The sequence below is a fragment of the Frankia sp. R82 genome, from assembly GCF_023716925.1.
Lineage (GTDB): Bacteria > Actinomycetota > Actinomycetes > Frankiales > Frankiaceae > Frankia.
The window spans coordinates 1-54,003 of record NZ_JAMQQG010000210.1; the positions used below are offsets into that span (position 1 = coordinate 1).

The following is a 54,003-nucleotide window of genomic DNA, read 5'->3' on the forward strand; positions in this document are numbered from 1 at the left end:
CCCCGCCGCGCACCGCGGCCGACCCGGGCGCGGGCGCGGAGGCCGGACCGGCGACCGTCCGGCCCGGCGAGCGGGACCCGGTCGGTTGACCGCCAGCCGACCCGACCTCGCAGCCGGGTTCGGGCCCGTACCCGGGCCAGCCGCCGAGGTGGTGACGCTGGCCAGCGAACTGATCGCCATCGACACCACCAACCTCGGCGATCCCGACACCCCGGGGACCGAACAGGCCGCGGCGGAGTACGTCGCCGCGAAGCTGACCGACGTCGGTTACGAACCGACCTACGTGGAGTCCGGTGCCCGCGGCCGGGGCAACGTCGTCGTCCGGCTGCCCGGCGCCGACCCGACCCGTGGTGCGCTGCTCGTGCACGGCCATCTGGACGTCGTCCCGGCGGATGCGAGTGAGTGGACGGTCCATCCCTTCTCCGGGGAGGTCTCCGGCGGCTACCTGTGGGGGCGCGGTGCCGTCGATATGAAGGGCATGGTCGCGATGACGCTGGCGGTCGCCCGCGGGCTGCGTCGCGAGGGCGTCGTCCCGCCACGGGACCTGGTCTTCGCGTTTCTCGCCGACGAGGAGGCCGGCGGTCTGCTCGGGGCGCGGTGGCTGGTGGAGCATCGCCCGGAGCTGTTCGAGGGGGTGACCGAGGCGATCGGCGAGGTCGGCGGCTTCTCCGTCACCCTTGCGGGTCGGGGCGACAGCGGTCCGGTCCGTGCCTACCTGGTGGAGGTCGCGGAGAAGGGTTCGATGTGGCTGCGGCTGACCGCCCGTGGCACCGCCGGGCACGGCGCGATGGTGCACGACGACAACCCGATCGTCACTCTCGCGGCGGCCCTGGCCCGACTGGCCGAGCACCGCTTCCCCCTGGTTCTCACCGATCCCGTCCGCGGGTTCCTCGAGGGTGTGGCCGAGCTGACCGGGGTGCCGTTCGACCCGGACGATCCGCAGGCCGCCGTCGACCGGTTGGGGAACCTGTCCCGGTTGATCGGAGCATCGCTGCGGGACACCGCCAACGTGACCCTGTTCGATGCCGGCTACCGGTCGAACGTGGTGCCGTCGGTGGCGCGGGCGACCGTCGACGGCCGGTTCCTGCCTGGCCGTGAGCAGGCGTTCGTCCGCGAGCTGGTCGAGGTGCTCGGTCCCCGGGTCGAGACGGTGGTGCGTTCGCTGCCCGCCGTGTCGACCGGCTTCGACGGTGCTCTGATCGACGCGATCGCCCGGGCGGTCGACGCCGAGGACCCGGGTGCCCGGCTGTTGCCGTATCTGCTGCCGGCCGGCACCGACGCGAAGTCGTTCGCCCGCCTCGGCATCCGCCATGTCGGTTTCGCCCCGCTGCGCCTGCCCCCGGAGCTCGACTTCACCACGCTGTTCCACGGCGTCGACGAGCGGGTTCCCGTCGACGCCCTCGAGTTCGGCACCCGCGTTCTCGACCGCCTGCTACGCGACTGCTGACCACCCACACGCACCGTGTCTCCCGGGCACCGCCCCGTGACCGCTTCCCGTCGCGGCAGCCCGTGACCGCGTTACCCCGGCGCGGAACGGGTGCGGTGGACGTCCTGCTCGCCGGCCCGGACCTGCGCGGGGACCGGCTCGGTGGGTCGGATGCCGAGCTCGTCAAGGGTTTCCCACAACGAGGCGAGCGCGGCCTGCGGCTGTCGGTAGAAGGCGGAGCCGCGGACCCGCCAGAACCGCCAGCCCTGACGTTCCAGGACCCGCTGGCGGCGCAGGTCGGCGTCCCACTGGTCGGGGCCGTGGAACCGGTCTCCGTCACATTCGACGGCAAGCCGGTCCGCCGCGCCCTCGACGACGAGGTCGATGCGGAAATGGCCGACCTGGTGCTGCGGCCGCACCCGGTAGCCCCGGATCAGCAGCTCCCGCAGAACCCGTCGTTCGAAGTCGCTGTCGCACTGCGCCGCCAGCGATCCGGCGCGGACCTGCGGACTGTTGACACCGTAGGCATAGGACAGCAGCTGCCCACGGACGTCGTCGGGATGCAGTGTGCCGGGGTCCACCGTGTGATAGATCCACAGCTGGTCGCGGGCCCGGCTGGCGGCGACGTTGACTCGCTGCTGGTCAGGCTTGCGGGTGGCCGCGTACGTCGCGCTGTCGGCGACGACCGACAGGAAGATGACGTCCCGCTCGTCACCCTGGAAGTTGTAGGCATCGCCGACCCGAAGCCGGCGGCGTTCGAACTCCTCGCTGCCCAGCTTCTCGAGCAGCTTCTGTTCGATCAGCCGGCCCTGGCCGCCGCCGAGCAGGGTCACCACCCCGAAGGTCAGCTCGTCGTAGGCGGGGTCCTGGCAGCAGGCGACGAGCTGGTCGACGAGCGCCACCGCCTCGGGTTCGTTGACGTTGCCGTACTGCCCGTCCGCGCGTGCGCCGCCGGGCACCCGCACCGGCCGCACGGGCGCACCGATACCAAGGTCGCGCTGCTCGCGCAGCGGCAGGATCCGGCCGTCGTAGAACCGGTTCGAGAACTCGATGATGTCCGGCACACAGCGAAAGTGCTCGCGTAGCAGGACAACGTCGGGGAACACCCGGGTCGCGGTGTCGTAGAGGCTCGCTTCCAGGTCGAGTAGCGACCGTTGCCCGAAGCCCGGCAGGTAGGCGTCGATCAGCCGGAAGATCTGTTCCCGGTTCGCGCCGACGGCGGCCGGGCTGATCTGGCGGTCGTCGCCGACGACCACGATCTTGCGGCCAAGCGCCAGCACCCCTAGCGACAGCACGTCGCACTGGCTGGACTCGTCGACGATGACGACATCGAACAGGTCCGTGCGGCGCGGGTCGAAGCTCTGCAGCACCCGGTGGATCGGCATGATCCAGACCGGCACGGCACCCATAGCCGTGGGCATGTCGCGACGGGCCTCGGCCTCCCACCGGGCGGCGTACTTACCGGTGCCCTTGCCGATCCGCTGCAGGGACTGCAGCCAGCCCATCAGCGCCCGGCGCTGCTCCTCGGCCAGGTTGAGCTTCATCCCGAGCCGGGCCGAGCGGGCGGCGATCTCGAGCACCAGGGCGTGCACCTGCTCGCCGGTCTCGCCGAGGCGGCTCTGCAGAGGCGCCACGTCGCCGCGGGCGTGCAGCGCGGACAGCCAGGTCTGGGCCTGCGCCCACGACCACAGCCAGGCCAGGTCGACGGCCTCGCCACACACCGCCGGGTCCGCCTCGGAGGCGATGATCCGGGCCGCCCACAGCGGTGCCTGGGTGGCGAGCCGGCCGGCCAGGGCGTCGCGACGGTCCAACCCAGGGCGCAACGCCGTGAGGCGAACGACCTCGTCGCGGGCAGCCGCCCAGGCCGCGAGATCGCGACGTTCGCACGCCTCGGCAAGGGTCTCCCACAGCGGGCTGGCCGCCGTCTGGTGCCGCCCGGCCCGCAGGTGGGCGTCTAGCTGCGCGAGCCACGCGGTGAGCTGACGTTCGCTCTCGCGGCGGGCAGCGGCGGACACGACGCCCGCGACCTCGGTCAGCTGCGCGCCGCTCGGCCGCGAGGGGAACCGCGCGACCAGCCGGTGCAGCCGAGCGAGCAGCGCCGGGCCGTCCACCAGTTCCCAGCGCAGTGCGTCGTGCAACTGGGAGAGCCGTTCCGCCAGCAGCGGGACGAACACCGACGCCTCACCCGGTAGCGCCGGTGCGCCCACCTGGTCGACGAGGGTCTGGTACTGCCGGCTGGCGGCGGCGGTCCGGACCCGTTCCGCCAGTTTCGCCCGCACCACCTCGACGTCGTCGACACAGCGCAGCTCAAGTCCGTCCACCCGGACGGCCCCGTGGAAGGCGCGCAGGTCACGGGCCCCGAGGCGGGGCAGCCCCCGGCCGGCGGCGAAGCGGGTGGCAAGCTCAGTGAGCAGCTCGTTCTGTATCCGGTGGTCCCCGTCAGGAACGATCACGTCGCGACCGAGGGTCACCCGGCGCAGGTCGAGGATCTCGGCCTGGGTACCGGCGAGCGTCCGGACCAGCTCGTCCCACCAGGTGGCGAAGGCCTGCGACTGCGCCACCTGGTCCCGTATCCGGCCGAGCCAGGGCTCTTCCAGGGCGCCGACGCGCTGCGCCGCGGCCCGCACGTCGGCGCCCAGCGCGACCAGCGCGGCCGGGCCCGCCTCGTCCACACCAGCGAGATCAAGGCCACGAGTGCCCAGATCGGCCAGGTCGTCGCGCAGCTCGTCGAGCTGGCGTAGCTGGGCGCCGAGCTCGGCCGTGGTGGGCAGACTCGCGGGTGCTGGCAGGGTGTGCCGCAGTGCCGCGGCGTCGACGGCCAGATCCGCGGCGAGGCGCATCAGCTCGTCCAGGTCGGCGACGGACAACGGTGGCGTCTGCTGGGCCGCGAGCTGGTCCGGGATCCGGGCCCATCGCGGCTCGTGATGGGCCAGCCATTCGGCGACCTGCGCGGCCTTCGCCGGTCCGTCCGGGAGGGTGAACTCGGCGGCCTCGTCCGCGAGCAGCTGCCGCAGCGCCAGTTCCAGCCGCCGCTGGCGCAGGCGGGCGTCGTCGAGCTGACGTACCAGCCCCACCAGCGCGGCCCGTTCCGCGGTCACATCGATACCGGCCACCGACTCCAAGATCATTTGAATGGAGGCGTGCAGCTGGGTCAACGCGGTGGAGCTGGCTCCGAGGACGGCGATCGACAGATCCCGCAGCTCGGCGGGCACCTTCTCCCGCAGCACCGCCAGGGCCTGCTCGTTGTGGGCGGTGACCAGCACCCGCTGGCCGTGCGCGACGAGGTGGCTGACCAGGTTCGCGATGGTGTGGCTCTTGCCGGTGCCCGGCGGGCCCTGGACGGTGACGCCGCTGGCCTGGTTCAGCTGGACCGCGATGCGTTCCTGCTCGTCGTTACTGGCGAGCGGGAACAGGAGGCGCTCCCCGAGCAGCTCCCCCACCACCCGGCCGCCCAGTCCCACGCGACCACCGAGAGGTGACGCGCTGCCGGCGCCGCCACTGGCAGCGGCATACGCGCGGGAGCCGTCCTCGTCGACGAGCGTCGCGAACGCGTCGGGCATGATGCCGCGTTCAGCCAGTACGTCCCGTAGCTCCGCGTAGAACCGCGGGTACAGGGTGGGCCGCGGGCGTACGAACAGCACCCAGGTGTCGACGAGCACCGGCCGGGCTGTCGGGGCGGGCACCTCATCGCCCGGCAGCACCGTGGCGTCGAGCCCGAACGGTGCCACAAGCTGGGCATACACCTGCGCCAGGCTGCCATCGGCCCATGGGTCCGGGGGGTCGGCGCGCAGCTCGTTGCGCAGCCGGGTGAGTTCCGCACGGGCAGCCGCCCCGAGAGCATCGAGCGGTTCGGTCTCCAGCGCCGGAAAACCATCCGCGACGACGGTCAGCTCACCATCGTCGGAATCCATCTCGATTGTCATCCGAGTCATGAGCAGGGGATGTTCCACCAGCTGGCCGCCGACCCGCCAGGACAGAACTCCGTGTCCCCAGACCAGCTCATGAGTCGCGCCGTCCCGGGCCAGACGCAGGCGCAGGTCATAAAGCTGCTGGTAAAGGGCCCGCGCGGCCATGATGACCCGAGCGGACTCGGCCCACGGTCGCCAACCGCGCGCCGCCCATTCGGCGTGGGCCGCGCGCACGGTGGCCGGGTCGTCGCCGGTGCGCTCGCACCGCTCGTCGAGGTCCACCGGCAGCGGCGGCGGCAGCGTGGTGCCGATCGCCACCCCGGACAGCCAGCCCGCAAGGGCCGCGGGTGGCACCAGCGGCGCCGGATCGGCGACCTTGCGTACCCGCAGCCAGGACAACCGCGCCGTGGTGAGGCCCAGGGCCACCGCCGGACTCACCGGCACGTCGGCCGGGAGGATCAACGGCGGCTCGTAGTCCGACAAACGCCGACGCGGTTTCGCGGAGATATGGCGCGCCAGCGCAGCCAGATAGTCAAGGAGAAGAAGCGAACGCTCCTTGGCCGAAACGCCATCGCCCGGCACAGCAAGCCCCCCGATATTCGCCCACCCGATATTCACTCACCCGGTATCCACCGACCCAGCCCACCATGAATACCACCCCGATCCTACCGAAGCCCGTTCCGCGGTCGTTCGTCATCCCGCAAACGGCGGCCGGGCGACCCCCGCGGTCCGTTGGCCCGCCCGCAGCGGCCCACCCGGCGATAGGCCAGCGGGGCGCGTCCGACGAATCCTCCACGATCCTGACGGCGGATCCGCCATACGATCAGAGAGGTCCACCGGGGCTGGCGGACACCCGGGGCGTCGTACCCAACAGCGCCCGACAGGTCGGCCAGGGCACCCTCGCGCAGCTCGCGGTACGGCGGCAGCCCGGCGCGCCTTCGTACCACCTCGACGAGGAGCCGATCAGCACACCCCGGAGAACCGTGCCCCCGCCATGATCCGCGACCTCGGGTTGGCGGCGCGACGGGCCTCCACGCCCGGCGGACAGTGATCGCGCGGCCGGCCGGACCGATAGGGGAACAGCCCGGCCCGGCGACTACACTGCCCAGCGGACCGGACACGGACGATTTTTACCCAGGCGACGAGATATTTTTCGGCGAAGAATTGACTTCTCGATCAAACCAGCCATTCCGGTCCGTCCTGGTGTGAATGTCGTCGAGAGGAAACGACGTGACCCATGCGTCCACCAACATCGCCGCACGCGGACCGCGGACCAGGCCGCTGACCACCGGCGACCACGCGTTCCTGCATTTCACTCGGCAGAATCCAGGGGAGTTCCTGGACGGGGTGCGGTGCTCTGCGTCGGGGACCCGGCACTGACCCTCACCGAGCTACGCGCACACGTCGCGGCACGGCTCCCCGAAGCGCCGGCGCTCACCGAGCATCTTTTCTGGCCAGACACGGTCGCCGGCTCCCCCACCACCGTCGTCTGGCAGCACGACGACTCCCCCGACCTCTGTTATCACGTGAATGTCGAGAACCTGCACGCCGGCAGCGGGGAAAGCGGCCTGCGGGCCGCGATGGACCGGATCGCCACCCGGTCGCTCGACCTGGAACGACCGCTGTGGCGGCTCTGGCTGCTGCGCGGCCACAGCCCCACCAAGGTCGCGATCGTCTACCGGTTCAGTCACATCCATCAGGACGGCAGCGCCGTGCACCGGGCACTGCACCTGCTGTTCGGAGCCGGTCGTGCACCATCGCCGCGCGCCCTGCGAACGTTCGGAACGCCGCACGCCCGCGACTACACCAGGACGGCCGCCGGAATGCTCCGTGGTATCCCCCGGACCCGGCAGCTCGCGTCCTGGGGTGGGCCACCGCAGGGCGCCGCACGGCACACCTGGGCAGTGACCGAACTGGAGCGGCTGCGTCGGATCGCCCGACGCGAACGCGTCACGGTCACGATGTCTTTCTCGCGGCGGTCGCCGGCGCCCTGCGCGCCTGGTCCCTACCGGAATGGACGCGCACCGCGGCCGACGGGTCCGGCCACGGGCGCCACTGCCTTGCCCGTATCCCCCGCCAACGGGCCATCCACACGGCCATGGCGGTCAACGTGCGCACCCCGGACGAGCAGGAGGTTCTTTCCCACTTCACCCTGGCCATGCGAGTCCCGCTGCCCTGCACGGAGGCCGATCCGCGGCGCCGGCTCGCCCAGATCGCCCAGCAGACCCGACGGATCAAGGCGGACGGCCGGTTCGGCGTGGTCGAACGAAGACTGCTGGACCGTGTGCCGCGCAACACCTCACCCCGCGTGTTCGCCCAGCTCGTCGCCGCCGGCGCCCGCCCGGCGGACAACGCCCTGGTCACGAGCAACATGGGGACGGTTGTGGGCCCGTACACGGTGGCCGGCCGTCAGGTCACGAGCCTGATCGGCATGTCACCGCTGCTGGTGGGTCGCCAGCACCTGGCGATCACCCTGTTCGGCCTGGACGAGCAGGTCTGCGCGGCGTTCACGGCCAGCGCGAGCGTCCCCGGCCACACCGAGCTGGCCGGCCACTGGCTCACCGCCCTCGACGAACTCGACGCCGTCGACGGCCGCACCCCCCACCGTCCCATGACCTCTCCCGCGACCGCCGCGACCACCCCGGTGCTGCCCGTTCCCCGCGCCCCGACTTCGACGTGGACTGCGGCGGCGGGCGCCGCAGTCCACGTCGGTGAGTAGCCGAGGATCCCCCCTGATCCACCAGACGGCCCATGGTCCCCTCGCCCTTGTGCCCTGGCCAGGCCAGGCGGATGCCAGGCGCTGGCGGACGGCCGTAGGCTGGCGGCAACGCTGTGGCATGGCCGGCCAGCGGATTCGCCATCCCCACGGAGGTGTTGAGCAGATGAGCGCGACCTGCACCCACCTGGACACTGTCACGGTGACCGAGCTGCCCCCCGCCATCCGCGGCTGCGAGGAGTGCCTGGCCACCGGCGGCGTCTGGGTCCACCTGCGCATGTGCGAAAGCTGCGGGCGGATCGGCTGCTGCGACAGCTCGCCCAACCGGCACGCCTCCCGGCACGCCGCGAGCGCGCGCCATCCGATCGCCCGCTCCGCCGAGCCCGGCGAGAGCTGGAGCTGGTGCTACGTGGACAACACCGCTGTCACCCCCGACCCGAGACCCAGGACGTAAGCCGGGCACAGCGCGCGGCCACACAACAGGGTCCGCCGTGGTGACCGGCAGGTGGCCGAGCTCAGCGTGGCAGCGGCCCGGTGTAGGCCGCACGTGCCTCGTGCACGGCGCAAAGATGCTGCTCGGACCACTGGGTGAGGGCCGCGAAAACCGGGGCGAGGCTCTCGCCGAGTGCGCTGATCTCGTACTCCACCCGGGGCGGGATTTCCGGGTGGTAGGTGCGGGCCACGAGACCGTCACGTTCCAGCTGACGTAGCCGCTGGGTCAGCACCTTGGGCGTGATGCCCAGCGCGCGCTCGAGTTCGACGAAACGCTGGGTGCCGCGTTCGTGCAGCATCCAGAGAATCGGGGTGGTCCAGCGGCTGAACACCAGATCGACGACCGGCCCGATCGGACAGGGGCGCACGTCGATCGCCGTCCCGGCAGGCGTTCTCCCAGCAGAAGCCATCCCGGCGGCTGTCCTCTCGGTGGTGGCTGTCATCCGGACTCCGATGCTAGTCACTTTCCATGGGAAACCTACTATCTGCAGGACCGTAGCGTGTCCCGGTTCAGCTCGAAGCCCAGACCCGAAGGTAACCCCCCGTGATCGTCGTGACCGGCGCGACCGGCACCATCGGCCGCTCCCTCGTAAAGGTCCTGACTGCCGCCGGCCAGCCGGTGACCGCTGTCTCCGAGGCGCTTCGGCGCCGCCAGGGCGCCGTCCATGAACGTTTCCGGTTGTGGCCGGGGTGCCGGGACGACCGGGGTGCCGGGACGACCGGGGTGACTGCGGGCGCGTCCTCCGGGGCCGGAGGCAGCCACCCGGCACCGGCGACCCGCACCTGGCGACCGGTGTGACGCACCGTGACCAGGTTGGCTCGGCAGGTCGAGACAATCCCGGGCGTGTCGATCAACGAGGTCCTTCTATAGGGGTCAACCCGAAATTTTGTCCGTTTCATCCCTACAGAAGGACCCATCCGCCCCGCCAGGCCCGCCGACGCCGTCAACAGCCCGTGACGGCGGCGAGATCGGCCGTCGAAACCAACCCCGCGGAGCCGCGCGACCTCGGATGGTGCCCAGACAACACCGGAGAGTGCCGACGGACGGCAGCGGACGCCAGCCAGCGACGGCCCGGCCAGCCAGCCAGCCACAGCCCAGCCCCAGCCCCAGCCCCAGCGCAGACAGCTACCAGCGCGCTGCCCGTGAACATTCGCGGACAGCGCACTAGCCACGGGGGCCGGGCTCACCGCCGTCCGCGCCGATCTTGCCGACCCCGACAGCCTGGCCCCCGCGTTCGCAGGAGCCGATGCGCTGTTCCTGCTCGTCCGCAGCCCTCGCCGCGGCGGTGGGCTAGCCGATCACCTTCGCCGAGATCTCCCGCGCCCAGGCCCGCGAGCAGATGGTCGGATGGATGCCGGCCGCCATCGCCGACGACACCCTGACCGTCCGCGGAAGTCCGACGGCCGAGCAGACCACCGTCGGCCCCGACCTCACCACCGTGCTCGGCTGCCCCGGCCGCACGTTCGCGGCTTGGGCGAAGGACAACCTCGACACCTTCCGCTGATCCCGCTGCCATCAGTGCGCCGATGCCCCGCGCCGACCGGGACACCCGCGCCGCGCACGCGGCTATGCGGTGAACGCCCGCGGATCGACGTGGCGTAGCCGGTCCGGACGGGCGAAGACGTCGATTCTCGCGATCCGTCCGGCGTGGACCGTGAACCCCAGGACCGCGAAGACCGTGCGGTCGGGCGAGACGACGACGATGCCGGGCCGGCCGTTGACCAGCGCCGCGCGCCCATAGGGGGCCATCGGCGCGAAGGCCGACACCTGGTTGACCACCGCCCGGGCTCCGCGGATCTCGCGGGGCGCCGCGCCCTCGGCGTCGGCCCGCAGTACGACGTCAGGATCGAGCACCTCGAGCAGCCGAGGCAGGTCGCCGTCGCGGGCAGCGGCCTGGAACGCCTCGACGAGGCGCCGCTGCCGGGCCGGGTCGGCCTCCCCACCCGGCGCCAGGTCGACCTCGGTGTCGCGCAGCCGGCGGCGGGCCCGGCTGGCGAGCTGGGTCGCGGTGGCGGCCGAACGCCCGACGATCGGGGCGATCTCGTCGAACGGCACGCCGAACAGGTCGTGCAGGACGAAGGCGAGCCGCTCGGCCGGGCGCAGGGTGTCGAGGACGACCAGCATCGCCAGGCCGATCGCGTCGGCCAGCAGGGCCTCCTGCTCCGGATCGCCGCTGTCGGCCGGCGTGACCAGCGGCTCAGGCAGGTGCATGCCGGCCGGTTCCTCCGGCCGGGAGCGGCGCGCACGCAGCTGGTCGAGGCAGAGGCGGGCGGTGACTGTCGTCAGCCATCCGGGCAGGTTGACGACATCGCCGCGGTCGGTTCGGGTCAGGCGCAGCCAGGTGTCCTGGACGACGTCCTCGGCCTCGCTGAACGAGCCGAGCATGCGATAGGCGATCGCCCGCAGCCGCGGTCGCTCCGCTTCGAACATCTCGGTCAGCGCATCGGTCATGTTCGTCCTCCCAGGTCCGTCATACCGAGTGACGAACGGCGAGCGGCCGACCTGACACGGTCCGGCCGATCTGGCGAAGGGAGCATCCCCATGAAACTCACGATCTTCGCGGCAACCGGCGGCATCGGCCGTCTCCTGCTCGCGCAGGCCCTGGCCGAGGGGCACGAGGTGACCGCCGTGGCCCGCCGGCCGCAGGCCGTGTCGCCGTCCCCCGGACGCATCCTGGCAGCCGATCTCGCGACCGCCGACGCGCAGGACCTCGTGCCGGCGGTGGCCGGCGCGGACGCCGTCCTGTCCGCCCTCGGTGGACACAGCCGGAAGGACACCGGAGTAGCCACCCACGGCACCGAGGCGATGATCGCCGCGATGCGCGCGACCGGCACAACCCGGATCATCATCGTCAGCGCGGCACCGATCGGCACGGTCTCCTCACCCGCGCGACCGCACCCGCCGCGACACGACCCCGGCGACAACCTCCTCGTGCGTCACGTCCTGGGCCCGGCGATCACCAGGGTGCTCCGGGGCCACTACGCGGACCTGGCCCGGATGGAGGACGCGCTGCGCGCGAGCACCCTCGACTGGACGATCGTGCGCCCACCCCGGCTCACCAACGGCCCGCGGACCACGAGCTACCGGACCGCCCACGGCCAGAACCTGCGCGGCGGTACCTCGGTCTCCCGCGCGGACGTCGCCGACTACATGCTGCGCGCCGCCGGCGACCACGCGGACGTGCGGCAGATCGTCGGGATCGCACGGTAACGCGAAGGTACGGTAACGCGGAGGCATCGGGACATCGGTCGAGTCCGCCCGCTACCCGCCGGTGGCGCTTCTTCCGTACAGCGTGGTGGTCCAGGCGTTGAGCAACGTGTCGATCAGGACGTCCGGATCGTCGAACGGGGGGATGTCGGCGGCGGCGAGGTAGTACAGCCGTTCGCCGAGCCAGGTGAGGCCCGCGGCGGTGGCGCGCAGGTCCGCGCCGTCGAGGTGCCGCAGCGCTGCGGGGTCGGCCTCGATCCGGGTGACGGCGGCCTCGGTGAAGGTGTTCATCTGGTCCAGCCACAGGGCGCGCAACTCCTGGTCGGAGCCCCAGCTCTCGACGATGGCCCGGAGCACACCGGCGTTCTCCCGCCACAGCCGCGCACCGTCGGTGACGCCCCGGCGCAGCCCCTCCACCGGGTGCGGCGATCCGGCCGCGGGGTCCACCCATGGCTGGGCGGCCTCGTGCCCCTGCCGCACCGCCTGGCGGACGAGTTCGGCGAGCACGGCCTGCTTACCGGTGAAATAGAAGTAGAAGCTGGCCTTCGACACGCCTGCGGCGCGGGCGATGTCGACGACGCTCACCCCGTCGAACCTGCGGTGCGCGAGCAGCCCCTCCAGCGCGGCGAGCAGCCGGGACCTCAGCTCCGCCGACCGGGAACGGCGTGGACCAGGCGAACGACGCTGCCCCGACCAGGTTGAGCGCCGAGTCGCTGAGCGAGAAGGACCGCGCAGTCGCCAAGGCGGTGCACGAGGTTGCGGGCGAACTCGGCGTCACCTCGTCGCAGGTCGCGATCGCCTGGACGACGCACCGCTCGGCGACGATCCGACCCATTCTGGGCGTCCGCCGGGTCGATCAGCTCCGGGACAACCTCGGCGCGCTCGACGTCACGCTGCCGCCCGAGCTCGTCTCTCGGCTCGACGATGCCACGGGCTTCTCACCCGGTTTCCCGACCGAGTTCATCGACCAGACCTCCCCCTGGGTCTTCGGCGCCGCCCTCGTGGAACCGAGCGCCTCCGGCCAGCGATAGAAATCCGCATTCGTCGAATCGACGTGGCCGAACGACCGGTAGCGATTGCGCCATGCCGCGTTCTACGAATGGACATTTCTGCTGAACACAGGCCGGCCCGGTTCTCGGGCCGGCTCCGAGTCGAGGGGCAGCGGACATGATGCAGACCGCCTCGGTCAGTGCCTGCATCCGGGAATGGCCAGCCGGGCCCCACGCTCAGTTCGCGTTGCCCGGCTGCACCAAGCCCGATTCGTAGGCCACAATCGTCAGCTGCACGCGGTCGCGGACGTCGAGTTTCGTCAGCAGATGGCTGACGTGGGTCCTGGTGGTGGCCAGGCTGATGTGCAGGTTCTGGGCGATCTCCGCGTTCGAGCGGCCCTGCTCGACCGCGACCAGCAGTTCGCGCTCCCGGGCGGTGAGGCGGGCGACCGGTTCCCGGTACCGGTGCCCGTCGTCGGTCACCGTCAACTCGACGGCGTCGGGTCGGTAGACGATGACGATGTCGGCGGTGGCGTCCGGAGCATGCTTGAGCACGTTGGTCAGCGCCTCCTGGACGATGCGGAAACTGCAGGCCTCGGCCGGCGGCGGGCGAGCTGGGCCGGCGTCGGCCTGCGACGGGCGGGACTGCGCTGGTGGCCGGTAGCGATCCTCCTCCCGGCACTGATCATCGCGGCCCCGTATGCGGTCGCCTGGCTGCGGGAGCGCAGCGCGAGCATCTGGCCGGTCGCGATCGCGCACAACGCCCTCAACACGGTCATCGACGCGGCCACCACGACCACGGTGACGACGTCACCCGTGGCGCTGAGCTACGTGGCCGGCGAGTCCGGTCTGGTCACCATGGCCGCGGTCCTGCTGGTGGCAGCGGTCCTGCTGAGGCGGTCGACAGTCGCCAGGATGTCTCGGCGGACCAGGCCACTGCCCGCGCGGATGGCCGCCCAGTAGAAGGCGAACCTGATACGGGTGGCCCGGTCCGTCGAATATCCCCGGGTCTCCGTGCTCAGGATGGTGCCCGCCGGGCCGGAGTGAACGTGGAAGTCGGTGAGGTACTTGACCCAGCCAGCATCGTCGAAGGCGGTGAAGTCCTCGATCGAGGAGACCTCGACGCGGCTCGAAGTACGCTGCCACGGACGTGCGATGGACGCACCGAGAGCGTAGTGCGGCGCCTGGACGGCGACCATGGTGAGAGGCCCCTCCGTCAGCAGGGGCCGGGCTGTGGGCATCTCTCGTGAGCCGAGGTGCCGCAGGATGACCAGGGGCCTTGCGACCGCAAGCTGATCCAGCGTCAGCCCGGTGAGGGCGTCCCAGACATGGCGAGGATCGGCGGGAAGTACCCGCGAATGCCGTTCGCGGAAGTGGTACACCGGCATCGTCGTCTCAAGAAGCGTGGGCACTCGCGGCTCCGTGACCATCAGTAGGAATCCTCTGTTCGCTGGCCTGGTTGTGGGCCCTGCGGCGCAGGCCCGCGGTGGTCGGGAAGGCTCAGCGTGGAAAGGACCGACCGGAAGACCCGGTCAACGACATCGCCTGCCACCGGGCTGTCGGTGACGAGGAACAGCTCGGCCCAGACCATTCCAAGCAGGTGCGCGTGGACCTCAGACGCCCCGATCGGCTGACCGGTCTGGAGCTCGCCGCGAGACCGGGCCCGGGAGAGAATGCTGGCGATCAGGTCGCGCTCGGCTCTGATGAACCGGGCCTGGAACCGGCGGCGGACCTCCGGGGTGGTCCGCAGGTCCGCGACGAGACCGGGCAGGGCGTTACGCGCGACCGGCGTGTTCAGCAGGGCCACGACGTGCTCGACGAGGGCGTGCAGATCGGCGGCGAGGCCACCCTGGTCAAAACGCCGGGCGTCCAGCTCCGTCCCATGCACGACGGCGGCGAACACCAGCTCTGGCCTGGAGGACCAGCGCCGGTAGATCGCAGCGCGGCCGGCACCCGCCAGGCCACTGATCCGCGCGATCGAGACGTCGGCGTAGTCGGTGTCAGCCAGCAGCGTGCGCACCGCCTCGAGCAGCCGCACATCGACCACGGCCTCCCGCGGTCGACCCCGTGGCATCGCCATGCCTCCTTATATACGGAACTGATGTTTCCGTAAACAACAAGGTGCGGGCCGGGCCGGGCAGACCGTTGTCCACCACCGACTGGCCTGGAACGGCGACAAGGGAACATCCCTGGTCAGGCCTCAGAGAAGCCGGCCGTGGAAGTGACCCGCTTCCTGATCTCGACCTGGGCCGGGCCGACGAGTGGGAGTTCGCGGTGTTGACGGCGGAAGTCGTTGACCGCCACCGGTCGGGGGCTGGGGACTGACCGCCAGCGCTGCGACCGCGACGGCGACGAGGAGACGACGCCGATCGACGGAGTCCACGATCGTCCCGCCGATGAGCGCCCCGGCGAGAAGTGGTCCGAGGCCGGCCAGCGAGACTAGGCCGACTTCGGGCGACGATCCGGTCAGCGTGTAGACCTGGTACGAGACAGCCACCGTGGCCATCTGGGTACCGAGCGCCGAGACCGCCTGGCCGGCGACCAGCACCCGAAGACCCCTGCATCGGCGTAGCGGTCCGACGTCGATCAACAGGCCCCGACACAGTCCGCTCAGCCGGCTCGGGGAGCGGCGCCGAATCATGACGGACACCGGCCCGCTACCTGTAGCCGACCGGGATGACGCCACGCGGGACCAACGGTGTCCTCCGCTTCCTCGACGCTGCCAGCGGCTGCCACCGGAGCAGTGCCGGCACACGGATCGGGCACGGCTTTCGGACTGTCGACTGGACGCTGACCATGGTGCGATCGTGCATGTTCAAGCCAGCTTGAAGACAAGTGGTTCGGATGCAAGACTTGACGCCTCGGCAATCCGCTACTGCGAGGAGCGATGCCTGGTGCAGCCCGTCTCCCGGCGGTCCGGGCGATGCTGGTATGGGCCGGCCGAGATCCGCCGGCTGGCCATCATCCAGTACTGGCAGCGCACCGGGCTGATGAGCCTCGAAGAGATCGGTGACATTCTCGCCGGCCCCGCCGCCACCCGAGACTGGACTCATACAGTCCAGGAACACATCGATACCCTACGCCTCCAGGCTGAACGCATGAGCGCCGCCGTCGATTATCTCGAGCACATGCTCTCCCACCACCACGACTCCCCAGCCGACGGCTGCCATCACCATGAATCCCGCATCCTTCACATGCCTCTGACCACAGCAGAGAAATACCTACCCGGCGAACCGCTGCGTCCTACACGGAGCGGTTCCACAGACCGGTAACCCACCCTCGGCAAAGCACCTCCTGAGTCGATACCCCGCTGGCGCCAAGGTCGGGTTCGGCCTGTTCCCCGAAAACCTCTTCCACACCACCGGAATCGGCCCGATCCGACGGACCACCCCAACCACGGATATCCCCAACCTGATCTACCACAATGCGATCGCAGAAGTTATCGCCGATGGTCCGTTCGACCGCCCGACCAGCGCATCGCAGCGGCATTCTTTCGGCGCGTCCGGACGGCCGATACGGTTCTGGGGATCTCCCCTGTATGACACCGTTCACGACCAGGAGGTGACCATCGCTTCCATTCGACACGAAGTCGTTGTCGTTCTGCCACCGGAGCAGGTGTGGGACGCCCTGCACGACGTGGGAGCGGTGCACCGGCGACTGCTACCGGGACGAGTGCTCGACGTCAGCCTCGACGGTGACGTCAGAACACTGACCATGCCGGACGGACACCTGGTGCGAGAACTCATCGTCACCGTCGACGACGAGGAACGCCGGCTCGTCTACGCGGCCATCGAGGGAGCCCGACCGCCCCTGCGCCACCACCAGGCGTCCTTCCAGGCCCTGCCCGGCGAGGACGGGCACAGCCGACTCCGCTGGATCACCGATGTCCTGCCGGCCAGCCTGGCAGGCCTGATCGAAGCCCGCACCGCACACGGCGTCAAGGAGATGAAAGAAGTCCTCGAACTACCGGCCACCGCCCTGGGCCGCTGATCGCCCCGTCCGACGCACGCCGATCAGCCGTCGCCGTCGACCGCTCATTTCGCGCAGACCGCCACCGGGCCGGGATAGTGTCGAATACACACCGTCGCGTCGACGGCCCTGGCGGCCAGGGCGGTGCCGGTAATCCAGTCGAGGTGAGGAGCACAGATGCTACGTGTTGGCGACATCGCACCGGAATTCGAACTCCCGGACGAGACCAACACCCCTCGCCGACTTTCCACCCTCCTGGCGGCGGGTCCGGTCGTTCTGTTCTTCTACCCGGCGGCGATGACCAAGGGCTGCACCGCGGAGAGCTGTCACTTCCGGGATCTCGCGGCCGAGTTCGCCAAGGTCGGTGCGCAGCGGATCGGGATCAGCACCGACACCGTGGCCAAGCAGAAGGAGTTCTCCGACAAGCACTCCTTCGACTACCCGCTGCTGTCGGACGCCGACGGCACCGTGTCGCGGGCGTTCGGCGTGAAGCGGCCGATCGATCTTCTGCGAGTCAAGCGCGCCACCTTCGTGATCGGTACGGACCAGGTCATCATCGAGGCCATCGCCAGCGAACTGAACATGAACACGCACGCCGACAAGGCGCTGGCCGCCCTCGCCTGAGGCCAACCAGGAGCCGAGGGGCGCCGACGTGTCACGCGGGGCACGACGTGCTGCCTACGGCTCCGTCCCAGCGTCGTTGTCCCTGCGCGGTGACCGCGCGCCGAGCGAACCGGTGGCGGGAGTGGCATCGCACGCAACCGGCTGGAGCTCTCGGCCGATCAGCCCCTCAAGGTCGAGCTCGCCGTCATGGGTCTGGGCGCCTGCGGCAAGAGCATCGGTGAACCGTCCAACCGCCACCGGGCTGGTGAACAGCGGCCAGAGCAGTTCGCCTTCGGCCGTGAGTCCGTCCGCGAAAGGCAGGGCCGCGGCTTCCACCGCCTTCTTGGCCGCGGCGACGGCCGACCAGGGGTACGACGCGATCCGCAGCGCCAGCCGATCGACGAAACCGTCGAGCTCGTCCGCCGGTATGGACCGGTTGACCAGCCCATACCGCTGGGCGGTCTCGGCGTCGACGAGATCCGAACCCAGGATGATCTCCAGGGCGCGGGAACGGCCGACCAGGCGCGGCAGGTGCTGCGTGCCGCCACCACCGGGAAGAATCCCGAGACTCACCTCGGGCTGCCCGAACCACGCCTGCCCGCTGGCGGCGAACCGCATGTCCAGAGTCAGCAGGAACTCGTTGCCGCTGCCGCGGGCGCGTCCGGTCACCTTGGCGATGGTGACCTGCGCCAGGCTCCGGTACCGCTGGAACAGGGCCGGCCCCGGGCCGGCGATGAACTCCCGCATCGCGGCCGGGTCACTGACCAGCCGCATGTCGCCGTGCCCCAGGAAGAACTCCGGGTCGGCGCTTTCGAAGACGACGACTCGCACCGCGTCATCGGCCCGCACCGCGGTGTTGAAACGGTCGAGGTCAGCGATCAGCGGCCCGTCGAACAGGTTGAGCGGCGGATGGTCGATCGCAACGAACGCGACACCCTCCTGCACCCTGACCGTGAGCGTCTCGTACTCCTCGCGCCCCATTCACATCTCTCCTGACTTCGATTTTCGTATCCAGGATCCCTGGCCGGTATCGTAGCTGACTTTTTCATCAGAAGTCAGGAGGTAGTATGGACAACGTGGAATGGACAGATATCGATCTTGACAACTGCTCCATCGCGAGAGCACTCGAGGTCGTGGGCTCGCGGTGGACCATCGTCGTCCTGCGCGAGGCGTTCAACGGCGTGCGCCGCTTCGAGGACTTCCACCAGCATCTGGGCATCTCACCGTCGGTCCTCAGCCAGCGCCTGCGGAGCATGACCAGCGACGGGCTACTCGATCGCGTGCCGTACCGCGAGGAGGGCGACCGCGAACGCCACGAATACCACCCCTCCGCCAAGGCGTGGGACCTGTATCCCGTCGTTGTTGGGCTCATGCAGTGGGGCGACCGCTACCTCGGCGACGGCGACGGCACCCCCGTCCAACTGATCGACACCAACTCCGGCAAACCGGTGATCGCCGCAGTCGTCCCGCACGACACCCCGACCTGCGCACCGTCGGACATCACCGTGCAGCCCGGAGATGCCCTAAGGACCCTGCCAATCCGGTAGACCCGGCCCGAGCAGATGGCAGCCAGGCTCGGGTCACCCCGAACGACTGCAGGCCCAGGCGACAGCGAGCCGCCCTTCACAGTGGGGTCCATAGAGCTGCGACCAGGGCGATCCTCAACCCTGCCAGGGCAGCGGCGCAGCGCTGCCCACCCCTGACCCGAGACCGCTGGCCTGGCCGGACGCCCGGGACGAGCGCTGTTCGCGACCGCTCAGCATCCGCCCGCACACCTGAAGTGTCCGAATGGTGGCTATATTGTAGCTGCTTATATTCCTACCGTAGCTAGACGTATCACTGGAGCGCTGTCTTGTCGTACCAGGATCCGAGCTACTACTGGGGGTCCTCCCAGGGGGGCGTGCCGCCCACGCCCCCGGGCCAGCCACGTCGACGCCGCTGGCTCCGACCGTTGCCGCTTTCCCTCGCGGCACTCGGGGTTGTCGCGGTCGCCGTGTTGGCGACCATCCCGCTTTGGCCGCACCGTGGCGGCTCTGACCGGGTGCTGCCGACGTGGAGCAGCACGCTGCGCGCCATCGGCACGCCTCAGGCCGCCGGCCGGTCCGCCGTCTTCGATGTGCTCACCGACCAGGGAACGTTCGAACTGGTCAGCCTCGATCCGAAGAACGGCCGAGTGCGTTGGTCCGCACCGGCGAGCCCGTCCGATATCGCACCGGGGGTGGTCATCAATCCGCTGGTGATCGATGGCGGCCGGACCGTTGTCTGGTTGGAACCGTCCGGCGACCTGTCATCTGGCCACGTGTCGGTTGTCGCCGCTGACACGACGACCGGACAACGGCGCTGGCAGCTCGGGCCGAGCTGGACGGTGACCATGTATCCGAGAGCATGCGGGAACGACGTGGTCTGCGTGTCAGCGGTGATTGCAGGCAATGCCTACCGGGTGGCTGTGGACACCAGGACCGGAAACATCCGGAGCCAGACTCCGTTCGACACCGATGCGCGGGAGATCGGCGAGGACCTGCTGCAGGTGGGAAATCAACTGACCGCCATCACACGCGACGGAAGGCAGGCATGGTCGAGAACCAGCTCCTCCGTCTTCGGCGGTCTTGACGTCGCCCCAGACTACGGCTGGGCTGTCTACCTTGACGATGATCGATATGTGGCGTCCCTGGGCTACACTCCGAGTCCGGAGACGCTTCAGGCCGCGCGCCAGGCAATGCCCTACGACGTCGATCTGTCAAAGAGCGGTGCCACCGCAGCCTTCAGCGCCGCGACCGGGAGAACTCTGTGGGTGCGGTCGGATGCCACCGTCTTCTGTGGTTCGCTGCAGTTCGATCCGGAGCATCCGGTGCGTTGCGTTCTCAAAGGAACCGCACATTCCGACGGCGATCATCTGACCGCTTCCGATGCCGACGTGACATTGGAGGGCTTCGACCCGGCGAGCGGCACCACGACCTGGTCGTGGCATGCCGGCAACCTTCCCGGCCTGGTGACGGGTTCACCGTCCGGTGCACCCAGCAGCGACGTGCTGCGGGCTGACGACACCACCTACCTCGTGCGTTCGGGTGGCATCACAACGGTGCTCGATCTGGACCACGGCCCCGCCGATCGTTCGCCACCGGACGTCAACTGGTGCAGTTCCGACAACAGCGTGACGGTGAGTTTCACCATCGACACCCGCGACGATCTGCACACGTACGCCGCCTCGACCTGGTATCCCTGCACGGTCGCGGGAGCCGCCGGCGCACCGGTCAACACGCCGAGCTTCGCCGGCGCCCGGATCGGTGGGGACTACGTGTGGCAAGACCGAGACGGCCAGGTGCGAGGGGCCACGGTGTCCTGACTCCCGTTGTCATCCGGCGGCCCGTCAGCCCACGGAGAAGCTCACCGCGCGGTACGACGCGGTGAGCTTCGACCGTGTCCCTGCCCTCATCGACTGGGGTGGCCTGCCCGAGGACCGGGTCCGCGAGTCGCTGCGGCGCCTCGGTACGGAGATCGCCCCCGCCCTGCGCAGTCACGTCGCGCACCGAAGCACCGCTGCCGCCCGATGACTCGCAGGCGGTCGTCCGCTATCAGCCCACTACCAGGCGAAGTGTTCGGGGGCCGTCCGGTAGCCCGGGAAGATCTCGTCGAGGCGGGCGAGCGCCTTGTCGTCCAGCTGGACGTCGAGCGCCCGGACGGCGTCGTCGAGGTGCTGTTGGACGCGCGGGCCGACGATCGGCGCGGTGACCGCCGGCTGGTGCAGCAGCCAGGCGAGCGCCACGTCGCCAGGCTCGTGGCCGAGCTCGGCGGCGAAGTCCTCGTACGCCTCGAGCTGGGGGCGCTTGGCAGCCAGGGTCTGCGCCGCCCGGCCCTCGAGGCGCCGCTTGCCGTCGCGCTCCTTGCGCAGCACACCGCCGAGCAGCCCGCCCTGCAGCGGCGACCACGGGAGCAGGCCCACGCCGTAGTGCGCGGCGGCGGGCAGCACCTCCAGCTCAATCTCCCGGGTGAGCAGGTTGTAGATCGGCTGCTCGCTGACCAGGCCGAACGTGCTGCGCTTCGCCGCGGCGGCCTGCGCCTGGGCGATGTGCCAGCCCGCGAAGTTGCTGCTTCCGACGTAGAGGATCTTGCCGGCCGTGACGGCGACGTCGATGGCCTGCCAGATCTCGTCCCACGGGGTTGCGCGGTCGACGTGGTGGAACTGGTAGAGGTCGATGTACTCGGTCTGCAGCCGGGCCAGGCTCGCGTCCAGGGCGCGGCGGATGTTGAGTGCCGACAGCCTGCCCTCGTTGGGCCACTCCCCCATGGCACCGAAGACCTTGGTGGCGAGCACCGTGCGCTCCCGGCGCCCGCCGCCCTGCGCGAACCAGCGACCGATGATCGACTCGGTGTAGCCCCGGCCCTCACCCTGGCCCGAGGTGCCGGCCGAGCGCAGACCGTAGGCGTTGGCCGTGTCGAAGAAGTTGATGCCGTACCCGTGCGCCGAATCCATGATCTTGTGGGCATCGGCCTCGCTGGTCAGCGGGCCGAAGTTCATCGTGCCCAGACACAGACGCGAGACGGACAGACCGGAACGGCCGAGTTGGGTGAACTGCATCCTGGACGACGTCCTCTCCGATGAGGGATCAGTCGGCGCCAGGGTTGGACCGGCGCCACACCGTCCCAGTCTTCACCTTCGAGCGCACTCCAGGTCAAGCCCGCGCGGAACGCGCGAGGCGGAAGCCCACATCGTCGACCTGGAAGTCCGGATGGGCCCGACGACGCACGGATGCCCGGCAGCTCCAGTGCTCGTCGAACCAGCCGCCGCCCCGCAGCACCTTGTACTCGCCGTAGACCTCGGTGTCATAGGTGTCCCAGCACCAGTCCCAGACGTTGCCGAGCATGTCGTACAGGCCCCACGGGTTCGGCGCCCGGCCGCCCACCTCGTGCGGGTGCTCCCCCGAGTTGCCGCGATACCAGGCGATCTCCTCGAGCGGCCCGTATCTCGGGCCGGCTGTACCGGCGCGGCAGGCCCGTTCCCACTCGGCCTCGGTGGGCAGCCGGTATCCCTCGGCGGCAGCGTCCCACTCGACCTGGCCCTCGCCCGCGCCGGCCCGGTAGGCGGGAGTCAGCCCTTCCTGGCGCGACAGCGCGTTGCAGAACCGGACCGCGTCCCGCCAGGAGACGCTTTCCACCGGCAGCCGACCGCCCCGGACCGCGCTCGGCCAGCCACCGGTGACCTGTGCATACAGCTCCTGCGTCACCGGAAACGCGCCAAGGCGAAACGCCGCGACCTCGACCGGCCACGTTCGCCGCGTCCGCCGATCCGACAGCGTCACCCGCCCGCTCGGAATCGCCACCAGGAGGCTTTCCGCATCCGCACTCACAACGAGTCGATTTCACCTGCAGTCAACAGCGCTTCCCGGCACACCAGCTCCGCGCACCGGCGATGGTCTGCTCAGATTATCTTGCCTGTTCTGGTTTCCCCAGCACGGCACCATCCCGGCGTGCCCGTCACCATGCGCCCGATCACCGGCCCCGGGCGTGCCCGGACCGGTGATCGGGCGGCGTCACCATCCCCCTGGCTGTCCACCGGACCGACGCCGGGCGGCACCTCGGTTGGATCGAGCGTGAAGGCCTCGTCCTCACCGTGAACGGCGGTACCCCGATCACGGTGAGGACCGCCGGGTTGTCGATGCCCTGGTCGTCACGATGACCTGTACGCCCTGACCGAGGACCGGTCCGGCGACCGAACACGCCGTCCACCTTCATGGCACGCGCCCCGGCAGGGTAGCCGGCTGGCGCATGGCCTGCGGGCGACAGCACTCCCGCCGGCGCCCGCATCGCGGGACCAGTCGCGATCGAGCGGCTCCGTACTACCCGCCGGAGCCGGTGCCGGCCGGCTGGGGTGCGTTCTGGGAGTCGAGGACGCGGAGCAGGTCGAGCGCCGCCGCGGCCGGGCTCCCCGGCTCGGCCGTGTAGACGACGAGCCGCTGGTCGGCCTCGGGCAGATGCAGCACGTCGCAGTCGACCTCCACCAGCCCGACAGTGGGATGGGCGATCCGCTTACGCGCGCTGCGGCGCTGGCCGGCGCCTCGCTGCTGCCAGCGCCGCTCGAAGTCCGGGCTGATCCGGCGCAGGTCGGCGATCAGGGTGCGGACACCCATGTCCTCGGGGTAACGGGCCGCAGCGACGCGCAGGTCAGCCACGATCTGGTCGGCCCACGCGTCCTCTTCCTCCGGTGCGCGGACCAACCGGCCGGGCGGACCGGTGAACCGCCACCAGGCCACGTTACGGTGCCCGGGTGGCCAGGCCGTGAAGTCGCCGAGCAGGGCCGCCGCGAGCGGATTCCACGCGATGGTCTCGCCCTTCGCGTCGCACAGGATCGCCGGATCGGACAGTCGGCCGATCAGTCGCAGAACACTGGGTCGAACGGTGCCGTCTATGCGGCCGGCACGCGGCGGATGGGTGCCCGCCAGGTCGAACAGATGGTCGCGTTCGTCCCCGTCGAGGCGCAGCGCCCGGCCGAGCGCGGTCAGCACCGACCCGGACGGACGCGGGCCGCGGCCCTGTTCGAGCCGGACCAGGTAGTCGGGCGAGATGCCGGCAAGCAGCGCCACCTCCTCCCGCCGCAGCCCAGGGGTGCGTCGGCGTGGTCCCTGGGGCAGCCCGACCTCGTCCGGGGTGAGCCGGGCGCGCCACGTCCTGAGCATGGCTGCGAGTTCGGCGCGGTCCATGGTTTCCAGAATGCACCCCACCCTCAGGTCTTCCCGCAACCCGGCTGCCTGGGATCGTCCGTCCCAGGTTGAACGGTCCCTGGCCGGGTTCCGCTCCCTGCCACACAGTGAACCCATGACCGACATCGTTCTGATCACCGGGGCCAACAAGGGACTGGGCTATGAGACGGCGCGCCGGCTCGGTGAGGCGGGGGCCACGGTCCTGCTCGGCGCGCGTGACCCCGAGCGCGGCCGGGCGGCTGTGGCCACGCTCGCCGCGGCCGGCATCGACGTTCGCCTCGTCGCCGTCGACGTAGGCTCCGACGAGGCTGTCGAAAAGGCTGCAGCCGAGATCGATGCCGAATTCGGCCGTCTCGACGTACTCGTGAACAACGCCGGGATCATCGGGGCGCGGGTCCCGGTTCCCGAGGTTCGGCCGGAGGACTTCCGGTCCTGCTACGAGACGAACGTGTTCGGCCCGGTGCGGGTGACGCAGGCCTTCCTTCCGCTGCTCGCACGATCGGAACTCCCCCGGATCGTGATGGTGTCCAGCGGAATGGGCTCCCTGACCGTTACCACCGACCCGCAGCGGTTGGAGTCGAGCATCCACAGTCTGGTCTATCCGTCCTCGAAGTCCGCACTGAACATGATCACCACCCAGTACGCGAAGGTCCTTCCCGCGATGAAGGTGAATGCGGCCGACCCTGGTTACACGGCGACCGATCTCAACGGCCGTTCGGGACACCAGACCGTCGAGGAGGGCGCGGAGATCATTGTGCGGCTCGCGACGCTGGGGGCGGACGGGCCGACCGGCGGCTTCTTCGACCGCCACGGGCGCGTCCCCTGGTAGACCAGCTGACGCAGCCGCGCCCAGGACGGCTCGCCGATGTCGAGTTCCCTGAGGCCGGCCAGAAACTGGTCGCTGGCACAGGTGAAGGCCACCTCGACCAGCTCGGTTCTGGTGCGGAAGCAGTACTGCACCTGGGCCGACGACGCTCCTGCCGCGGCAGCCACCGGTGGCCGGCGATGCGGCCGATCGACCACCTGGGTGGCACCCGCCCGCCCACGCCGCACGTACCGCGGCGGCCGATGGCCGCCGATGGCCGACGGCCGGCGCGAGTACTGGTCCCGGCGGCCATGCCGAGTTCCGCCCGACATGGCCGCGCGGGCCGCACGGCGGCTAGGGCGTGACCGTCAGCTGAGTGCTGACGCTGGTGCCGTTGGCCGTCGCGGTGAAGGTGACGGTCTTCGTGGTGCTGACCCGCCTCGCGGTTGTGACGTTGACCGTGAGGTTGGCGGCCCCGGCCGGAATGACGATCTGCGACGGAACTCTGGCGACCTGCGGGTTGTTGGAGCTGAGAGTGACCGTCGTCCCGCCCGCCAGCGCGCCGCTACTCAGGACCGGGAGCAGCTTGGCCGTGTTGCCGAGGCTGTTACCGGCCTTGACCGTCGTCGGCAAGGCAGTCAGACCGATCAATGTCGGCTGCACCTCGCCGCTGCTCCCGACGTCGCGCACCTGCAGATACATGGATGTCGGCGTGGAGCCGTTCGTGTCAACGGGGGCGGTGAGGGCACCCGTCTCGACATTCAGCATTTTCGGGCTACTGGTGCCCGTGGCGAGACGGAAACGTGCGTCCGGATACCCACCGTCGGCGGTGGAGAACTGGATGCTGTACCAGCCTCCGGTGGGAACGCTGCCGTTGAACTCGCCCGGATACAGGTTGGCTCCGGCAGTCCACCAGAACTGCTCCGCCTCGCTCAGCGTGACGGTCGGGGTGGCGTCACTCACCGCGGGGAAGTCGCGTTCGATCTGGGCCACCCGTTCACCCGGCAGCCCGGTGGCCGAATTCACCCCGTAGAAGCGGAAGGTGGCATGCACCGGCTCCGGTGACTGGTAGCCGAAGGCGAAGGAGCTGATCAGATGGCTGCCACTGAACGGAACGTCATCGGCGAGCTCGGTGTCGCCTTCGGCGTAGTAGGTCGGGTAGGTGGGCGTACCAAGACTGATATTGCTGTAGAACTGGGTCTCCTCGGCGGCCTGGCCGACACCTGCGGACATCGCCAGTACCAGCGCCGCGGAGCTGCCGACGACCAGCTTGCGCAGCCCGTTGCGCCTGGCGTGGGTGCGCCGTTTCGTGGTGGTGGCTCCCTCGGCCGAGCCTAGCGGCGCGACGGCCGAAGTCGGCAGTGCCCGGGAGGTGCGGCGGTGTTTTCTCATGCCCTCCGATACGACCCCGGTCTCGATCCGGTTCAACGTCCGACTGTCTGAAACGGCGCTACCTGGGCTGCCAGGGACAACTACCAGCGTCGCAATTCGTTGATGCGCCGGCAGTATGCCGTGGAGCCCCGGACGGTGCCCGGGGCCCTCGACCTGCCAAGAACTACTCGGCATCGTGGGAATACTTGGAACCTTCGTCGGAAGGTACTGGGTCAGCCGCCTTCGATTGAATTGCCGTCGGGTCCGACGACGAACCATTTGCCACCGAACTTGTCGATTCCCTGCCCCATGACGGCCCCGGCCGTGGTGTCCTTGGCGAAGCGGTACAACGGATGGCCGTGGTAGGTCGCCTGAAGCGTGCCGTCCGCTCGGGTGGTCGTGCCGATCTCGCTCGACGTGACCCCGGTACCGGCTTCCGGCGCCTGGGACACGACGTAGGGCGGCCATGCCTTCGCGCAGTTCTCCGAACACATGGAGGTGGCGCCCTGGTCGGCTCCGAACAGGTAGAGCGTCCGACCACCGCCGTCGACCAGGATCGGGCCGAACCGGCTGGTGCTGACGTCCAGCGTGGCGACCGGTCCGGAGGTGGTCGCGCCGCCGCTGGTCGGGGTGCTGGTCGGCGACGTTGCCGGAGCCGATGAGGTCGTCGCGGCCGTCGTGCCGCCCGCGGCGGTGGCCGACTCCCCGTCGCTGCCGCAGGCCACCAGGACGAGGCCTGTCGCGCCAAGGGACAGAACCATCGCGGCGATCTTCTTCATGCGGTCTCCCGATTCGGCCGCCGGCACCGCGGACAGGGCGTCCGCTGCCAGGCGGCATTCGCGTGCCGATTCGTCCCGTAGCTCTACGAGCCCGCGCCCCGAATCGGTTCAACGGCGCCAACAGTGACGAGCATCACTCGAAATCGCCGGCGACCGCGCCAGGGCCACTCCTCGAGCCGTTGAACCGAACCGAGCCGGCCGTCGTACACCAGGGGCGGGCGGCGACCGTCGTTCTCCGTCAGGGTCGTCCTCTGTCAGGGGTGTCATGCGAAGAAGGGTTTCCCGCGAAGCATCGGACGCGGAGGAGGAAGCGATGGCCCGGTTGTACCGGGACCATCACCGGGTGCTGTTGTCATTCATCGGCAAGAACGTCGACGACCGTCACCGCGCCGAGGACATCGCGCAGGAGACGCTGTTGCGAGTCTGGCGCAATCTCGACTCGCTCCGGCCCGACGGAGTTCGTTCGTACCTGTTCACGATCGCCAGAAACATCATCACGGACGCCTGGCGGGCCGAGCAGCGACGGCCGTCGCTCGTCGACGACGGCGGCGAGGTCGTGGTGACCGTTCCCGTCGTCGACGACGTGAGCCAGGCCATCGAGACGTGGGTGGTCGCGGAAGCGCTGGATCGTATTTCGCCCGCGCACCGGGCCGTCGTCCAGGAGCTGTACTACGAGGGAAGGACGGTACGCGAGGCGGCAGCCCGCCTTTCGCTGCCAGAAGGCACCGTCAAGTCTCGTGCCTACTACGCGATCCGCGCGCTGCGGGACGCGTTCGAGGAGATGGGGGTCGGTCGATGACACCCGAACACGACGAGGTTAGGTTCCTGCTCGGAGCCTTCGTCCTGGGCGGTCTGGATGCCGGCGACCGGAACGTCGTCGACGCCCATCTCGCCGGCTGCGCCGGTTGCCGTGCGGAACTCGAGGAGACCGCGTCGGTTCCCGCGCTGCTGCGACGTCTGCCGGGCGCTGCGGGGGACGGTGGGCCCGCCCTGGGCGACCTGCTCCAGCGGGTGCGCGCCGAACGACGGTCGGTTCGCCGAACCCGCGCCTGGCGCCTCGCGGCGGTTGCTGCCGTGCTCGTCGTGTGCGCTGGAATCGGTCTCGTCGTGGACAGTCCCGCGGCCAACCCGCCGGCGGGGCAGTCAATCCCCTTCGTCGCCGCGGCGGGCATAACGATCACCGGTCGTGCCACGCTCACCTCGAAACCATGGGGAACGTCGCTGGCAGTCGCCTTCGCCAGCCTTCCTGGCAACGGCCCCTTCGCACTGGAGGTCGCCAGCGTCGACGGCAGGACGGAAAGAGCAGCCAGCTGGTCGTCGACGCCGACGACGAAGGCCGCGGTCGTCGGGGCGAGCTCGATCCGAGCGGACGCCATCGACGTGGTTCGAGCCGTCGGCCGGGACGGCTCGGTGCTCGCCGTCGCACACCCGCGGCGCGGCGCGTAGACCATCGTCGGGTCTGGTCGGCGAAGTGCCGTCATCGTCCACGCCGGGTCCGACAGTCCCCGATCGTGACCATCTGATCTGGGCCGGCCAGGTTCCAGCGGGCGGGCTGGCAGGCACGGTGTCAGTATTCGGCCGGGGGACGTCGGCACCGCTCCCGGCGGCGTGGCGGGCAGCGGCCAGCCCACGGATCAGGGGCAGCCACACGAGCAACGGGCAGCCGACGGCCGACGGCCGGCCAGACTCGCGGGGACAGGACAACCGATGACGAGACGGCGGTGACCGGGCGAACGGCGCACGCCGCACAGCCCGCCCTGGCGCGCGTCCTGAGTGGGCGGATGCTGTTGTTCCTCGTGCTCGGTGATGTCCTCGGATCGGGAATCTACGCGCTCATCGGGCAGATCGCCGCCGACGTCGGCGGGATGATCTGGGTACCGTTTCTGATCGCCTTCGCGCTGGCCTTCCTCACCGGGACGGCCTATGCCGAGCTCGTCGGCAAGTATCCCCGGGCGGCCGGAGCAGCGCTTTATGCCAACGAGGCGTTCCGCCGGCCGTTTCTCACCTTCATGGTCGGCTTCACCGTGCTGTCCGCCGGGATCACCTCCACCGCCACGGCCGCGCGGGCCATCGGGGGCAAGTACCTCGCGGAGTTCATGGCGGCCCCGCCGGTCCTCGTCGCGGTCGTGTTCATCCTGCTGACCGCGGTCCTCAACGCCCGCGGGATCGAGGAGTCGGCCCGGGTGAACCTCGTGCTCACCGTGATCGAGCTGGCCGGCCTGTTGCTGATCGTCGGGATCGGCGTGCACGCGTTGGCCACCGGAGCGGGCAAACCGGAACGGGCCTTCGAACTGCGCACCGAGGGGCCTGCGCCGCTCGCCCTGCTCGCCGGCACGACGCTCGCGTTGTACGCGATGCTCGGCTTCGAGAACTCGGTGAACCTCGTCGAGGAGGCCCGCCGGCCGCGCCGGGACCTGCCCCGGGCGCTGTTCGGCGGCATGTTCATCGCCGGCACGGTCTATCTGTTCGTCGCGTTCACCTGCGCGATGCTGGTGGATCCCGACACCCTCGCCGGCTCCGGGGCCCCGCTGCTGGAAGTGGTGAAGGCCTCCGCCGTGCCGGTGCCGTCGAGGCTGTTCGCCGCGGTCGCGCTGGTCGCGGTCGCCAACACGGCCCTGATGAACATGGTGATGGCCTCCCGGCTCGTCTACGGCATGGCCGCCCAGGGTGCGATCCCGGCCGTCTTCGCACGGGTGCTGCCTGGCCGACGCACCCCGCTGACAGCAATCGGCTTCGTGACGGTCCTGGCGGTGGTGCTGGCCAGCACCGGCCAGCTGGCCGGCCTTGCCGACACCACCGTCGTCCTGCTGCTGCTGGTCTTCTTCGTCGTCAACAGCAGCGCGCTGGCGCTGCGGCGCGAGCCCGCCCCGCCGGGCGCCTACCGTGCTCCCACCTGGGCCCCGGCGCTCGGCGCTCTGTCCTGCGCGGTGTTGGCCTCCCCGCTGGTCCACCGCGAGGGCACCGTCTACCTGCGCGCCCTCGGCCTGCTTGCGTTCGCCGCCGTCCTCTTCCATGCCCAGAAGGGTGTCGGCAGTCGGTTCCGCACGCGCGAGTCATCGGGTGCCGCGCTCCAGCGGGTGTCTCCCCCGAGCGACTGACACCGCACAGCGGGCCAGTCGCTGAAGATCGCGGCACGAGACGGGTGGCTGGAGCTCGTTCCGGCACAGAGGCTCGCGCTGGCGCCTCCACTCCCGCTGGTCGCGACGGCGTCGCCCTCGGCGGCTTTTTCCGGCAGGCCCGCGCGCTGGCCGTGTCACGTCCGCCTGGTCAGTCCTGTCCGGCCAGCAAAAGCAGCTTTCCGGTGGTCTGCCGGCTTTCCAGCAGTCGATGCGCCTTCGCGGCGTCGCTGAGATCGAACACCTCCTGAACGGGAATGACGAGTGTTCCGTCGGCTACCAGGGCGAGCGCCTGCTCCGTGGCCGGGGCGACGAGCTCGGGGGCGGCGAGTGCCAGATCGATGCTGCTCCAGCCCATGACCGCGACGTTGGCCAGGGCGAGTGCCATCGGTGACGGCAGGGACTCCGGCATTCCAGCGGCCGATCCGAACTTCACCAACCGCCCCATCGGGGCAAGCGCGGCGAGGCCCGCTTCGAAGACCCGGCCACCCACCGAGTCGAGTACCGCGTCGGCGCCCCGGCCACCCGTCGCGCTGTGAACGGCTGTCGCCAGATCTGCGTGCGGCACGACGATGTCGTACCCGTGGGCCCGGGCGGCCTGGACCTTGTCGGCCGAACCCACCGTCCCGATGAGAACGCTGACGCCGAGATGCCTGGCGACAGCCGCGATGGCCGCTCCCGCCCCGCCCGCGGCGGCGGAGACGACGACCACCGACCTCGGTCCGACTCGGGCCAGCTCGGTCAGCATCGCCACCGCGCTCGTCCCGATCGTCACGGCCGCCGCGGCGGCCTCCAACGACATGCCGGCGGCAGCGCCGACGAGCGGGAACACCCGCGTGGCCGGGACATTCACGAGCTCCGCGTACCCGCCGACGATCGTAAAGGCGGCTACCGCGGTGCCGACGGAAAGATCAACGACGCCCGGGCCGACAGCGGCGACGTGACCGCTCACGTCCAGGCCTGGGACGAACGGCAGGGCGGGCACCGGAACGGCTCCGCGTCGTTGCAGCACCTCGACGAAGTTCACGCCCGCGTACGCGACCCGCACGGCGACCTCGCCCGGGCCGGGCTCGGGCTGGACGAGGTCTCGCCGGATCAGGACCTCTGGCCCGCCGGTCTGGTCGAATCCGACGGCGCGGTGTGGGCGCCCGGCGCCCGGCGCCTGCGTCAGGGGCGTCGGTACGAGGGAACCAGGACTCGGTGCGTTCGACGTCTCACTCATGGGAAAGACGCTCTACGGCCACGCCCCAACTGGGAAGTACCCACTCTTTGGTAAGCTACTTTCCTCGTGGACTACGCTTCGGTCGTGGATCACACGTCTCACGACTCGGGCCCCCGGCCCCTGGTGGCGTCGTCCGGCCTACCAGCCGACGTCTACAGCGCCGGCTGTCCCACCCGGGATGTCCTGGATCATCTCGCGAGCAAGTGGACGATTTTGATCATCGACAGGCTCGGTACGGGGACGTATCGGTTCGCGGAGCTGCGCCGCGCAATTGACGGAATCTCCGAGAAGATGCTTGCGCAGACCCTGCGTCGCCTGGAGCGAGATGGCCTGCTCACCCGGACCGTGTACCCGGAAGTCCCACCGCACACCGAGTATGCCCTCACCCCCCTCGGACGCAGCATCAGCGCACCTATCGCATCGCTACGCATCTGGGCCGAGCGGAACATCAACGACGTGATTGCAGCGCGCAGCACGTACGAGTCCAAAAACGGAAAACCTACTGCGGGACCGCCACGCTGATCTGTACGCCCCAGCACACATCCCGAGTCGTCTGCTGACCTTCAGCCCGTGGACAGCACGTCGGCAGGGCCGCTCCCCCACCGACGTCCTCCGCCGGTCCGGAAGCCGGGATCCCGGCGGTCAGAATGCCGCGCGGGCGGCACCGGAACCCAGGACAATGCGGTTACGGTAGGAGTAGTCCCAGGTCACGTCAGGTCGGGTGTCCGCACGGACCGCCCTCCCGCTCCACACCACTCACCTGCTGGCAGCCGCAAGCAGCCGCAGTCTCGCGGCGAACGCGCCGGCAAGGACATTGCCCACCATGCCACCGAGGCCCCAACCGACCAGCAGCCATGTCGTGTGGTGGGAGGCACCCCGACGGGCGAGGAACGACGGTCGGGGTGCACGGCACCCGCGACCTGGCCAAGGGCACCCTGCGGGGTCTCCTGAGCGAGATCGGCCTGACACCTGAAACGGGGCCCGGTTCAGGCGACATCCGGGCTTTGTACGCTCACCGTCATGAGCGTGGGTGACAAGGGGGCAGGGGCGCGGACCGCCACCGCGCCGGACATTCTGACTGTCACCGACCACGTCGCGTGGCGCGCCTGGCTCGACGTGAACGAGGACGTCTCCGACGGCGTCTGGCTGGTCCTGGCCAAGAAAGGCACCACATCGCCGACCTCGTTGCGCTACGACCTCGCACTCCAGGAGGCGCTGTGCAGCGGCTGGATCGACGGGCAGAAGAAGAGCCGGGACGCCGCCACCTTCCAGATCCGCTTCACCCCACGCCGTAAGACGTCACTGTGGTCGCAACGCAACACCGCCCTGGTGGCGCGGCTGATCGATGAGGGCCGGATGCGGCCTCGGGGCCAGGCCGAGGTCGAGCGCGCGCGGGCGGACGGACGCTGGGACCGGGCCTACCCGGGGGCGGCGGACGCCCAGATCCCCGACGACCTGGCCGCCGCGCTGGCGGCATCCGCCCCGGCCAGCGCGGCGTTCGTCGCCCTGACCGGGGCCGATCGCTACTCCGTCCTGCACCGCCTGCTGACGGCCTCGAACCCGGCGACCCGCGCCACCCGACTCGCCGCCCTGCTCGCGGCACTGGAGGGGGGTCGTTGACGCAGCGATCTCCGGTCAGCTGAGGAAAGCCACGTAGGTCGAGCGGTAACGCTACGCGTTACTTGACGGTTTCCACCCCATCCCAGGCCCGCGGAGCAGCCCGGTGCAGACGACGTCGACCAGGCGGCCTCGTCCGGCCGGATCGTCCGGGTCTGCCTGCCTGGCCAGACAGCCCGCGACGAGGGCCATCACGTCGTCGGTGTCGACGTCGCGCCGCACGGCACCGGCCCGCTGCGCACGTGTCAGCAGGCCGGACATCGCCCCGACCACGTCGCGCTCCGGGCCGGACGCGGCGGCCTTGAGATCGAAGCCGGAGCCGATGAGCGCTTCGGCCAGGCCGTGGTTGGCGGCGCCCTCGGCGACGAGCACGGCGAAGAACCGCGAGAACGCGCCCCCGGCATCGGCCGCCGTGTCCAGCTGCCGCGCCAGGTCGACCAGCCCCTCGACGCGGCTTACGAAGACCGCGGCGAACAGCGACTCCTTGGTCGGGAAGTGGCGGCTGACGGTGCCCGTTCCAACCCCCGCGCGACGAGCTATCTCATGCACCGGCACCGACAGTCCCTCGTGCGCGAACGCGGCGAAGGCAGCCTCCAGGATCCGGGCGCGGTTGCGGCGGGCGTCGGCACGCAGCGGCCTGCGCTGCCCGCCGGCCTGGTCAGACCCGACTCCATCTGTGGCAGGCGGCATCTCGCGTCCAGACAGTTCGTCCTCCAGTTCGCCCTCCCGGGTTGACAAGCGGGATGACCGTCCCGGAAAGTATCCGGGACGGTCATCCCAGTTATGTCGACGATACGCATCTCCGGTCACGCCAGCGTCTCAGACCGTCTGCTCAGCGCATGGCGTCCTGGACCGGACCACGCCCAGGAGGACTGGTATAGGTGAGCCGGAGCGCCAGCCGATGGACCGCGGCCGACATGCCGCGCCAGGACGACCGGACCATCGTCATCACCGGCGCGAGCAGCGGGGTCGGCTTCGAGACCGCACGGCTGTTCGCCGCCAAGGGGGCCGAGGTCATCCTCGCCTGCCGCGACCACACCCGTGCGCGGCGGGCGATGGATCGCATCACGCAGGGCGTACCCGGCGCTCGGGTCGAGGACCTCAGCCTCGACCTCGCGTCGCTCGTCTCGGTGCGCGCGGCGGCTGCGGAACTGCGGTCCCGGCATGGGCACATCGATGTGCTGATCAACAATGGCGGCCTGATGTGGGCGCCACGGGGAACGACCAACGAAGGCTTCGAGACGCATTTCGGTACGAACCACATCGGCCATTTCGTGTTCGCCGGCCTGGTGCTCGACCTGCTACTCCCGGTGGCCGGGTCGCGGATCGTCGTCGTGACCAGCCCGGCACACCGGGCCGGTTAGCTCGACCTCGACGACCCACCGTCCGGCCCCACCGAGCGGTACCGGCCCATGGCCGCGTACAGCCAGTCGAAGCTGGCCAACATACTGTTCGCCCTGATGTTGCAGACGAGGCTCGCCGAGGCGAACGCGGCCACCACAGCGGTCGCCGCCCATCCGGGTGGCGCGAGAACCGAGCTCAACCGGACGATGCCGCTGCTGTTCCGCGGCAAGTCCTGGGGGTTGGCACGCCCCATCACCCACCCGGCGGCGATCGGCGCGTTGTCGCTCGCACGAGCCGCCGCCGATCCCGCCGTCGCGGGTGGCAGCTATGTGGGGCCGGGAGGCTGGCGCGAGTTCACCGGCTACCCCACCCTGCTGACGCCGAGCGAATCCGCCCGCGACCCGCGGTTGCAGCGACACCTGTGGCAGGAATCGGAGCGCCTCACCGGCATCACCTACCGCTTCTCGCAAGCGGCTGCGCCTCGTCTCGCGGGCGAGCCGCCGCCGCCGAGCGCTCCGCGAAGGTCGTGACGGTCTCCCGCAACGCCACGGAACGAGGACGCCACGGAACGAGGACGCCATGTGCGAGGGCAGCTCACCGCGCGATGACCCCAGGTGAAGCAGGACCGCGGCGATGGTGGCACCGAGCTCCCAGCACGCCTCGCGGGCGGCCTGTCCAATTTTTCGATCATCGAGCTACCCGGGCTCCGACGCGCGTTCCGAACCGAGGTTCAAGGAGGGCGGGGAGCCTCGCTGAAGTGCGGGCAGAATCATCTCGACCAGTGCGGTGACGTCGGCGTCGGCCATTGGCTCGCCGGTCATGCCCATCCGGTGGAGCAGGGTTCCGACCACGACGTCGGTGAAGAGCAGGACCCGAGCCTCCGGCTCACCGAGCGCATCCTGGAGTGCCAGTCGATACGGCTCCTGCAGCCGCGCGGACAGGATCTCGCGCAGGGCCGGGTCGCTGACGGCGTCACTGAACACGCCAGCGAACGCGTCGCCCACCCCGGGTTCGCCGATCTTCGCCGCGATCCAGTGGATGGCCGAGGACATGATCTCGGCTCGGCTGGCGCCCGCCAGCGGCGGCGGCGGGCCGAAGGCGTTCAGGAGGCAGTCCACGATCAGCTCGCCTTTGGACGGCCAGCGCCGATAGATCGTCGTCTTGGCGACACCAGCCACCGCAGCGATGCGTTCGACGGTGGCGCGCGCGTAGCCGAACTCGTGGACCGCGCTCAGCGTGGCGGCGAACACCGCGGCGTGAACGCCTGTGCGCGGACGGCCGGGGGGTCGGGCGGAGACGGCCGATGCCATGGACACATGATACTGGTTTCGCTACCGCGGGTTTCGATACCGAGGGTCGCGGAACTACCTTTCCCGGGAAAGACCATGAGCGAGAGCATGACTACGGGGCGCCCGTCGGAGCCGGACTGGTTGGAGATGACGGCCGAGGAGCTGGTCGCCTACCGCGACGCGGAGAACCGCTTTCGGGCGTCCAGCGCGGTACGGGCGATCAGCGGAGATCCGGATCCCGGCGCCGCGATTGACTGGCAGGAGGTGGCGCTGCCCGGTCGCGGACTGTCCGTCCGGGTGTACCGTCCGGCAACGCGCGTCGGCGGAGGCGTCGAGCTGCCGTTCGTGCTCCACGTGCACGGCGGCGGGTTCGTGGGTACGGCGGTGCAGAGCGACCGGGTCAACAGCCACCTCGCCGCCCAGGTTCCCGCGGTCGTCGTCTCGGTCGAGCACCGACTCCTCGACCAGCGGACTCCGCTATCGGCGGCCGTCGCCGACGGCTGGTCCGAGCACACCTCGTTGGCTGACGTTGCACCGCTGGAGCCACGACGCGTCGATCCCGGATCTGTGCCGTCCTGTCGTTGACGCCGTCCAGCCCGTCTCGCGCGGCACCGACCATGAGGCCGTCGACGGGCAGGGATCGCGACCCATCCACCTGGAGTGGACATGACCGATGACAAGATCGACGGTGCGGCCCTGGACGGTGTTGCGGCTACGTGCCTGTGGACGCTGCGCAACCGCGCCGAGGAGTCGATGCACCCGGGCTCGGCGTTCCACGATCCGCTGGCGGAGCGCCTCTACCGCGGGATCGATTACGACTACGAGCGATTCGGCAAGCCCAGCCAGAGCCATCCGCTGCGCGCGCTCGCCCTGGACATCGCCATCCGCACCTATCTGGACCAGCACCCCGCCGCCACGGTGGTCGCCCTCGGCGAGGGTCTGCAGACCACCTACTGGCGCCTGGGACGGCCTGGCATCACCTGGCTGTCCGTGGACCTGCCACCCGTGATCGACCTGCGCCGCCGTCTGCTCCCCCGGGAGCCACGTATGACCGAAATCCCGGCCTCGGCACTGGACCACTCCTGGATGGACACCCCCGATCCGGCGCTGGGGGTGTTCATCTCCGCCGAGGGACTGTTCATGTACCTCGAACGCGGCCAGGTGATGACCCTGATTGCCGAGTGCGCCGCGCGGTTCCCCGGCGGGCAGCTGTTCTTCGACTCGATACCTGCTTCGCTCAGCAAACGGACGATGAAGGGCTACCGCTTGTCGACCCGCTACACCACGCCGCCCATGCCGTTCAGTCTGTCGGTCTCCGGGGCCGCCCGCCTACCCGCGCAGATCCCCGGCGTGGCCACCGCCGAAGACCTCCAGCCGCCGCTCGGCCGCAGGGCATGGCGGTCGAGAACACTCCGGAAGATCGCGGTCCTGCCCGGCCCGCGTGACCTGCGCCCGTCGATCGCCCTGGTGAGTTTCGCTGCCCCGCCCGAACGGTAGGCCCGGTACCCTGCCCAGCGAGTCCGGGCGGCGTACGGGCTGCCCTGCACGGCATCGACAGCGGCTCACGCAGCCGCTTCCACGCCAGCCCGGTCGTGAGGGTTGCAACCCCGCGGACGGCACCGATCGTGTCGCTGTTGCCGTGGACGTACAGCGCGTAGGGCCGGCCTATCGTCGCCTCGAGCACGGGGTAGTAGATCTGGTCGCAGCACCCTCGCTAACGTAGGCGTCCGGCGACTCGCCATGGGCGAGGCAGGCTGAAGTGGATCAGCTGCCGATATGGCTACCGCTCGCGTCTTGATTGTCGGTCTTGACCCACCTGCGCTGCCGGACATCGATGTCGAAGACAGTTGATCGCGGTCTCGCGTACGGTCTCGAACGAGTCCGGGCGGCGGGCTATCTGGTCGAGCAACTCCTCGTCCCGCTCGACGAATCAGCGCTGGACCAGATCAAGCAAGCAGTCGTCAGCCAGACGTGGGATGCCGTGGTCATCGGCGGCGGCATCCGTAAGCCCGAGCCTCTACTGGAGTTCTTCGAGGCCGTGGTCAACCTCGCTCATACCCGCACCCTGGCGGCCAAGATCGCGTTCAACGCTGACGGTGGAACCAGTCTCGAAGCCGTCCAACGGGTCCTTTCCTGACAGATCTCGTGGCCACCGCACGCCAGGTCGCCGGGCTGTTCGCCTGGCAGCTGGCTGCCTCGACGGGCAGCACATCGCCCTCCTCGGCGTCTCCGACGCCTCTCTCGGGTCTCGGGCATCCCGGTCAGCGCACCGGCCGCCAGGTGGGGCACAATCTCCCCGGAGGAGGTGGGCATGCATCCGTTGATCGAGGCCAGGCAGGCAGAGATCCAAGGACTCTGCCGTCGGCTCGGCATCCGCCGTCTCGACCTCTTCGGCTCCGCGACCAGCGACGCCTTCGACCCCGGCAGCAGCGACGTCGACGTCCTCGTCGAGTTCGACACAGACCATGCCGGATTCGACTACTACGGCACATACTTCGCCCTCAAAGAAGGACTCGAACGCCTGCTGGGCCGCGCCGTTGACGTCGTCAGCGTCACTGCAATTCACAACTCCTACTTCCGCGACCAGGTGATGAACACCAGGCAGCTCCTGTATGCCGCCTGACCCGCGCAAGTACCTCTGGGACGCCGCGAACGCGGCCGAACTCGTCCGAAGCTTCGCCCACGGCCAGACCTTCGCCGACTATCAGGCGAATGCAATGCTCCGTGCCGCAGTCGAGCGCCAGTTTTAGATCATCGGCGAGGCGCTCAACCAGCTCTCCAAGGTTGCCCCGGACCTCGCTGCCACGATCCCCGATCTCCCTCGAATAGTCGCCTTCCGGAATATCCTCATCCACGGCTACGCCACCGTCGACGATGCCCTCGTCTGGCAAGTGCTCCAGGAAAAACTCCCGGAGCTCGAACAAGCGGTCCGAAGAATGCTGTCGGAGGGCTGACCGCCTGCGCCGAGGTCGGGCTACCGCCAGGCAGAACGGCCACCACCGAACCGCGAGCCTCGACGATCACCCCGCGACTCGGACAATCACTTTCTGCGCATGGGCGAGCATCCCGGTTCGTACCGACCGCTGCTCGCAGAAGTGCTTGATCGCGCCGGACAGGTCATCGGTGTCGGCCGGCTCACCTCGGCAGGCGTAGCCCCGCGACGAAGAACTCGACGAGGCGACGGGCGTCGTAGCCGTGGCTGCTGGTCGCGCCGGCGCAGAGGTTTCCGACACCGCGCATGACCTCCAGCGGCTCCAGATCGGAGCGGATCTCCCCGGCTTCGGCCGCGGCGGCGAGCAGTTCCGCGCAGACGGGCACGAGCCGTCCCAGGAAATAGTCGTGCAGGGCGTCGAAGCAGGAGTCGTCGGAGCGCAGCACGGCGGCGAGCCCGTGCTTGGTGACCAGGAAATCGACGAACAGATCGATCCACTGTGCCAGCGCGGCGTAGGGCGTCGTGCTGGTCGCCAGCAGCGCCGGGCCGGCCTGGGCGAGGCCCTCGACCTGGTGTCGGTAGACGGCAATGATCAGATCTGCCCGGGTCGGGAAGTGGCGGTAGATCGTGGCCGTCCCGACGCCGGCCCTGGCCGCGATCGCGCGGATCGGCGCCTCCACCCCGGCGGTCACGAACACCGCGGCGGCCGCCTCCAGCAGGGCCTGCTGGTTGCGCAGGGCGTCGGCCCGTTTCGGGCGTGGCGCGGGTTCGACAACTCCTTCGCCAGCGCTCATCTGACTCCCTCCTGCGGACGTATCGCCTGCAACCGCGTCGCCGCATCGGACGGCGTCACCCCACAGGATGACGTAGCCCCGCGGGCAGCCGCTGCCGCCAGCCGGCGTTGCCAAGCGGGACGGTGTCCCATATCGTCAAACGGGACGCCGTCCCGTTTCATGATGCCAGCGGAAGGTTCCTCGGGCCGCCCGGCCGCGGCGTCTCCTCCCGCCCGCTCCGAAGGAGTTCCACCATGTCCAAGGTCGTTGTCTTCGACGAGACCGGCGCCCCGGAGGTGCTGCACATCGTCGACGAGCCAGCCCTCGAGCCCGCCGCCGGTGAGGTCCGGATCAGGATCGAGGCCATCGGCCTCAACCGCCTCGACGAGATGATGCGCGCGGGCGCCTACCCCAGGCCGTTCCGGCTGCCGCACGCCCGCCTGGGCTGCGAGGGAGCCGGGGTCGTCGACGCGATCGGCACCGGCGTCGAGGGACTCGCCCCTGGTGACCCGGTGCTCGTCACCGCGGTGCCGCAGATGGATCTCAACGGCACCTGTGCCGAGTACACCGTCGTCCCGGCCAGCACGGTCCTGCCCCGCCCGGCCGATCTGGACGCCACCAGCGCCGCGGCGCTGTGGGTCGCGTACTCGACCGCATACGGCGCACTCGTCGAGAAGTCCGGGATGCGGCCCGGCGACCAGATCCTGATCACTGCCGCCTCAAGCTCGGTCGGTCTGGCCGCCATCCAGATCGCCCGCCAGATCGGCGCCGTCCCGCTCGCCGTCACCCGGCACAGCGCGAAGAAGGAAGCCCTGCTGGCCGCGGGTGCGGCGGCCGCCTTCGCCACCGACCAGGACGACGTCGCCACCGCCACCCGTGACCACACGAACGGGGCTGGCGCCGACATCATCCTCGACTCCGTGATGGGGCCTGGCCTCGCGAAGCTGGCCACCGCCGCCCGGTTCGGCGCCACGGTGACCACCATCGGCTGGCTGGACCCGCGGCCGGCGTCGATGCCGATGAACGCACCGCTGACGATCCACCGCTACATGAGCTTCGAGCACACCCTCGATCCCGTGGTCGTGCGCCGGATCGCCGCGTTCCTGGACGCCGGCCTGCGCAGCGGCGCGCTGCGCCCCACGATCGACACCGTGTTCGCCCTCGACGACATCGTCGAGGCGCACCGGTACCTCGAGAAGGCAGACCAGTTCGGCAAGATCGTCGTCACCGTCTGACCGCGGATCCCCGCTCTCGCAGGACGGTTCAGATACCACCCGCAGGGCCGACCGCCGTGGTGAGGCCGGTGCATTCGTGGATGTGCGGCGCGGCGAGTCGGCGGTCGAACAGGACGAGTGCGCCGGTGTCGAGGCCCAACCGGTCGCGGTAACCGTCGAGCCGGGCCAAGCCCTGCGTGTGTCACCGGCTGGCGCCGACCCCGGCAGCACAAAAGCACCGCAGGGCAAACGTTCCACTATGCAGACACAATGATCGCCGCTTGGGCTATCGCCATTGCCCAAAATGTCTTTAAAATCCTTTTTCTGTGGGGGTGATACAGGCTCCGGAGCATCCGGAACCCGATCAGAGGACGGTTAAGCCTCATGACAGTCGGTGACGACTGGAACTGGCAGACGACCGCCCGGCCCGACCTGGTCGGGCCGGGCGGGCAGATCAGACCCATCCCGCTTCAGGCGTGGTCCGCGCAGTTGGAGCGGTCCGAGTCGCCGGCAGCACCACTCGCGGCCAGGTACGACAACGTGGGTCTCCACCACCGGGACGAGCCACCGGACGGCCACCGGCCAGGGCCCGCCTCACCCGGGACCAATACCGATCGCCGCGGGACCAGTGAACACCGACACCCGGGCGCGCTCGGCGTCGTCCGAGATGCCGTTGCGCCGGCTGTCCCGCGGCGGTGTCGGCGCGGGACAGCCGGCATCGCGGCGACCTGTTCGGGGCACTGCGGGCGGCAGCGTTCGACCTCGACGACGGGCTCAGGTCGAACACCATGCCGGTGCTTGGATTCGTCGGCTCCGGGGCGTCGGACCGGGCGAGTCCACTGGCCGCGAGTGTCGGGCTGCTGGTGGAGGCGAGTGCGACGGCCGTCGGCGAACCGCGCAACGGCGGCGCTCGACACCCTGGTCCGTGAGGAGCTCGGGCCTGACCTTGACAGACTCGGCTCGCGGTGGGCAATGTCCGTCACCAGCGCGCTGCCGTTCGCCGCCGTCGGCATCGGCATCGGCACGCCGCTGGGGGTCAGCGTAAGCCGATCAAACCCGGGTGCGGCCCGCCCTCGGGAACTCACCAAAAAATTACGCCGAATGGTTGAACCGATGCATTGTGCGTTGCGTGTCGATCGTCCCCGGAAACTCGGCCACGCATCCTCCAGCTGATCCCATGCACGACCGTCATAGGTTCACGGAAGACGTTTGACGACTCGTCTGGCATGATTGAAATCCGATACCTTGTAAATGGGGGGGGACCACCTTCGGGAGTCCCTGTGCTCGGTCGGAAGTCACAAATACGGTTAGTTATTCTCGGTTCCACCCTGATTTCGGCGGCAGTGATCGGCGCGTTCGCCGTGCAGGCGGCACAGGCCGATTCCACGCCGCGACCGGCAGAGATCGTCTCACACGCATCTCCGCAGGCCATGCCGCATCCCGGTGACAATGTTGCCGGCGTGAGCCGGCGCTCCTTGAACACGGTGCACGGCACGGTGAATCTGCAGCCGGCGGCGCTGACGAGAACCACGACCTGGGCGGTCTTCGCCATCGACGGTCCACAGCAGACCGTGCGGACAGTTCGGCGCGCGCCATTCGTGCTGCAGCTCGACACCCGACCCCTGCCCAGCGGGCAGTACACGATCTCCATCATCGTGTTCTCCGCGGCCCGGGCTCCGGCATTCGAAACCGTCCGGCTCACGGTGAACAACGCGGTGGCCACGCCGACCACCCAACCGACAGCGGCACCCCGCGCAGCTCCCGCGACGGCCGCGCCGCCGGCTGCCACGGCGCCGCCGACCACGCCACCGACCAGGCCGCCGACGGCGACGCTCGCCACGACGCCGCCGGCCACGGTCCCCCCGCAGGCCGTCAGGTCGCCCGCGGCGATCACACCGACGACACCCTCGCGGCTGTCCCAGCTACCCACCGCCACCTTCGCCGCAGGGCAGAAGTTCTAGCCCCGTCCTGCCCACGTCTCCCTCGCCGCCGCACAGGCCACTGCCGCACAGGCTCATCTGCGCGCGGCCGTCGTCGCCTGCCCGCAGCCGGCAGGTCAATCTCCGAGTCGACCCCGAAAGGGACCTTTCTCGTGCCCGACCCTCGAACATCGCCCCGGTCTCCCAACGGTCACCGCGGCTCGCGCCGTCGGCGGCCCGGGGGCACAAGCAGCCCCCGCCGCTCTGCGGCCCGCCTGCCGATCGCCGCGATCGCCGCGGCCAGCATCATCGGCGGGGCCTTCGGCATCACGCTGTCGAGCACCGGCAGAGTCGGCCCCACCGCCGTTGCGGTCCGGCTGGCTGCCGCCGAGGCGCAGGTCGCCGCCGCCTCACCACCCGCCGCCGACCCGGGTAACGCCGATCCCGCAACCGGCCCTGCCGCCGGGACCGCGACCGCGCAACCGGCCTCCGACCCGGGCGACTGCACCCTGCTCGTCCCGGCGAACCCGCTGACCGCACAGGGTCTCGCCACGCCCTACCAGCTCACCGCCGCCGCAGGAGGAACCTGCCATCAGGCCGATCCGGCGCAGGCCGCCTTCGTCCAGGCCACCATCCTCGACCCGGCTACCGGCAAGGTCTCGGTGTACAACCCCTTGGTCGTCGACCAGGGCACAACACCGGCGGCGCCGACCGTGACACCGGCCCTGCCCCGAGGCGCCGTCGTCGGCGTCTGGTTCGGATTCAATGGCAACAACCTGACGCTGCAGAAGACCGGCGGTCAGGTGGTTGTCCGGCGCAACGGCCGTCACCTGCGGCTACGCGACGCCGGCGGCAGTCTCGCCCAGGGCAGGTGCGTCAACGGCACCCAGAACTCGGTGTTCGGTCAGTTCGCGTTCTGCAACGCGCCGGCGTTCTTCCAGGCCGCGAAGCGCGCCATCGACACCCGGCGGCTCACCGTCGCCCCGATCGGCATGGCCGCCGACGGCCGGCCCTGCCCGACGACGCGCGACTTCGGCATCGTCGACCAGGACCAGAGTGACAACGTCACGGCCACCTACCTGCTCGCCCCGGACGGTCGAACCGCACAGGCCACCGAGGCCAACGCCGCCGCCCTGCCAGGCGCACGGGTGCTCACCAACGCCAGCGACAACGGGCTGCTGGTCAACTTCGTCGACAAGGCCCTCGGCTGCACCCCGTTCACGGCCCCCGACCTGGCCAACGGCGCGACGCCGACGACGTCGCTGGCACTCGACGAACTGCAGGCCACCCAGCAGGCGGCCCCGGTCGCCCTGGTGCCGCCGAACAACCCGATGACCCTCATCGACGATGCGATGAGCCGCACCAAGACCAACATCTACCGCAACGGCTCCAATATGCCGCCCCTGACCGGAAGCCTGACCGCGGCCGCGGTCAGCTACTGCAAGAACATGATCACCGTCGGACAGCAACGTCTCCAGCGTGACCAGGCCGCCTTCCAGGCCTTCGCCACTCCGGACGCCGCGACCGCGACGAATCTTTACACCTTCCTCGGTACACGCCTGGCCGCCTCCTACGCCAACCTCAACTGCCAGGCCCTCACCGGCCAGCCCAACCCGATCACCGTCCAGACCGACGGTCACGTCGCCGTCGGCATCGTGCTCGGGGGCCAGGGTGCCACCAGGGCACCCGCGACCCCGATGACCCCGCCGTCGGCGGCCCCCACGTCGGCGGCCCCCACGTCGACCGCCCCAACCGCGACGGCCCCGACCGCGACGGCCCTCGCCACCACAGCCGCGGGCACCACCCCGCCGGCTCCGGCCACCGGCCCACCACACCGCCGACGACCCTGAACCAGCTCCCCTGCCAGGCACGATCCCCCGTACTCGACAAGACCGACGGGACATGGCCATGACCAGACTGATCCCCAGCACCGAGCTGCCGTCAGGTTTCTGCTACCCGGCGGAATACCTGCGTGTCGTCGATCTCGGCCTGACGAATCTCGAACCCTGGCTGCTCATGGACGGCGAGGCCCTTTTACAGGCGAACAACAGCCTGCGCAGCCGTTTCCCCCAGGCGGATCTCGTGCCCTTCGCGGTCCGGCGGGACACCGACGACCTTGCCTGCTGGGAGGCGTCCTCGGGAGAGGTCGTCCTCGTCCGCCACCGCCGCTGCGGCAGCCCCATGCCCGGTCCCGCCCTCCGCGGACGCTTCGAGGACTTCCACGGCTGGCTACTCCAGGCGGTGACCAATCTCGCCAGGTTCGACGGCTAGATGTCGCGACCGAGGTTCGCCTACGACGGCGGGCTCGCCGGGGTCGCGACGCCAGGTTTCCGCCAGTTCTGCAAGGCTGTCGAACGGGCACTTTTCGAGTTTGGCGAGCCTGATGAGCCCGCCGGCCTCACCGGTGATCCCGAGAACCCCCGGCGCCGTCACGACCCCCGCAGCACCGTCCGACGGCCGCTGCCCCGCCTGGTGCCGGCCGCGGAACGCGACCTGTCGATCCTGCTCACGATCGTTACCTGCGGGGACGGGACCTGCTCGCCGACGAGTCCGATCTCGCGGGCCGCCTCGAGCCAGTGCCGATTCAGGCCCGCGGCGATCGTTTCCACGCTTCGGACCGCGCCTGTGGTGTCTGAGCCGCCGTGGACGTACGGGGCGTACGACCGACCGACAGTTGCTTCCAGACAAGGATATTACGCTTGATCACAGAACTGACATCAACAAGGGGGCGCTGGACAGGAACCTGAGCGGCAGTGGCCGGCGGGCAGGATGTCTGTGCTGTGCGCCGGCTACCAGGAGGCCTGCCCCCTCGCCAGCCGTTCGACCGCTCCGGCGACGCGACGCGCACGGGTCTCAGGCTGCTTGGCCTCCAGGATCCGGGTGACGTAGGCCTTCTGCCGGCTCGGCGAGAGGCCGGCGAAGAAGTCCCGAGCGGCTGGGGTCCCGGCCAGCGCCTCGGCGAGCTCCGCAGGTACCTCGACGGCGGGAGGACTGGTGTCGACGGCCAGCTCGACAGTGACGGCATCCCCGGCCTCGAGATGAGCGGCGGCGCGCACGGCCGCGCTGACCGGGATCTTGGCGACGCCCTTCATGGAGCCGATCGTTGTCCGATAGGTGACGTTGTTGAGTGTGACACTGACCGCGGGCCGCCTCGCGCCGCCGAGAGCGACGAGCACCTCAGGGGGAACCGTGATGCCGGTGGCGCTCTTGCCGTCCAGCTCGAGGGAGGCGTCGAACCGGATCGAGGCGCTCATCGGGGCAGTCCTTCCGTGCGGGTGCGGCGGTACATCTCGACGGCGAGAGCGCTGATCCAGCCGAAGCTGACGATGACGGCGGCGGCGAAGAGGAGGACGATCCAGCTCGCGGCCGAGCCGGTCGCGACCATCGCGAACGCGAAAAGGAACAGCACGCCGACGCCGCGGTCCAGCCACGCTCTGACAGGCTCGCCACGCCTGGCGTGCATGCCAGCGATCATGAAACACGCCGCGACCAGGCACGCGAAACCCGCAGCCGCGAACGCCACATGCAGCGTGCCGTGCCAGCTCACGTGGCGGGCACGGCCAGGGGGTGTGCCGACAGGGAACCCGTTCGCGGGGTCCGCCTTGAAGATTCCCGCGAGGACCAGCCCGGCGCCGTAGCAGGCCAGCAGCCGGGGAGTCCACCGCCCGGCCCGGTGGCCGTCTCCCAACGCCCCACGGACGCCGAAGCCGCCGACGATCATCATGGCGCCCACAAGGATCAGGTTGACCATCTGGATCCATCCGAGGTGCCCCACGGCGAGCAGGCTCCGGTCGTGCCGGGCGAAGTCGAAGCCTGGCCGGGACAAGCCCTGCACCACCGAGACGATCAGGTAGGTGGGGCCGGCCAGCGTGAGCCAACCCAGCAGGCTCCGAGTCACATTGCCGGCTCGGTCGTCGGCGCAGTCGTGGCTGCGGTCGTGGCCGGACAGAGTCATCGCGGTACTCACGGACTTCCTCCCGAAACGGAACTAGACGGTACAGTACCAATGCGGGTACTGAACGGTCCAGTAAGAACGAGGTGGGAGGTGGAGATGGCATCCGCAGTACGAGCAAGCGAGGCCGAGACGGTCGGTCAGGGGCCGTCGGGGCGTTCTGCCCGCAAACGGCAGGACATCATCGGTGCCGCGACGACACTGTTCCTGCGCAACGGCTACCAGGGCACGAGCATGGACGAGGTCGCCACCCGCGCCGGGGTGTCGAAGCAGACGGTCTACAAGCACTTCGCGGACAAGGAGGAGCTGTTCCGCGCGATCGTGGAGGGTGTGACCGGGAACTCCGACCAGGTCGTGGCCGAACTGACCGCGGCGTTCGCAGGTGCCGAGGTCCGCACTCTTGATGACCTGGTCGTCCGGCTGACGTCCGTCGCCAGGCACTACCTGGACGCCGTGCTCCGCGGACAGGTGCTGTCGCTGCGCCGGCTCGTCATCGCCGAGACCGAGCGGTTCCCCGACCTGGCCCGCGCCTACTATGACCGGGCGCCGTCCCGGGGCATCGATATCATCGCAACCGCGCTGCGGACCTACGTCGACGGAGGCCTCATCGCCGCCGACGACCTGCGCCTCGCGGCGGCGCACTTCGCCTACCTGACCCTCTCGATTACCCAGGACAAGGCGATGTTCAGCCCCGCCGACCAGCCCGGCGAGGCGGAGCGCGACTATCTGTCCCGCGAGGCGGCGCGTGTGTTCGTCGCCGCCTATCAGGTCCGATGATCCCGTACCTGCGGGCCGCGCTGACTGTCTCGGCGGGCGTCCCGCCAACGTCGGGTCCAGGCAGCCCCGCCGCAGGCCGAAACCGCCGACATCCAGGAGCTGACCGGTCCGTTCCTCGGCTGCGGCCACCCAGGTGATCATGATCTCGCGCCGGCCACGGACCAGCCGACCGGCCGCCCAGAAAGCTGCGAGCAGGCCGAAGGTCCAGCCCACATTCGACCGGTCCAGACCCGGCGAGTGGCTCACCACCACAGCGCCGAAGCCGCCGAGCGCGGCGCCAGCGCCTGGCCGGTCGTGATCGCGCACAACACCGTCCTCGACGCAGCCGCCGCCATGGACGACCTGCTATGCCAATCGGCAGTCAGACCGACTTGAGGCTCGGCGCCGAGGAGCTCGCGAGGTTTGAGCGCGATGGCTTCATCGGGCCGATCAGGATCTTTGATCCAAGCGACATGGAGCAACGGTGGAGGACGATCCAACGCCAGTTACCGAACCGTTCGCGCGCGATCTACCCGGAGAACGCCATCGAAGGCGTCACGAACATATGGAGTACGACCCCACTGCCGTCAACAACCGCGAGAAGAACGGGGTACGGCGAGGTTTTTCGGCTACGACTACCGCCAGCTCCAGAAGGACCCGAACTGGCAGCCCGACGAGTCCAAGGCTTTTCCGCTGGTGATGGAGCGCGGCGAGTGCCTGATATTCTGGTCAACCCTCATGCACGCTTCCCTGCCGCACACGGAAGCAAGAACGACTACCGTATGGGCTTCGCCGCCCGCTATGTCCCGACCCAGGTGCAGGTGTATCCGGATACGGAGACGGTGGCGGAGTACGGTGGCGGGATACCGCTAGATCATTACGGTGCCGTCGTCGTCGCAGGTGAGGATACCTACGGTGGCAACCGCATCGCCCGGGAGAGCCGGACTGGTTGCCCCTTCCGTTCTCGTCGCCGCCGAGTGCTCGTATGATGGACTCGGGCAGACGTTCGTCGAGTCGCCCCTCCCGCAGGTCGACCACCGATGTATCCGGAGTCCTCGTTGCAGCAAAACCACATCTACTTTGAGAACACGTACGCTTTCACCGTCATGACACAGGTGATCGATGCCGGGACCAGCGAGCACGGCGACTGGCTCACGCTCCAGGACAACATCTTTCACCCGCAGGGCGGCGGGCAGCCGGGCGATACGGGAACGGTCGACGAGGTGGCCGTACGTCCGTTCCGGGACCCGCAGGCAACGGAGCACGTCGTTCGCCTCTCCTGCGAACGGACTTTCACCGTCGGAGACACGGTGAGCAGTACGGTCGACGCGAACGCTCGGCGCAGGCACGCCGCGCTGCACACCTGCGGCCATGTCGTGGATGGGTTCGTGCGTGCTCTCGGTTTTCGTCACCGGGTGAGCAACCACTTCCCCGGGCAGGCCCGCATCGAGTTCGACGCCGGTGAGCAGAAGCCGGACCTCGCTCGGCTGGCCGCCGACGTCGAGGAACGCAGCCGCAAGGCGATCGAGGACGACCGGAAGGTCTTCGCGCGCGAACAGGACGGCCTGCGGATCATCGGGATCGACGGCATGCACGAGGATCCCTGCGGTGGAACCCACGTCGAATCACTGGGGCAGCTCGCGGGATTCTCGCTGCGATCGCTGAAGGTGAAGGGAGGTGTGCTGAAAGTGGGGTACACCGTCGAGCATGCCTGAGCGGATCGAGGTGGCGACACCGGCAACGACGGCGGGAGCTGTCGTTCCGGTCGCCCCCACCAGCCAGCAGCCGGCTCCCCCTCTCTCTGGCGGCATGTCCCGGGCTGGGACCGAGCCCCTGATCAGCAGCAAGCCGCCCGCGAAGCGCCTGCTCACCGATCTCGGCGTGTTGGGCGTCGCCGTCGTGTGGGGCTCCACCTACGTGGCGATGCAGTGGTCCGGGCAATTCATCTCCGTCCCGAGTTTCCTGTTCCTGCGCTTCGCCATCGGCGCTCTCACCATCACCGCACTGTCCTTCAAGGTGTGGCGAGGCCTCACCCGCGAGGAGGTCTCGCTGGGCGTGCTGTTCGGATGTCTGCTGTTCGGCATTCTCTTTCTGGAGACGGCCGGAGTCCGCTACACCCTGGCGTCCAATGCCGGCTTCCTCATCTCCCTGTCGGTGATGCTCGTCCCGCTGATCGAGCGTTTCGCCCTGCGGGTCCGAATCTCGGCTGGTGTCTACCCCGTGACGGTCCTGTCCCTGATGGGATGCGCCCTGCTCACGCTGGACCACGGGTTCTCGGTGCGCAGCGGTGACCTGATCATTCTCGCGGCCGCGGTGATCCGGGCCACGCAGATCGTGCTGTTCGGCTCGCGGGCGAAGGGGCGCGAGGTCTCTCTCCTACGGGTTACCGCTGTCGAACTGTGGGTGGTCGCGCTGGGTGGGCTGGTGCTGTCCCTCGGACGGCCTGTCCGTTCCTGGCACGAGGTGATCAGTCTGCCAGGCGATGCCTGGCTGGTCGTCGTGTACCTCGCGGTGGCATGTACCGCCTTCGCCTTCCTCACCCAGCTGCACGCGGCGCGGGTGTCGAGCCCGACCCGGGTCGGCCTCGTGCTGTCGACCGAGCCGTTCTTCGCCGCGGTCTTCGCCGTCATGCTGCTGGACGAGCATCTTGGCCCCGTCCAGCTGATCGGGGGCGGCCTCGTTCTGGCGTCCGCCTACCTGGGCAGATGGGTGGAGGCTCGCCGGCCGCCGGCCGCCAGGGGGTCGGCCGGGTGAACCGGCTCCCCCTTGTGCTGTTGCACCATGCTGGCGGGTCGGCCCAGATCTTCTCCGAGCTCATCCGGGTGCTTCCGACCTGGGTCGAGCCTGTTCTCCTGGAGCTACCCGGGCGAGGCCGCCGCTGGCGGGAGCGCCCCCTCCATACCGCCACGGACGCGGTGAATGATCTCGCGGACCAGCTCACCCGGCTTGGGACCAGCGGGGAGATCGCAATCTTCGGCCACAGCATGGGCGCCTACCTCGGGCTGGCACTGGCGGCGAGACTGGAACACGGGCCGGTGCGGTGCTCGACGTTGTTCGCATCCGCGAACGTCCCCCCCGACCATGCCCGCCCGTTGTTCACCGGAGATCCCCTGGTCGCCAGCGACGACGAGATCCTGGCGAGTGCGGACCGCTTCGGCGGACTGGTGCCGGAGGTTCTCGCACATCCACAGCTTCGTCAGCGCACGGCGGCCCTGCTGCGAAAGGATTTCGCCGTCTGCGATTCCTTCGTCCGTACCCTGCGCCATACCAGGACCGCGAGCCGGCTGGTGGTGTTCTGCGGGCTGGAGGATCCACTGTGCCACTGTAAGCTCGACGCCTGGCGGCTGGCATCCACGGCGGATACGGAGATCGTCACCCTACCCGGTGACCACTTCTACCTTGTCGATCACGCGGAGAAGGTGTCCATCCTGATCGCCGCGCGACTCGCGAACGACGAGTGCCGAGCCCGGCCGGCTGGATGCGACGACGACATGCAATCAACCAGGAGGCTGGTGTAAAGCGACATCGCCGTCCCGTTCGTCCCGGTCTCTGCGGTGATGGCCGATCTCGCCGCCCATGACGACGACCACCAGCTCGAAGGCATCACCAGCTTCCTCACCCGCCTGGGAGTCGAACTCGACGACCGGACCGAGGCACCGTGCGCCTCGGTCCCCGCGAAGCCAGCGGCCCCGGCTGGCCAAACGTTCCGTTCCAGCCAGGTTGCGATGGTTTCGTCTCCACGCTGCGGACCGTGTCGAGGGGTCCGAACGACACCACCTGGGCGGTACGCGGGGCGCTCGGCAGCCGCGACCCGGGCGACCAGGGGCGGGCGGCCTTCACGCGTCGGCTGGTCGGCTTCGTTCACGATCGGGGCATCGCGGCGAAAGTGTCGATTCGGACAGGGGCGGACGCCGGTCCTCGTCTCGGCAGGCGTCGTCTCGGCAGGCGTTGTCTCGGCAGTGGCTGTCGTACTGGCTCCGACGCCAGTCACTTTCCATGGGGAACCTGCTACCCACATGACCGTAGCGTGTCCCGGGTCAGTCCGAACCCCAGCCCGGAGGTACCCCTGTGATCGTCGTGACCGGCGCTACCGGCAACATCGGCCGTCCCCTCACCAAGAGTTTGATTGCCGCCGGCCAGCCAGTGACCGCTGTGTCTCGAGGCGCCTCGGCGCCCCTTCCCGCCGGGGCCGGGCTCACCGCCGTCCGCGCCGACCTCGCTGCCCCCGACAGCCTGGCCCCCGTTCTTGAAGGAGCCGACGCGCTGTTTCTACTCGTCCACGGTTCCGGCGATGGTCTCGACGCGGCGGCGATCCTGGGCGCTACCAAGGCCGCCGGTGTCCGCCGGCTGGTGCTCCTGTCATCGGTGGCCGCCGGCACCCGTCCGACGCTGTCGGCCTACGACGGGTTCCGGACGCTCGAGGATGCCGTCACCGGGTCGGACCTGCAGTGGACCATTCTGCGACCGGGTGGCTTCCACTCCAATGCGCTCGCCTGGGCGCCCTCCGTAGCGGCGCAGCGGACGGTGTTCGCGCCGTTCGGCGACATCGCCCTCCCCTCCGTCGATCCGGCCGACCTGGCCGACGTCGCGGCCGCCGCCCTGCTGGACCCGCGCCACGCCGGCCAGATCTACGTCCTGGCCGGGCCCTCGATCTCGCCGCGTGACCGGGCGGCGGCACTCGGCGCAGCCCTCGGTGAGCCGGTGACCTTCGTCGAGATCTCCCCCGCGCAGGCCCGTGAGCAGATGGCCGAATGGATGCCGGCCGCCATCGCCGACGACACCCTGACCGTTCTGGGAAGTCCGACCGCCGAGGAGACCACCGTCGGCCCCGACCTCGGTGCTGTGCTCGGCCGACCCGGCCGGACGTTCGCACTCTGGGCTCGGGACAACGTCGGCGCCTTCCGCTGACCCCACCGCCGCACCGACCCGGACGGCGCGGCGACCATCGCACGAACCTGCCGATCCGGATCATGGTGTAGTGGCTGATCGCGAGCCAGCCTGCGATCAACAACGGCCTGGCGCGTCCATCCGATCGTCACCAGGCCAGCCCGGGAGCATCGGTGCCGAGCCGCGATCGGGCGTCAGCTGTCCATCAGGTTGGCGGCGACCGTCGCCCCGAGTTCCCAGCAGGCCTCGCGCGCCGCCGCGTCTGCCTAGTCGGCGACCTGCTGGCCGTGCCTGACCCGGGACCCGCCCAGCCCGATGAGGTACACAGGGACGAGTACACCGCCTCACCGCGGTGAGGCGCGCCGCGGTGGGTGAGGTCCCGGCGCAGCTCTCAGGCGGGCACGCGTAGGAGCCCGAAGCCGACACCACCGGCAAGCGCTGCTGCGGCACCCATGAGTAGCGGAAACTGCGCGCCCCGCGCGTCGAGCAGCACTCCGCCGACCACCGCGCCCACTGTGATCGCCACCTGGAACGCCGTGACCTGGAGCGACACCGCCGACTCGACGCTGTCCGGCTCGACTCTGCTGACCCACAGCTGAGTGGCGACCGGGATCATGTTGAACGCGAAACCCCACAGCACGATCCCGATCGCGAGCGGGCCGGAGGAGCCTGCCACGGCAGTGACCAACAGGGCCACCCCCAGCAGGACCGGTGCCGCGGCCGCAAGCAGCCGCAGTCTCGCGGCGAACGCGCCGGCAAGGACATTGCCCACCATGCCACCGAGGCCCCAGCCGACCAGCAGCCATGGCGTGTGGTGGGAGCTCACCCGCTCGATGGCGAGTCTGATGTAGGGGTAGCTGGCAAAGTTCCCGAACGCGACCAGGCCGACGCATCCGATTCCCGCCATGAGCCGCCGGTTCCCGACCGCTCTGCGCAGCATCGGCAGGCCAGCCGACGGATGCGCCGGAACCGGCGGTAGGACACCGGCCAGCCAGGCCGCGGAGAGAACGCAGATGGCGCCCGCGCCGACGAACGCGGCCCGCCAGCCGACGCCGTTGCCGACGAGCGCGGCGAGCGGCACGCCCAGCGCCGTCGCGAGGCTCACCCCGAACGCGAGCGCGGTCGACACGACCCGCGGCCTGCCGGGCACAACCGTCGTCCCCGCCCCGAAGGCGAACGACCAGAAGCCGGCGAGGGCGATACCGAGCAGGAGCCGGCCCAGCAACAGGACGGCGAAATCCGGGGCAAGTGACACGGCGAGATCGGCGACCGCACCGGCGGCCAGCAGCGCGACGAGCACCGTGCGCCGGCTGGTTCGCGGGAGCACAAGCGCGACGGTGGGGGCGGTGACGGCACCGGCGATCGCGGTGACCGCGATCGCCAGGCCAGCGACACCGTCGCTGACACCGATGTCCGAGGCCATCGTCGGCAGCACACCCGCGGGAAGGAACTCACTCGTCACGAGCGCGGTCGTCCCCGACGCGAGGGCGATCACCGGCAGCAGGGTCGCCGCCGGTGCGCCGGCTCCGTCGACCGACCGACGGTCGGAGATCTGACTGCTCATGGGTTCACCGTGCAGCACACCCGGCCCGCGGGAGTGATTGCGTGATCCTTCCCCATCCCCCGCGGCTTCGACCGCCACAACACCCGTCCTGTGCCACGCCCCTGCTGACGGCCTCGAACCGGCGACCGCGCCACCCGGCCGGCCGCCCTGCTCGCGACGCTGGAGGGTGGTCGTTGACGGAGCGATTTCCGGTCAGCTGCAGCAGCAGACTCGTAGCAACCGTAGCCCCAGCTCCCAGCACGCCTCTCGATCTTTAGCATTCGGCGTGCCGAGCGTCGTCACCGGATCGCGCAGGCGCTTCCGTTTCAGACCGGCGACGATCGTTTCCACGCTGCGGACCGCACCCGTCGTGTCGGAGCCACCGTGGACGTACAGGGCGCACCGCCGACCGACAGCTGCTTCCAGGCAGGAGTAATACACCTGATCACAGAACTCGCCGAAAGTCGCATGCGTCGCA

At 69.8% G+C, this 54,003-nt stretch carries 61 protein-coding genes and 2 pseudogenes; 40 read left to right on the forward strand and 23 right to left on the reverse strand.

Annotation, left to right across the window (positions count from 1 at the left end):
• Window positions 1–85: 85 nt before the first annotated feature.
• Window positions 86–1,447: a M20/M25/M40 family metallo-hydrolase gene (locus ND747_RS16645; protein WP_251734585.1), complete on the forward strand. Its 1,362-nt coding sequence runs from the start codon at window positions 86–88 to the stop codon at window positions 1,445–1,447.
• A gap of 71 nt (window positions 1,448–1,518) precedes the next feature.
• Here ND747_RS16645 and ND747_RS16650 read toward each other — a convergent pair whose 3' ends face one another.
• Window positions 1,519–5,796 (reverse strand): AAA domain-containing protein, encoded by a 4,278-nt coding sequence (locus tag ND747_RS16650; protein ID WP_251734516.1) that lies wholly within the window; start codon window positions 5,794–5,796, stop codon window positions 1,519–1,521.
• Window positions 5,797–6,564: 768 nt separating this feature from the next.
• On the opposite strand from ND747_RS16650, the gene ND747_RS16655 reads away from it, so the two are divergent.
• The 4 genes and pseudogenes from ND747_RS16655 to ND747_RS16670 all read left to right on the forward strand — a co-directional run bounded on the left by ND747_RS16655 (window position 6,565) and on the right by ND747_RS16670 (window position 8,504).
• On the forward strand, window positions 6,565–6,714 hold the full coding sequence (locus ND747_RS16655) for a hypothetical protein (RefSeq protein ID WP_251734517.1): 150 nt from the start codon (window positions 6,565–6,567) through the stop codon (window positions 6,712–6,714).
• Window positions 6,687–7,265 (forward strand): annotated as a pseudogene (locus tag ND747_RS16660) (wax ester/triacylglycerol synthase domain-containing protein); the annotation flags it as partial. The gene ND747_RS16655 and the pseudogene ND747_RS16660, both read left to right, overlap by 28 nt.
• A 167-nt stretch (window positions 7,266–7,432) precedes the next feature.
• On the forward strand, window positions 7,433–8,053 hold the full coding sequence (locus tag ND747_RS16665; RefSeq protein WP_251734518.1) for a WS/DGAT domain-containing protein: 621 nt from the start codon (window positions 7,433–7,435) through the stop codon (window positions 8,051–8,053).
• A gap of 163 nt (window positions 8,054–8,216) precedes the next feature.
• A complete protein-coding gene (locus tag ND747_RS16670) occupies window positions 8,217–8,504 on the forward strand; it encodes a UBP-type zinc finger domain-containing protein (protein ID WP_251734519.1) in 288 nt (95 codons plus the stop codon).
• Window positions 8,505–8,565: 61 nt separating this feature from the next.
• Here ND747_RS16670 and ND747_RS16675 read toward each other — a convergent pair whose 3' ends face one another.
• Window positions 8,566–8,952, reverse strand: coding sequence for a winged helix-turn-helix transcriptional regulator (locus tag ND747_RS16675; protein WP_374216250.1), 387 nt, complete (start codon window positions 8,950–8,952; stop codon window positions 8,566–8,568).
• Window positions 8,953–9,086: 134 nt separating this feature from the next.
• On the opposite strand from ND747_RS16675, the gene ND747_RS16680 reads away from it, so the two are divergent.
• Together ND747_RS16680 and ND747_RS16685 are read left to right on the forward strand one after the other, a co-directional pair.
• Window positions 9,087–9,341, forward strand: a complete 255-nt coding sequence (locus ND747_RS16680; RefSeq protein WP_251734521.1) for an NAD-dependent epimerase/dehydratase family protein — start codon at window positions 9,087–9,089, stop codon at window positions 9,339–9,341.
• 553 nt (window positions 9,342–9,894) lie between these two features.
• Window positions 9,895–10,047, forward strand: coding sequence for a hypothetical protein (locus tag ND747_RS16685; protein WP_251734522.1), 153 nt, complete (start codon window positions 9,895–9,897; stop codon window positions 10,045–10,047).
• 62 nt (window positions 10,048–10,109) lie between these two features.
• On the opposite strand, the gene ND747_RS16690 is transcribed toward ND747_RS16685, so the two are convergent.
• The gene (locus ND747_RS16690; RefSeq protein ID WP_251734523.1) at window positions 10,110–10,994 is read right to left on the reverse strand and encodes a sigma-70 family RNA polymerase sigma factor; all 885 of its coding nucleotides are present in this window, start codon (window positions 10,992–10,994) and stop codon (window positions 10,110–10,112) included.
• A 90-nt stretch (window positions 10,995–11,084) separates the two neighbouring features.
• Here ND747_RS16690 and ND747_RS16695 point away from each other — a divergent pair, with 90 nt between their 5' ends.
• Complete coding sequence (locus tag ND747_RS16695; RefSeq protein ID WP_251734524.1) at window positions 11,085–11,753, forward strand: NAD(P)-dependent oxidoreductase; 669 nt, start codon at window positions 11,085–11,087, stop codon at window positions 11,751–11,753.
• Window positions 11,754–11,804: 51 nt separating this feature from the next.
• Here the strand turns inward: ND747_RS16695 and ND747_RS16700 are convergent, their stop codons facing one another.
• A complete protein-coding gene (locus ND747_RS16700) occupies window positions 11,805–12,485 on the reverse strand; it encodes a TetR/AcrR family transcriptional regulator (protein ID WP_374216251.1) in 681 nt (226 codons plus the stop codon).
• Here ND747_RS16700 and ND747_RS16705 point away from each other — a divergent pair.
• Window positions 12,416–12,781, forward strand: a complete 366-nt coding sequence (locus ND747_RS16705) for an aldo/keto reductase (protein ID WP_251734526.1) — start codon at window positions 12,416–12,418, stop codon at window positions 12,779–12,781. The genes ND747_RS16700 and ND747_RS16705 overlap by 70 nt on opposite strands.
• A gap of 195 nt (window positions 12,782–12,976) precedes the next feature.
• Here the strand turns inward: ND747_RS16705 and ND747_RS29825 are convergent, their stop codons facing one another.
• The 4 genes from ND747_RS29825 to ND747_RS30145 form a co-directional block, all read right to left on the reverse strand.
• Window positions 12,977–13,498: a LuxR C-terminal-related transcriptional regulator gene (locus ND747_RS29825; RefSeq protein ID WP_251734527.1), complete on the reverse strand. Its 522-nt coding sequence runs from the start codon at window positions 13,496–13,498 to the stop codon at window positions 12,977–12,979.
• A gap of 68 nt (window positions 13,499–13,566) precedes the next feature.
• Entirely contained in the window at window positions 13,567–14,151 is a 585-nt protein-coding gene (locus tag ND747_RS16715; protein ID WP_251734528.1) for a hypothetical protein, read from the reverse strand.
• Between the two features lie 17 nt (window positions 14,152–14,168).
• Entirely contained in the window at window positions 14,169–14,813 is a 645-nt protein-coding gene (locus ND747_RS16720) for a TetR/AcrR family transcriptional regulator (RefSeq protein ID WP_251734529.1), read from the reverse strand.
• A 126-nt stretch (window positions 14,814–14,939) separates the two neighbouring features.
• Entirely contained in the window at window positions 14,940–15,380 is a 441-nt protein-coding gene (locus tag ND747_RS30145; RefSeq protein ID WP_374216252.1) for an MFS transporter, read from the reverse strand.
• A gap of 166 nt (window positions 15,381–15,546) precedes the next feature.
• Between ND747_RS30145 and ND747_RS16725 the strand changes: the two genes are divergently transcribed.
• The 3 genes from ND747_RS16725 (at window position 15,547) to ND747_RS16735 (ending at window position 17,332) form a co-directional block, all read left to right on the forward strand.
• Window positions 15,547–16,011 carry a MerR family transcriptional regulator gene (locus ND747_RS16725; RefSeq protein WP_251734530.1) on the forward strand — a complete coding sequence of 155 codons (465 nt, stop codon included), beginning with the start codon at window positions 15,547–15,549 and terminating at the stop codon, window positions 16,009–16,011.
• A gap of 289 nt (window positions 16,012–16,300) precedes the next feature.
• The gene (locus tag ND747_RS16730) at window positions 16,301–16,729 is read left to right on the forward strand and encodes an SRPBCC family protein (RefSeq protein WP_251734531.1); all 429 of its coding nucleotides are present in this window, start codon (window positions 16,301–16,303) and stop codon (window positions 16,727–16,729) included.
• 156 nt (window positions 16,730–16,885) lie between these two features.
• A complete protein-coding gene (locus ND747_RS16735; RefSeq protein ID WP_248814726.1) occupies window positions 16,886–17,332 on the forward strand; it encodes a peroxiredoxin in 447 nt (148 codons plus the stop codon).
• A 54-nt stretch (window positions 17,333–17,386) separates the two neighbouring features.
• Here the strand turns inward: ND747_RS16735 and ND747_RS16740 are convergent, their stop codons facing one another.
• Window positions 17,387–18,292, reverse strand: coding sequence for an enoyl-CoA hydratase/isomerase family protein (locus ND747_RS16740; protein ID WP_251734532.1), 906 nt, complete (start codon window positions 18,290–18,292; stop codon window positions 17,387–17,389).
• An 86-nt stretch (window positions 18,293–18,378) separates the two neighbouring features.
• Between ND747_RS16740 and ND747_RS16745 the strand changes: the two genes are divergently transcribed.
• The 3 genes from ND747_RS16745 to ND747_RS16755 all read left to right on the forward strand — a co-directional run bounded on the left by ND747_RS16745 (window position 18,379) and on the right by ND747_RS16755 (window position 20,862).
• The gene (locus ND747_RS16745) at window positions 18,379–18,858 is read left to right on the forward strand and encodes a helix-turn-helix domain-containing protein (protein WP_251734533.1); all 480 of its coding nucleotides are present in this window, start codon (window positions 18,379–18,381) and stop codon (window positions 18,856–18,858) included.
• 305 nt (window positions 18,859–19,163) lie between these two features.
• Window positions 19,164–20,654 (forward strand): PQQ-binding-like beta-propeller repeat protein, encoded by a 1,491-nt coding sequence (locus tag ND747_RS16750; protein WP_251734534.1) that lies wholly within the window; start codon window positions 19,164–19,166, stop codon window positions 20,652–20,654.
• A 61-nt stretch (window positions 20,655–20,715) separates the two neighbouring features.
• Window positions 20,716–20,862 carry a hypothetical protein gene (locus tag ND747_RS16755; RefSeq protein WP_251734535.1) on the forward strand — a complete coding sequence of 49 codons (147 nt, stop codon included), beginning with the start codon at window positions 20,716–20,718 and terminating at the stop codon, window positions 20,860–20,862.
• A 29-nt stretch (window positions 20,863–20,891) separates the two neighbouring features.
• Here ND747_RS16755 and ND747_RS16760 read toward each other — a convergent pair whose 3' ends face one another.
• From ND747_RS16760 to ND747_RS16770, 3 genes are all read right to left on the reverse strand, one after another.
• Window positions 20,892–21,887, reverse strand: coding sequence for an aldo/keto reductase (locus ND747_RS16760; RefSeq protein WP_251734536.1), 996 nt, complete (start codon window positions 21,885–21,887; stop codon window positions 20,892–20,894).
• A gap of 94 nt (window positions 21,888–21,981) precedes the next feature.
• Window positions 21,982–22,656 (reverse strand): SUMF1/EgtB/PvdO family nonheme iron enzyme, encoded by a 675-nt coding sequence (locus tag ND747_RS16765; RefSeq protein ID WP_251734537.1) that lies wholly within the window; start codon window positions 22,654–22,656, stop codon window positions 21,982–21,984.
• Between the two features lie 489 nt (window positions 22,657–23,145).
• Window positions 23,146–24,027, reverse strand: a complete 882-nt coding sequence (locus ND747_RS16770) for a helix-turn-helix transcriptional regulator (RefSeq protein WP_251734538.1) — start codon at window positions 24,025–24,027, stop codon at window positions 23,146–23,148.
• Between the two features lie 94 nt (window positions 24,028–24,121).
• On the opposite strand from ND747_RS16770, the gene ND747_RS16775 reads away from it, so the two are divergent.
• Complete coding sequence (locus ND747_RS16775; protein WP_251734539.1) at window positions 24,122–24,835, forward strand: SDR family oxidoreductase; 714 nt, start codon at window positions 24,122–24,124, stop codon at window positions 24,833–24,835.
• A gap of 330 nt (window positions 24,836–25,165) precedes the next feature.
• On the opposite strand, the gene ND747_RS16780 is transcribed toward ND747_RS16775, so the two are convergent.
• Together ND747_RS16780 and ND747_RS16785 are read right to left on the reverse strand one after the other, a co-directional pair.
• Complete coding sequence (locus tag ND747_RS16780; protein ID WP_251734540.1) at window positions 25,166–26,203, reverse strand: hypothetical protein; 1,038 nt, start codon at window positions 26,201–26,203, stop codon at window positions 25,166–25,168.
• A 212-nt stretch (window positions 26,204–26,415) separates the two neighbouring features.
• Window positions 26,416–26,961 carry a hypothetical protein gene (locus tag ND747_RS16785; protein ID WP_251734541.1) on the reverse strand — a complete coding sequence of 182 codons (546 nt, stop codon included), beginning with the start codon at window positions 26,959–26,961 and terminating at the stop codon, window positions 26,416–26,418.
• Between the two features lie 313 nt (window positions 26,962–27,274).
• On the opposite strand from ND747_RS16785, the gene ND747_RS16790 reads away from it, so the two are divergent.
• From ND747_RS16790 to ND747_RS16800, 3 genes are all read left to right on the forward strand, one after another.
• Window positions 27,275–27,760 carry a sigma-70 family RNA polymerase sigma factor gene (locus ND747_RS16790; RefSeq protein WP_251734542.1) on the forward strand — a complete coding sequence of 162 codons (486 nt, stop codon included), beginning with the start codon at window positions 27,275–27,277 and terminating at the stop codon, window positions 27,758–27,760.
• On the forward strand, window positions 27,757–28,407 hold the full coding sequence (locus ND747_RS16795; protein ID WP_251734543.1) for an anti-sigma factor: 651 nt from the start codon (window positions 27,757–27,759) through the stop codon (window positions 28,405–28,407). The genes ND747_RS16790 and ND747_RS16795 overlap by 4 nt, the downstream gene beginning before the upstream one ends.
• Before the next feature lie 275 nt (window positions 28,408–28,682).
• Window positions 28,683–30,059 (forward strand): APC family permease, encoded by a 1,377-nt coding sequence (locus ND747_RS16800; RefSeq protein ID WP_251734544.1) that lies wholly within the window; start codon window positions 28,683–28,685, stop codon window positions 30,057–30,059.
• A 169-nt stretch (window positions 30,060–30,228) separates the two neighbouring features.
• Here the strand turns inward: ND747_RS16800 and ND747_RS16805 are convergent, their stop codons facing one another.
• Window positions 30,229–31,299 carry a zinc-binding dehydrogenase gene (locus ND747_RS16805; protein WP_251734545.1) on the reverse strand — a complete coding sequence of 357 codons (1,071 nt, stop codon included), beginning with the start codon at window positions 31,297–31,299 and terminating at the stop codon, window positions 30,229–30,231.
• An 84-nt stretch (window positions 31,300–31,383) separates the two neighbouring features.
• On the opposite strand from ND747_RS16805, the gene ND747_RS16810 reads away from it, so the two are divergent.
• Together ND747_RS16810 and ND747_RS16815 are read left to right on the forward strand one after the other, a co-directional pair.
• The gene (locus ND747_RS16810) at window positions 31,384–31,821 is read left to right on the forward strand and encodes a helix-turn-helix domain-containing protein (protein WP_251734546.1); all 438 of its coding nucleotides are present in this window, start codon (window positions 31,384–31,386) and stop codon (window positions 31,819–31,821) included.
• 498 nt (window positions 31,822–32,319) lie between these two features.
• Window positions 32,320–32,919 carry a YdeI family protein gene (locus ND747_RS16815; protein ID WP_251734547.1) on the forward strand — a complete coding sequence of 200 codons (600 nt, stop codon included), beginning with the start codon at window positions 32,320–32,322 and terminating at the stop codon, window positions 32,917–32,919.
• Between the two features lie 51 nt (window positions 32,920–32,970).
• Here ND747_RS16815 and ND747_RS16820 read toward each other — a convergent pair whose 3' ends face one another.
• Window positions 32,971–33,606: a TetR/AcrR family transcriptional regulator gene (locus ND747_RS16820; RefSeq protein WP_251734548.1), complete on the reverse strand. Its 636-nt coding sequence runs from the start codon at window positions 33,604–33,606 to the stop codon at window positions 32,971–32,973.
• Window positions 33,607–33,797: 191 nt separating this feature from the next.
• Between ND747_RS16820 and ND747_RS16825 the strand changes: the two genes are divergently transcribed.
• Entirely contained in the window at window positions 33,798–34,280 is a 483-nt protein-coding gene (locus ND747_RS16825) for an SDR family NAD(P)-dependent oxidoreductase (protein ID WP_251734549.1), read from the forward strand.
• A gap of 48 nt (window positions 34,281–34,328) precedes the next feature.
• The gene (locus tag ND747_RS16830; protein WP_251734550.1) at window positions 34,329–34,790 is read left to right on the forward strand and encodes a hypothetical protein; all 462 of its coding nucleotides are present in this window, start codon (window positions 34,329–34,331) and stop codon (window positions 34,788–34,790) included.
• A 165-nt stretch (window positions 34,791–34,955) separates the two neighbouring features.
• Here the strand turns inward: ND747_RS16830 and ND747_RS16835 are convergent, their stop codons facing one another.
• A complete protein-coding gene (locus ND747_RS16835) occupies window positions 34,956–35,570 on the reverse strand; it encodes a TetR/AcrR family transcriptional regulator (RefSeq protein ID WP_251734586.1) in 615 nt (204 codons plus the stop codon).
• An 87-nt stretch (window positions 35,571–35,657) separates the two neighbouring features.
• Here ND747_RS16835 and ND747_RS16840 point away from each other — a divergent pair, with 87 nt between their 5' ends.
• The 5 genes from ND747_RS16840 (at window position 35,658) to ND747_RS16860 (ending at window position 38,503) form a co-directional block, all read left to right on the forward strand.
• Window positions 35,658–36,134: an alpha/beta hydrolase gene (locus ND747_RS16840; RefSeq protein WP_251734551.1), complete on the forward strand. Its 477-nt coding sequence runs from the start codon at window positions 35,658–35,660 to the stop codon at window positions 36,132–36,134.
• Window positions 36,135–36,215: 81 nt separating this feature from the next.
• The gene (locus ND747_RS16845; RefSeq protein WP_251734552.1) at window positions 36,216–37,046 is read left to right on the forward strand and encodes a class I SAM-dependent methyltransferase; all 831 of its coding nucleotides are present in this window, start codon (window positions 36,216–36,218) and stop codon (window positions 37,044–37,046) included.
• Between the two features lie 337 nt (window positions 37,047–37,383).
• Complete coding sequence (locus ND747_RS16850) at window positions 37,384–37,686, forward strand: hypothetical protein (protein WP_251734553.1); 303 nt, start codon at window positions 37,384–37,386, stop codon at window positions 37,684–37,686.
• A gap of 174 nt (window positions 37,687–37,860) precedes the next feature.
• The gene (locus tag ND747_RS16855) at window positions 37,861–38,172 is read left to right on the forward strand and encodes a nucleotidyltransferase family protein (RefSeq protein ID WP_251734554.1); all 312 of its coding nucleotides are present in this window, start codon (window positions 37,861–37,863) and stop codon (window positions 38,170–38,172) included.
• A 202-nt stretch (window positions 38,173–38,374) separates the two neighbouring features.
• Entirely contained in the window at window positions 38,375–38,503 is a 129-nt protein-coding gene (locus ND747_RS16860; RefSeq protein WP_308204642.1) for a DUF86 domain-containing protein, read from the forward strand.
• A gap of 181 nt (window positions 38,504–38,684) precedes the next feature.
• Here ND747_RS16860 and ND747_RS16865 read toward each other — a convergent pair whose 3' ends face one another.
• Window positions 38,685–39,275, reverse strand: a complete 591-nt coding sequence (locus ND747_RS16865; protein ID WP_251734555.1) for a TetR/AcrR family transcriptional regulator — start codon at window positions 39,273–39,275, stop codon at window positions 38,685–38,687.
• Between the two features lie 233 nt (window positions 39,276–39,508).
• Here ND747_RS16865 and ND747_RS16870 point away from each other — a divergent pair, with 233 nt between their 5' ends.
• Window positions 39,509–40,489 (forward strand): zinc-dependent alcohol dehydrogenase family protein, encoded by a 981-nt coding sequence (locus tag ND747_RS16870; RefSeq protein WP_251734556.1) that lies wholly within the window; start codon window positions 39,509–39,511, stop codon window positions 40,487–40,489.
• 28 nt (window positions 40,490–40,517) lie between these two features.
• On the opposite strand, the gene ND747_RS16875 is transcribed toward ND747_RS16870, so the two are convergent.
• A complete protein-coding gene (locus ND747_RS16875) occupies window positions 40,518–40,658 on the reverse strand; it encodes a hypothetical protein (protein ID WP_251734557.1) in 141 nt (46 codons plus the stop codon).
• A gap of 505 nt (window positions 40,659–41,163) precedes the next feature.
• Between ND747_RS16875 and ND747_RS16880 the strand changes: the two genes are divergently transcribed.
• The 4 genes from ND747_RS16880 (at window position 41,164) to ND747_RS16895 (ending at window position 44,658) form a co-directional block, all read left to right on the forward strand.
• Window positions 41,164–41,397: a hypothetical protein gene (locus ND747_RS16880; RefSeq protein ID WP_251734558.1), complete on the forward strand. Its 234-nt coding sequence runs from the start codon at window positions 41,164–41,166 to the stop codon at window positions 41,395–41,397.
• Window positions 41,398–41,928: 531 nt separating this feature from the next.
• A complete protein-coding gene (locus ND747_RS16885) occupies window positions 41,929–42,429 on the forward strand; it encodes a hypothetical protein (protein ID WP_251734559.1) in 501 nt (166 codons plus the stop codon).
• 131 nt (window positions 42,430–42,560) lie between these two features.
• Complete coding sequence (locus tag ND747_RS16890) at window positions 42,561–44,237, forward strand: hypothetical protein (RefSeq protein ID WP_251734560.1); 1,677 nt, start codon at window positions 42,561–42,563, stop codon at window positions 44,235–44,237.
• A 58-nt stretch (window positions 44,238–44,295) separates the two neighbouring features.
• On the forward strand, window positions 44,296–44,658 hold the full coding sequence (locus ND747_RS16895; protein ID WP_251734561.1) for a hypothetical protein: 363 nt from the start codon (window positions 44,296–44,298) through the stop codon (window positions 44,656–44,658).
• Window positions 44,659–44,816: 158 nt separating this feature from the next.
• On the opposite strand, the gene ND747_RS16900 is transcribed toward ND747_RS16895, so the two are convergent.
• The 3 genes from ND747_RS16900 to ND747_RS16910 all read right to left on the reverse strand — a co-directional run bounded on the left by ND747_RS16900 (window position 44,817) and on the right by ND747_RS16910 (window position 46,354).
• Entirely contained in the window at window positions 44,817–44,996 is a 180-nt protein-coding gene (locus ND747_RS16900; RefSeq protein WP_251734562.1) for a hypothetical protein, read from the reverse strand.
• A 180-nt stretch (window positions 44,997–45,176) separates the two neighbouring features.
• Window positions 45,177–45,641, reverse strand: coding sequence for a YdeI/OmpD-associated family protein (locus ND747_RS16905; protein WP_251734563.1), 465 nt, complete (start codon window positions 45,639–45,641; stop codon window positions 45,177–45,179).
• Window positions 45,638–46,354 carry a DUF998 domain-containing protein gene (locus tag ND747_RS16910; protein ID WP_251734564.1) on the reverse strand — a complete coding sequence of 239 codons (717 nt, stop codon included), beginning with the start codon at window positions 46,352–46,354 and terminating at the stop codon, window positions 45,638–45,640. Before ND747_RS16910 ends, ND747_RS16905 begins: the two co-directional genes overlap by 4 nt.
• An 84-nt stretch (window positions 46,355–46,438) precedes the next feature.
• Here ND747_RS16910 and ND747_RS16915 point away from each other — a divergent pair, with 84 nt between their 5' ends.
• The 7 genes and pseudogenes from ND747_RS16915 (at window position 46,439) to ND747_RS16940 (ending at window position 52,003) form a co-directional block, all read left to right on the forward strand.
• Window positions 46,439–47,116 carry a TetR/AcrR family transcriptional regulator gene (locus ND747_RS16915; protein WP_251734565.1) on the forward strand — a complete coding sequence of 226 codons (678 nt, stop codon included), beginning with the start codon at window positions 46,439–46,441 and terminating at the stop codon, window positions 47,114–47,116.
• A 411-nt stretch (window positions 47,117–47,527) separates the two neighbouring features.
• A pseudogene (locus ND747_RS30150) lies at window positions 47,528–47,797 on the forward strand (hypothetical protein); the annotation flags it as partial.
• A gap of 11 nt (window positions 47,798–47,808) precedes the next feature.
• The gene (locus ND747_RS16920) at window positions 47,809–48,084 is read left to right on the forward strand and encodes a hypothetical protein (protein ID WP_251734566.1); all 276 of its coding nucleotides are present in this window, start codon (window positions 47,809–47,811) and stop codon (window positions 48,082–48,084) included.
• A 117-nt stretch (window positions 48,085–48,201) separates the two neighbouring features.
• Window positions 48,202–48,810, forward strand: coding sequence for a hypothetical protein (locus ND747_RS16925; protein WP_251734567.1), 609 nt, complete (start codon window positions 48,202–48,204; stop codon window positions 48,808–48,810).
• Window positions 48,803–49,849, forward strand: coding sequence for a DMT family transporter (locus ND747_RS16930; RefSeq protein ID WP_251734568.1), 1,047 nt, complete (start codon window positions 48,803–48,805; stop codon window positions 49,847–49,849). The genes ND747_RS16925 and ND747_RS16930 overlap by 8 nt, the downstream gene beginning before the upstream one ends.
• Window positions 49,846–50,613, forward strand: a complete 768-nt coding sequence (locus tag ND747_RS16935) for an alpha/beta fold hydrolase (RefSeq protein WP_251734569.1) — start codon at window positions 49,846–49,848, stop codon at window positions 50,611–50,613. The genes ND747_RS16930 and ND747_RS16935 overlap by 4 nt, the downstream gene beginning before the upstream one ends.
• A gap of 550 nt (window positions 50,614–51,163) precedes the next feature.
• Window positions 51,164–52,003, forward strand: coding sequence for an NAD(P)H-binding protein (locus ND747_RS16940; protein ID WP_251734570.1), 840 nt, complete (start codon window positions 51,164–51,166; stop codon window positions 52,001–52,003).
• 370 nt (window positions 52,004–52,373) lie between these two features.
• Here the strand turns inward: ND747_RS16940 and ND747_RS16945 are convergent, their stop codons facing one another.
• Window positions 52,374–53,546 carry an MFS transporter gene (locus ND747_RS16945; protein ID WP_251734571.1) on the reverse strand — a complete coding sequence of 391 codons (1,173 nt, stop codon included), beginning with the start codon at window positions 53,544–53,546 and terminating at the stop codon, window positions 52,374–52,376.
• Between the last annotated feature and the right edge of the window lie 457 nt (window positions 53,547–54,003).

What these genes read in the sequence shown, in the direction of transcription:
- ND747_RS16665 (WP_251734518.1), top strand. Translation starts at nt 7,433, where the DNA reads ATGGCGGTCAACGTGCGCACCCCGGACGAGCAGGAGGTTCTTTCCCAC.
- ND747_RS16670 (WP_251734519.1), top strand. Translation starts at nt 8,217, where the DNA reads ATGAGCGCGACCTGCACCCACCTGGACACTGTCACGGTGACCGAGCTG.
- ND747_RS16675 (WP_374216250.1), bottom strand. Translation starts at nt 8,952, where the DNA reads ATGGCTTCTGCTGGGAGAACGCCTGCCGGGACGGCGATCGACGTGCGC.
- ND747_RS16685 (WP_251734522.1), top strand. Translation starts at nt 9,895, where the DNA reads ATGCCGGCCGCCATCGCCGACGACACCCTGACCGTCCGCGGAAGTCCG.
- ND747_RS16690 (WP_251734523.1), bottom strand. Translation starts at nt 10,994, where the DNA reads ATGACCGATGCGCTGACCGAGATGTTCGAAGCGGAGCGACCGCGGCTG.
- ND747_RS16695 (WP_251734524.1), top strand. Translation starts at nt 11,085, where the DNA reads ATGAAACTCACGATCTTCGCGGCAACCGGCGGCATCGGCCGTCTCCTG.
- ND747_RS16720 (WP_251734529.1), bottom strand. Translation starts at nt 14,813, where the DNA reads ATGCCACGGGGTCGACCGCGGGAGGCCGTGGTCGATGTGCGGCTGCTC.
- ND747_RS30145 (WP_374216252.1), bottom strand. Translation starts at nt 15,380, where the DNA reads ATGATTCGGCGCCGCTCCCCGAGCCGGCTGAGCGGACTGTGTCGGGGC.
- ND747_RS16735 (WP_248814726.1), top strand. Translation starts at nt 16,886, where the DNA reads ATGCTACGTGTTGGCGACATCGCACCGGAATTCGAACTCCCGGACGAG.
- ND747_RS16740 (WP_251734532.1), bottom strand. Translation starts at nt 18,292, where the DNA reads ATGGGGCGCGAGGAGTACGAGACGCTCACGGTCAGGGTGCAGGAGGGT.
- ND747_RS16745 (WP_251734533.1), top strand. Translation starts at nt 18,379, where the DNA reads ATGGACAACGTGGAATGGACAGATATCGATCTTGACAACTGCTCCATC.
- ND747_RS16760 (WP_251734536.1), bottom strand. Translation starts at nt 21,887, where the DNA reads ATGCAGTTCACCCAACTCGGCCGTTCCGGTCTGTCCGTCTCGCGTCTG.
- ND747_RS16775 (WP_251734539.1), top strand. Translation starts at nt 24,122, where the DNA reads ATGACCGACATCGTTCTGATCACCGGGGCCAACAAGGGACTGGGCTAT.
- ND747_RS16780 (WP_251734540.1), bottom strand. Translation starts at nt 26,203, where the DNA reads ATGAGAAAACACCGCCGCACCTCCCGGGCACTGCCGACTTCGGCCGTC.
- ND747_RS16785 (WP_251734541.1), bottom strand. Translation starts at nt 26,961, where the DNA reads ATGAAGAAGATCGCCGCGATGGTTCTGTCCCTTGGCGCGACAGGCCTC.
- ND747_RS16790 (WP_251734542.1), top strand. Translation starts at nt 27,275, where the DNA reads ATGGCCCGGTTGTACCGGGACCATCACCGGGTGCTGTTGTCATTCATC.
- ND747_RS16795 (WP_251734543.1), top strand. Translation starts at nt 27,757, where the DNA reads ATGACACCCGAACACGACGAGGTTAGGTTCCTGCTCGGAGCCTTCGTC.
- ND747_RS16805 (WP_251734545.1), bottom strand. Translation starts at nt 31,299, where the DNA reads ATGAGTGAGACGTCGAACGCACCGAGTCCTGGTTCCCTCGTACCGACG.
- ND747_RS16815 (WP_251734547.1), top strand. Translation starts at nt 32,320, where the DNA reads ATGAGCGTGGGTGACAAGGGGGCAGGGGCGCGGACCGCCACCGCGCCG.
- ND747_RS16820 (WP_251734548.1), bottom strand. Translation starts at nt 33,606, where the DNA reads ATGCCGCCTGCCACAGATGGAGTCGGGTCTGACCAGGCCGGCGGGCAG.
- ND747_RS16830 (WP_251734550.1), top strand. Translation starts at nt 34,329, where the DNA reads ATGGCCGCGTACAGCCAGTCGAAGCTGGCCAACATACTGTTCGCCCTG.
- ND747_RS16835 (WP_251734586.1), bottom strand. Translation starts at nt 35,570, where the DNA reads ATGGCATCGGCCGTCTCCGCCCGACCCCCCGGCCGTCCGCGCACAGGC.
- ND747_RS16840 (WP_251734551.1), top strand. Translation starts at nt 35,658, where the DNA reads ATGACTACGGGGCGCCCGTCGGAGCCGGACTGGTTGGAGATGACGGCC.
- ND747_RS16845 (WP_251734552.1), top strand. Translation starts at nt 36,216, where the DNA reads ATGACCGATGACAAGATCGACGGTGCGGCCCTGGACGGTGTTGCGGCT.
- ND747_RS16850 (WP_251734553.1), top strand. Translation starts at nt 37,384, where the DNA reads ATGTCGAAGACAGTTGATCGCGGTCTCGCGTACGGTCTCGAACGAGTC.
- ND747_RS16855 (WP_251734554.1), top strand. Translation starts at nt 37,861, where the DNA reads ATGCATCCGTTGATCGAGGCCAGGCAGGCAGAGATCCAAGGACTCTGC.
- ND747_RS16865 (WP_251734555.1), bottom strand. Translation starts at nt 39,275, where the DNA reads ATGAGCGCTGGCGAAGGAGTTGTCGAACCCGCGCCACGCCCGAAACGG.
- ND747_RS16870 (WP_251734556.1), top strand. Translation starts at nt 39,509, where the DNA reads ATGTCCAAGGTCGTTGTCTTCGACGAGACCGGCGCCCCGGAGGTGCTG.
- ND747_RS16895 (WP_251734561.1), top strand. Translation starts at nt 44,296, where the DNA reads ATGACCAGACTGATCCCCAGCACCGAGCTGCCGTCAGGTTTCTGCTAC.
- ND747_RS16905 (WP_251734563.1), bottom strand. Translation starts at nt 45,641, where the DNA reads ATGAGCGCCTCGATCCGGTTCGACGCCTCCCTCGAGCTGGACGGCAAG.
- ND747_RS16915 (WP_251734565.1), top strand. Translation starts at nt 46,439, where the DNA reads ATGGCATCCGCAGTACGAGCAAGCGAGGCCGAGACGGTCGGTCAGGGG.
- ND747_RS16925 (WP_251734567.1), top strand. Translation starts at nt 48,202, where the DNA reads ATGACACAGGTGATCGATGCCGGGACCAGCGAGCACGGCGACTGGCTC.
- ND747_RS16930 (WP_251734568.1), top strand. Translation starts at nt 48,803, where the DNA reads ATGCCTGAGCGGATCGAGGTGGCGACACCGGCAACGACGGCGGGAGCT.
- ND747_RS16945 (WP_251734571.1), bottom strand. Translation starts at nt 53,546, where the DNA reads ATGAGCAGTCAGATCTCCGACCGTCGGTCGGTCGACGGAGCCGGCGCA.